The sequence below is a fragment of the Zemynaea arenosa genome, from assembly GCF_004614185.1.
Taxonomy (GTDB): domain Bacteria; phylum Pseudomonadota; class Gammaproteobacteria; order Burkholderiales; family Burkholderiaceae_D; genus Telluria; species Telluria arenosa.
The window spans coordinates 1-54,537 of sequence record NZ_SPVF01000274.1; the positions used below are offsets into that span (position 1 = coordinate 1).

Below are 54,537 nucleotides of genomic sequence, written 5' to 3' on the forward strand. Positions count from 1 at the left end.
CCCGGATACCCAGCCGGCCACGCCCATCACCGGGGCCGGTGGCCCGCCCAGCCCCGCCTGGAGCGCGGCGGCCACCATCGTCATCGGCGACGAGCGCCTGCCGCACTGGCCACTGCGCCTGCTTGCCGACCCGGCCGGCCAGGCGGTTCCGGCCGACATCGTGTTCGGCATGGATTTCCTGCGCCCGCGCCGCGTGCTGTTCTCGCCCGCGCAAGGCCGGGTCTACATTTCCCCATCCCCAAAATGACAAACGCCACGCGGATCGCGTGGCGTTCGAGCGGGCTCCGGGGCTGGAATCAGCGCTTCAGCACCAGCGAACCCTTCAGCGAATGCAGATAGGCCGCGATGTCTTTCACGTCCTGGTCCGACAGCGGCTTCACCTGCCCGCCCATGATGGCGTTGGCGCGGCCGTTGGGGCCGTCGCCACGCTTGTAGGCGATCAGCGCGTGCTCCAGGTAATCCTTGTGCTGGCCGGCCAGCTTCGGATAGCTCGGGTCGATCGGGCTGTTGAAATCGGCGCCATGGCAGGCGGCGCAGTTGTACTTCTTGGTCAGGGCTTCGCCGTTGGCCGCATTGCCGCCCGCGGTGGCGGTCAGCGACAGCAGCGACAGGCTCGCGCCGGCCAGGGCGATCGTCAGTTTCTTCATGGTCTCCGTCCTCGAACTCGTTCTTATTTCTTGGCTTGGGCGTTGCCACCCTGCTGGGAATAGTAGGCCGCGACGTCGGCGATGTCCTGGTCGCTCAGCGGGATGGCGATGCCGCGCATGGAGGGGTGCTTGCGCTCGCCCTTCTTGTAGGCCTGGAGGGCGTTTTCGATGTACTTGGCATTCTGGCCGCCGAGCATCGGGACCTGGTACACCTCGGGGAAACTGGCTTTGTAGCCGGCGATGCCGTGGCAGCCGATGCACATCTCGACCTTGGCCTTGGCATTCTGGGCGTTACCAACAACGTCCGCGGCAGAGGCCAGACCGGCCACACCCGCGAGTACGACAACTGCAACGAGTTTATTCATGGTGACGATGATCAGGTTGTACGAGAGGGCCCGGTCCGGCTGCGCCCTGAATGGCAGTTGAAAAAGTCACACTTTTCCAGTACCAGCGCCGGATTCTAACCCAAGAGTGGGGGGCAGTCCACAACGCAACTTCCGGCGGACCGGGTCACGCTTGGCGGCGCCGCTCCGGGGCCTTGCGGGCGATGGCGGCAGCGATGCGCTCCAGCAGGTCGTGGTGCTTGTAGGGCTTGGGCAGGATGTCGAGCGGTTCGCCGGCAGGCGCCTTGCCGGCCAGCTCTTCCATGTAGCCGGTGGTCAGCAGCACCGGCAGGTCCGGATGGCTCTGGCGCAGGCGGTCGGCCAGCTGCACCCCGTTCATCCCGCCCGGCATGATGACGTCGCTGAAGACCAGGTCCACGCGCTCCCGTCCGGCGAGCTTCTGGAGCGCCTCCTCGGCGCTGGCGGCGGGCACCACCTCATACTGGGAGGCGGCCAGGAAATCGTGGGCCAGCTGGCGCACGTCCTCGTTGTCCTCCACCAGCAGGATCACCGGCAGGCCCTCGCGCTGGCGCGGGTGAACCACGGCGGCGGGGCGCGCATCGGCGACGCTGCCGGTGGCCGGGAAGATCAGGCGCACCGTGGTGCCCGCGCCCGGCGCGCTCTCGATCTCCAGCCGCCCGCGCGACTGCTGCACGAAGCCGTGCACCATCGCCAGTCCGAGGCCGGTGCCGGGGCCCTTGGTGGTGAAAAAGGGTTCGATCGCGCGGCGGGCCACCTCCGGCGTCATGCCGGTGCCCTGGTCGATCACGCAGATCACCACGTAGGTGCCGGGCGGCAGCTGATGGCGCTGCAGGCGTTCGGCGTCCGACATTACCGTGGTGCCGACCGACACTTGCCCGCCCTCCGGCATCGCGTCGCGCGCGTTGATGAGCACGTTCAGCAGGGCCATTTCCAGATGGGTCGGGTCCAGGGTACAGGCCGGCAGGCCGGGTTTCAGGTCCAGGTGCAGGTCGACCTTGCTGCCGAGGGTGCGCACCAGCATCTCGCTGAATTCGACCACGACGGTATTCAGGTTCAGGCGCTTGGGTTCCAGGCGCTGCTTGCGGGCGAAGGTCAGCAGTTGCTGGGTCAGCTTGGCGCCCTTGAGGGCGGCTTTTTCGGCGCGCTGCAGGGCTTCGCCGGCCGGATGCTTGCCGTCCAGCATGCGCTGGGCGAGTTCCAGGTTGCCGTTGACCACCTGCAGCAGGTTGTTGAAGTCGTGGGCCAGGCCGGCGGTGAGCTGGCCGATCGCTTCCATCTTTTGCGCCTGCAGGGTGGACTGCTGGCTCACCCGGCGCTGGGTGATGTCCATCTGCGAGGCGAAGAAGTACAGCAGCTCGCCGGACTGGTCGAACACCGGGCCGATGAAGAGCGCGTTCCAGAACGGCGTGCCGTCCTTCTTGTAGTTCAGGATGTCGACCGCGATGGCACGCTGTTCGTGCACGGCCTTGGCGAGTTCGGCGACCGTGTCGCGGTCGGTGTCCGCGCCTTGCAGGAAGCGACAGTTGCGGCCCTCGACTTCGGAGCGCTCGTAGCCGGTGAGGTCGATGAAGGCGTTGTTGGCGAAGACGATCGGGTTGTCGGGCTGGCGCGGGTCGGTGACCGTCATTGGCATGCGGGTCATTTCCACGGCGGCAAAGAAGATATTGCCGCGCTCATGGAAGCCGGGGCGGTCCACGTAGCTGGCGCGCCAATGGCGCATGCCGGCCCCGCCGAGCGGCGAATAGGCGTTGCCTTCGACGGTCCCCTGCGCTTCCACGCCGACCGCCTGCCCTTCGCCGGATTCGTGATCCAGCTGCTGCGCTTCGATGTCGTCCTTTTCCGGTCCCAAGACCATGATGTCTCGCTCTTGTCGCTATGTCAGTTGGTCATGATCGTATCGGCGTTCGTGCCGCCCCGCTGTTCGCGACCGCACACATTGCGCGGCCCCGCTGCGGGCGGAGCGCGCGGTCTGCGGGGCTATTCCGCACGGTCGTGCGGGCTGGCATATACTCATGGCTCATTGTCACCCGGACCATCCGCGCCCCATGCAAGCACCCCAACGATTCGAAGGCTCCGCCGGCTACGTCGCCACCGATGACCTGAAGCTGGCCGTCAACGCCGCCCTCACCCTGCAGCGCCCCCTGCTGATCAAGGGCGAACCCGGCACTGGCAAGACCATGCTGGCCGAGGAAGTCGCCGCCGCGCTCAACATGCCGCTGATGCAGTGGCACATCAAGTCCACCACCAAGGCCCAGCAGGGCCTGTATGAATACGACGCCGTGTCGCGCCTGCGCGACTCCCAGCTCGGCGACGAACGGGTGCGTGACATCCACAACTACATCGTCAAGGGCGTGCTGTGGCAGGCCTTCACCTCGCCGGAACCGGTGGTGCTGCTGATCGACGAAATCGACAAGGCCGACATCGAATTCCCCAACGACCTGCTGCGCGAACTGGACCGCATGGAGTTCTACGTCTACGAGACGCGCGAAATGGTCACGGCCAGGCACCGGCCGCTGGTGATCATCACGTCCAACAACGAGAAGGAGCTGCCGGACGCCTTCCTGCGCCGCTGCTTCTTCCACTACATCAAATTCCCGGACCGCGACACGATGGAGCAGATCGTGCAAGTCCACTACCCGACCCTAAAGCGCGACCTGCTGGCCAGCGCCCTGCAAAGCTTCTACGAAGTGCGCGACATCCCGGGCCTGAAGAAAAAGCCGTCGACCAGCGAATTCCTCGACTGGCTCAAGCTCCTGATGGCCGAGGACATCCCGCCCGAAGCGCTGCGCTCCAAGGACCAGAAAGCGATCGTCCCGCCCCTGCACGGCGCCCTGCTGAAGAACGAGCAGGATGTGCACCTGTTCGAGCGCCTGATGTTCATGTCGAGGACCAACCGATGATCGACGTCCAGCCCACCACCATCGAGTTCAATGGCGTACGCCTCGAGCCCCTCGGCCTGCAGCACGCGGACGGCCTGCGCGCCGCCGCCAGCGACGGCGAGCTGTGGAACCTGCGCATCACCTCCGTGCCCGAGCCGCACAATGTGGAGAGCTACATCCGCGCCGCCATCGACATGCCCGGCCGCGTGGCCTTCGCCGTGATCGACATCGGCAGCGGCCGCGTGATCGGGACCACCAGCTACCACGACATCCTGCCGCAGGTGGACCGCGTGGAAATCGGCTGGACCTGGTACGGCAAGAGCTGGCAACGCAGCCACGTGAACACCAGCTGCAAGCTGCTCCTGCTGTCGCACGCCTTCGACACGCTCGGCTGCGCGGTGGTCGGCCTGCGCACCGATAACTACAACCACGCCTCGCAGCGCGCCATCGAACGGATCGGCGCGAAGAAGGACGGCGTGATCCGCCACCAGCACCCGCGCCGCGACGGTACCGTGCGCGACACGGTGATGTACTCGATCCTGCGCGGCGAATGGCCGGAGGTGAAGGCACAGCTGCACTACCTGCTGCAAAGGCACGCCGTCGAGAAGTGACATGCTGATCGATTTCTTCTTCACCCTGAAGGACGCCAAGGTCCCGGTCACGATCAAGGAATTCCTGACCTTGCTCGAAGCGATGCAGCGCGGCGTCAGCGCCCAGTCGCTGGACGACTTCTACTATCTGGCCCGCCTCACGCTGGTGAAGAACGAGGCCCACTTCGACAAATTCGACCGCGCCTTCGCCCACTACTTCAAGGGCATCAACGCCGCCTTCGACCCGGCTGCCGGCATCCCGCTTGACTGGCTGGTGCAGCGCATGAAGCGCGAGCTCACGCCCGAGCAGATCGCGGCGCTCGAAAAGTTCGGCTACGAGCAGCTGATGGAGCGCCTCAATCAACTGCTGCAGGAGCAGAAGGAACGCCACGAAGGCGGCAGCAAATGGATCGGCACCGGGGGGACGTCCCCGTTCGGCAACGGCGGCACCAACCCGGAAGGCATCCGCATCGGCGGCAAGGGCGGCAACCGCACTGCCGTCAAGGTGTGGGAACAGCGCAGCTACCGCGACTACGATGACGAGCGCGAACTGGGCACCCGCAACATCAAGGTGGCCCTGCGCCGCCTGCGCCGCTTCGCGCGCGAGGGCCACGAGGAAGAACTGGCGCTCGATGCCACCATCCGCGCCACCGCCAACAACGCGGGCTACCTTGACATCAAGATGCAGCCGGAGCGCAAGAACCGCATCAAGGTATTGATGCTGCTGGACGTCGGCGGCACCATGGACGACCACATCGAACGCACGGAGGAACTGTTTTCGGCCGCGAAGACAGAATTCAAGAACATGGAATTCTTCTACTTCCACAACTGCGTGTACGACCACCTGTGGAAGAACAACCGCCGCCGCAACGCCGAGCGCTTTCCCACCTGGGACGTGCTGCGCAAATACACGCCCGACACGAAACTCATCTTCGTGGGCGATGCCACGATGAGCCCTTATGAAGTGCTGCAGCCGGGCGGCTCGGTCGAATACAATAACGAGGAAGCAGGGGCCGAATGGCTGGCCCGCTTCGTGAATACGTTCCCTCATTTCGTGTGGCTGAATCCCGAGCCCGAAGGCGTGTGGCAGTACCGCCAGTCGGTGTCGGTGATCCGCCAGATCATGAATAACCGCATGTTCCCGGTCACCCTCGATGGGCTGGAACGTGCGATGCGGCTGCTGTCCAAGTAGCGCCGGCCTTCCCGGTCCGGACGGACATTCGCGTGGCCGCGACGACAACCGGCTACTGCGAAAGGACTTCATGCCCGATCTGCTCACTGTCCTCACCAATCTCTCCTGGCCGATAGCGATCGCGCTGGCCTGGCTGGCGGGCGAATTCGGCCAGCGCCTCACCGGCCTGCCGCGCATCAGCTTCTATGGGCTGGTCGGCTTTGCGCTGGCCAGCTCGCAGCTGGGCGCCCTCCCGCCGGCGGACGCCGGGCCGGTGCTGGCCCTGGCCGACGTGTCGTTCGGCCTGATCCTGTTCGAGCTGGGGTACCGCATCAATGCGCGCTGGTTTCTCACCAATCCTTGGCTCCTGGCCAGCGCGCTGGTGGAGTCGCTGGGCACGTTCGTGGCCGTGTATTTCACCGCCAACGCCTTCGGCACCTCGACCCTCACTTCGCTGATGCTGGCCTCCCTCGCGATGTCATCCTCGCCCGCCACCGTGATCCGCATCGTCAACGAGATGCGCAGCTCCGGGCAGGTGACGGAGCGGGTGCTGCACCTGTCGGCCGTGAACTGCCTGCTGGCCGTCTTTGCGTTCAACGTGATCCTCGGCTTCTGGATCTTCCACACCGCGAACGACATCGGCGCGGCGGCCATCGATACCCTGGTGCGGCTGCTGCTGTCGCTCACGCTGGGTGCGATCTTCGGCGTGGTGGTGCCGGCCCTGCTGCGGCAGCTGGGCAACCTCGCGCGGGACGCCACCGTGGCTTTCGCGATCGCGGTGATGCTGCTGGTCTCGATCTGCTATTCCTCCGGCCTGTCCTCGGTGGCGGCCACCCTGGCCTTCGGGCTGATGGCACGCCACCGGCGGGTGGCGTTCTCCCAGGCCCAGCGCAACTTCGGTGCGCTGGGCGAACTGCTGACGGTGCTGCTGTTCGTGTACGCCGCCTCCACGCTGGACTGGCGCAAGGTGGCCGCCGGGGCCTCGCTGGCCCTGGCGGTGGTGGGCGTCCGGATGCTGGCCAAGACGATCGGTGTCACCGCCTTCGCGCGGCTCTCGGGCATCACCTGGCGCAAGGGCGCGCTCACCGGGCTGGCGCTGACGCCGGTTTCGGTATTCGTCATCCTGCTTCTGGAGCACGCGCGTCAGCGCGGCGTCGACGTGCTGGACGAGCTGCGCGCCATGGCCGCGGTGACCATGCTGCTGGAGGTCTTCGGCCCGATCATCATCCAGCGCGCCTTGCTATGGGCGCGCGAATCGAAAGGGAGCCAGCATGCCTCTTGAAGCCTTTGCCAAGTCGGACGCGCTGACCTTCGGGGTCGAGCTGGAACTGCAGCTCGTGAGCCTCTCCGACTTCAACCTGATGGATGCGAGCCCGGACCTGCTGCATCTCCTGAACCGCAAGCCTTTCCCCGGCAACGTCACGCCGGAAATCGCCGAGTCGATGATCGAGATTAACTCGAGCGTGCACTCGTCGTACGAGCCGCTGCTGGCGCAGCTGCAGGAGATCCGCGATACGCTGGTGGCGGCCGCGGACCAGCTCAATATCGGCATGTGCGGGGGCGGGACGCATCCGTTCCAGCACTGGTCCGAGCAGAAGATCTTCGAGAAGCCGCGCTTTCGCGAACTGTCGTCGCTGTACGGGTACCTGGCCAAGCAGTTCACGGTGTTCGGGCAGCACGTGCACATCGGTTGCGCGAGCGGGGACGATGCGCTGTTCCTGCTGCATTCGCTGTCGCGCTACATCCCGCATTTCATTGCGCTGTCGGCGTCCTCGCCGTTCGTGCAGGGGCATGATTCGCTGTTCGAATCGGCGCGCCTGAATTCCGTGTTCGCGTTTCCGATGTCGGGGCGGGCGCCCTTCCTGCTCACGTGGGAGGAATTCACCGAGGTGTTCTTCGCCAAGATGGAGCGCACGGGGATCATCCGCAGCATGAAGGATTTCTACTGGGACCTGCGGCCCAAGCCTGAATACGGGACCATCGAGCTGCGCGTGTGCGACACGCCGTTGACGGTGGAGCGTGCCGCCGCGCTGGCGGGCTATTTGCAGGCGCTGTGCCGGCACCTGCTGGAGCGGCGCGAGGAGCCGCCGGCGGAGGACGACTATCTGGTCTACAACTACAACCGCTTCCAGGCCTGCCGCTTCGGGCTCGATGGGACGGTGACCCTGCCCAAGTCGTATGAACAGCGCTCCATCCGCGACGACATCCTGGCCACGCTGAAGCTGATGGAGCCGCACGCCGAGGCGCTGGGCAGCACGGCCGCCCTGTCCCACCTGCGCCGCGCCGTCCACGGTGGCAGCGACTCGACCTGGCTGCGCAACCAGTACACGCAGGAAGGCAGCACCGAAGGCATGGTCGCCGCCGCCATCGGCCGCTTCCGCAGTGATGAGGTCACCTCCTGACACTCGTACGCTTCGGAAGTTCCACGCGCACCGCTGAAGCACGCTAACAAAGACCCAAGCGCCTTGGCGTATCATGAAATTCTCGAAGCGTGGGAGGATCGCGATGAGATTCTGGGACAGGCTCGAAAGCCTCAGGCTGTGCATGGGCGGCGCACTGGCAGGCGATGTGTTCGCTGGCGCCTTCGGCCCGTTGTTCGGGCTGCACGTAAGCGACAGCACCTACCTGGCTGGCGCAGTGATCGGCTTCGTGACAGTCGGGATTTTACAAGCCCGTCGGGTGATCTGAATGATTGCCCTCGATGGCAATCCCGCCGACATGGCCACAATTGTTGCGGCCGCATGTGCGGCTGCAGTTCGCCCGGCGCGGCGCTCAGCCGCAGCATCGGCGCTGCCGCATTTCGACATGCGGTGGGTCATCGTCGATTTCATGAACGGGTTACTGATCGTGCCCTTTTGTTTGCTGATCGGATCGGTCTTTTCATCGGCGCTCCTCCAGTCTGCGGTAACGCTCAACCGTGGTCTCTTTGCCGAGGCCGGGTTCATCGCACTGGCATTTGTGATGCGGGAGCTATTCGGACCGGATCGCGGGCCTTTCCTGAGCCAGGCAGCCTAGCCTTACAGCCGGGTTTCGCGGGCGACGCGGAGGAATTCGTCAAGGATGGGGGTGCAGTCGAGCAGCTCGGTGCCGCCGGCGCGGTGGAACTCCGGGTGCCATTGCAGGCCCATCACGAAATCGGCGCGCTGGTAACGGATCGCTTCAATGATCCCGTCCGGCTCCGAAATCGCCTCCACCGTGACATCCCGCCCCAAGTCCTTCACTGCCTGGTGGTGAATCGAATTCACCACCGCGCGCGCAGCAGTTGGAAACATGCGGCTCAGGGACGAGCCGGCCGGGAACCGCACCGCGTGCTTGTGCGCATCGTAATCCGCGTGCACGTGCGCAATCGCCTCCGGCACATTGGTCGCCACATCCTGGTACAGCGTCCCTCCGAACGCCACATTGAGCAGCTGGCAGCCGCGGCAAATTCCCAGCACCGGCTTGCCCGCGTTGATGAAGGCATGAAGTAGTTCTAGCTCGTACAAATCACGTGCCCGGTCGCCGCTCCACTCCGGCTTGGTCGGCGCCTCGGAATACGTCTGCGGCGACACATCCGCCCCGCCCTGCAGCACCAGTCCGTCCAGATGCTTGGCATAGTGCTGCAAGGTGATATTGCTGGGATGAAGCAGGCCGCCGGTGTTCACCGTCGGCACCATGAACACCAGCACATCGCGCGACATCACCCAGTGCGCCAGCGACTCCTCCAGGTACTGCAGGTTCTTGGAGCGCAGCCCCGTCGCCCCCTGCTCGGGATGAAAGATGCGCGCCGAAATCCCGATGTTCAGGGTGCGCTGCATGAAGTCGCGGCCGATCTTGTCCCGCACCGCCCGCACCCGCGAGCGCAGCACGCGCCAGCCCAGCGCCAGCGGCGTATCGCCTTCCTTCAGATAGCGCGAAGCCCCACGCGGGGCGCGCCGGTCCGGCACCCGCGCGGGTGGGTCGTCCTTGTGGTCATCCATCGCCATACTATAAATCGACCGTCAGGCAATCCCGGCACGATTGCCAAGAAGAATCGTCCAACATTCCCTGAAGAATTAGGACAAAGGATGACAACCCTGCGCCGGGAGTGTATTTATCATTCTCTGCTCCAATCTCTTTGCAGGATGACGATGAACCGACGTGAATTGCTGCGCGCCCTGGCCGCGCTGGGCCTGCCCGGCTCCCTGGCCGCATGTGGCGGTGGCGGGCAGGACAGCGCCGCCCCTGGGGTCCCTGGCAGCGCCCCCGTGATCTCGGCCTTCACGGCCGACAAGGCCGCGTATTTCGTGGGTGACGCACCAGTCGTGACCGCGACTTTCTCGGGCGGCACTGGCCGTATCGATCCGGGCAACATTGCCATCGCCAGCGGCACCCCGCTCACGCTCCCATCCTTGAGCAGCACCACCACCTTCCGCCTCACCGTAGGCAGTGCCACCCGCGATCTGGCCTTGCCGGTGGCCTACCGCAACAGTTTCCGCACCATCCCAATGGGATTTGCCCGCGCGTCTCACGTGGCCGTGACGGGAACCGATGGACGCGTGCTGATTCTCGGCGGCGAGGGCCAGGGCGGCATGCCGCCGCTCGATGTGATGGCCTTCGCCCCTGCGACCGAAACGTTCGTCCGCGCAGGCGCCCTGACGACGGGACGCTTCTCGCACACCGCTACGGTCCTGGCCGACGGAACAGTCCTGGTGGTGGGCGGCAGCCGCACCGTGAGCGGGACCACGATCGCGGAGTTGTTCGACCCGCGCACCGGCCAAGCGCGCGCCACGGCGGGACAGCCTGCCGTCCAGCGCTCGCGCCACACCGCCACGCGTCTGGCCGATGGCCGCGTGCTGATTGCCGGCGGCCTGACACCCGGGGGCAACGTGGGCAGCGACACTGTGGAGCTGTACGATCCGGCGACCCAGCAGTTCACGCGCCTCAACCTGCGCCTGCAGGCCACGCGCTACGCGCATGTGGCCGTGCCGCTGACGGCCAATCTGGTCTTGCTGTATGGCGGCGCCACGGTGGGAGGCGCCGCGGTGCGGCCGGAAGTGGTCGATGTGGTCGCCCAGTCTTCGGACCTGCTCAACCCGCCGTTCGACACCACCCCGCGCCTGGGCGCCAGCCTCGTCAAGCGCAGTACCGGCGACTACACCACGCTCGGCGGCGAGGACGCGCTGGACGGGCGTCCGCTGGCCGCCACGGCCAACATTGCCGTGGGCGGCATCAGCATCCAGCCGGGCGCTCCCCTTTCCACGGCGCGCACCATGCACGCCAGCGCCGCCTTGAGCGACGGCCGCGTACTGGTCACCGGCGGCAACGATACGCTCGCGTATCACCCGCTGGCCAGCACCGAACTGTATGGCCCGACCAGCACGACCACCGTGGCCGGTCCGAACCTCGCAGCGGCGCGCCTGCTGCACACGGCCACGGCTCTTCCGACGGGCAAGGTCCTGGTGGTGGGCGGGCTTGATCCAGACCGTGTGGCGCTGTCGACGGCGGAGATCTACAGCTAGAGCGGCAGCGACAGCAACCGCTTGATGGTGGCCGAGAGGTGCCGGTCCGCGATCGGCTTGTCGAGCAAGCCGCGCACGCCCACCGCACGGGCCCGCGCCGGGTCGTAGTGGAAGTCGCTGCCAACCAGGAACACCACGGCGATGCGCGCCGCCCCAGCCAGCCCCTTGATCGAGGCGCACAGGGCATACGGATCGACCTCCGGCGTGGAGGTATTCACCAGCACCACCGACACCGGCGTCTCGTCGCACAGGCGAATCGCGGCGGAGGCGGAATCAGTCCACTCCACCTCCACCTTGCGCGGCGCCAGCAGGCGCGCCACGTGGTCGCGGCAGGACGGGCCCCGGTCCACGATCAGCACCGCGCCACCGGGCGGCGTCTTGCGCATCTTGAGGTAGTCGCTGGGGTCGGTCAGGTCGAAGTCCGGCCGCCGGCGGCGCCGCCGCTCCGGCACATCTGGCAGCCCGCGCGCCGTGATCTTGGCGATTTCGTCGGCCCGCTGGTCCACCATCCGCTGCAGCAGCACAAACAGGCGGCCCGGATCGAGCGGCCGCTCGATGTGCTCGTACGGCAGGTCCACCGCCGCCGCGCCCACGATCAGCGCGGGCTGGCGCGCGCTCGGGTTGGCCGCCGCCAGCGCCGCCAGCGAGCGCACGTCGCTGCCGTTGGCGATGTACAGGTCGGGCTCCTGCAGCGAGTCCTCCAGCAGGCAGAAGTACGCCGGCCCGAGCGACGGCGCGAGCGTGAGCATCGCGCTGATCTGCGCGCCTTCGGTGCCCTCGAAACCAATGAGGCGGACGGCGAACGGATACTTTTTGGCTTGCATGGGCGTTGTTGGGTTGCTAAGAAAGTCGGCGCGTCGCTCTGTGCGGGCAGCGGCGACGTACCAATCTAACCACAAATCTCCGCAGCAGCAAGGGCCAGCGAGGCCGCGGCCGCCGCCGAAAGTCCTGCCGCTGGGCCGGAGAAACTTTGTACAATACGGCGGTTTATCCCGCCCATCGGTACCACGGTCCTCACCACTGCAAGCATGGCAACATCCAAAAAGACGTCCGACTACAACGAATCATCCATCCGCGTCCTCAAAGGGCTGGAACCCGTCAAGCAGCGCCCGGGCATGTACACCCGGACCGAGAATCCGCTGCACATCATCCAGGAAGTGATCGACAACGCCTCCGACGAGGCGCTCGGTGGCCACTGCCGGAATATTGACGTGATCCTCAACGCCGACGGTTCCGTCACCGTCGACGACGACGGCCGCGGCATCCCGGTCGGCCTGCACCCCGAGGAGGGCGTGCCGACGGTGGAAATCGTCTACACCCGCCTGCACGCGGGCGGCAAATTCGACAAGGGCGCCGGCGGCGCCTACGCCTTTTCGGGCGGCCTGCATGGCGTGGGCGTCTCGGTGACCAACGCGCTGTCGAAGCGTCTCGAAATCGCCGTGTGGCGCAAGGAGCCGGACGGCACCGGCTACCACACGCTGGCCTTCGAGAACGGCGACCTGGTCGAGCCGCTGAAATCCGTGCCCGCCCCGCGCGACGGCAAGAAGTCCGGCACCCGCGTCACCGCCTGGCCGGATGCGAAGTATTTCGATTCGCCCGAGATTTCGAAGACGGAGCTCCAGCGCCTGCTGCGCTCCAAGGCCGTGCTGCTGCCCGGCGTGACCATCAGCCTGACCAACGCCAAGACCGGCGACAAGCAGACCTGGAAGTACGACGACGGCCTGCGCGGCTACCTGATCGAAGCGCTGAACCAGTCCTCCACCAGCGAGCCGCTGATCCCCTTCTTCGAGGGCGAACAGTACGCCAGCGGCGAGAGCGACGGCTTTGCGGAAGGCGAAGGCGCGGCCTGGGTCGTGGCCTGGACCGAGGAAGGCTCGATCGTGCGCGAGTCCTACGTCAACCTGATTCCGACGCCGAACGGCGGCACCCACGAATCCGGCCTGCGCGAAGGTTTGTTCGGCGCCGTGAAGAGCTTCGTCGAACTGCACTCGCTGCTGCCGAAAGGCGTCAAGCTGCTGCCGGAGGACGTGTTCAACCGCGTGTCCTTCGTGCTGTCCGCCAAGGTGCTGGACCCGCAGTTCCAGGGCCAGATCAAGGAGCGCCTGAATTCGCGTGACGCGGTCAAGCTGGTCGCCACCTTCTCGCGCCCGATGCTGGAGCTGTGGCTCAATCAGCACGTCGAATACGGCAAGAAGCTGGCGGACCTGGTCATCAAGCAGGCGCAGTCGCGCATGCGCTCGGCCCAGAAGGTCGAGAAGAAGAAGTCTTCCGGCGTGGCCGTCCTGCCGGGCAAGCTGACCGACTGCGAGTCCACCGACATCACCCGCAATGAGCTGTTCCTCGTCGAGGGCGACTCCGCGGGCGGCTCGGCCAAGATGGGCCGCGACAAGGAATTCCAGGCCATCCTGCCCCTGCGCGGCAAGGTGCTCAACTCGTGGGAGACCGACCGGGACCGCCTGTTCGCCAACAACGAGATCCACGATATCGCGGTGGCCATCGGCGTCGATCCGCATGCGTTCGGCGATTCGCCGGACCTGTCGGGCCTGCGTTACGGGAAAATCTGCATCCTGTCCGATGCGGACGTCGACGGCTCGCACATCCAGGTGCTGCTGCTGACGCTCTTCTTCAAGCACTTCCCGGCTCTCTTCGCGCATGGCCACATCTGCGTGGCGCGCCCGCCGCTGTACCGGGTGGATGCACCGGCGCGTGGCAAGAAGCCGATCCAGAAGCTGTATGCGCTGGACGATGGAGAGCTGATGGCCATCGAAGACAAATTGAAGAAGGACGGCTTGAAGGAAGGCGCCTGGACCATCTCCCGCTTCAAGGGCCTGGGCGAGATGAACGCCGAGCAGCTGTGGGAGACCACCATGAACCCGGACACCCGCCGCCTGCTGCCGGTGACCTTGGGCGACTTCCTGCCCGCCGATGCCGCCGCGCGCTTCAACATGCTGATGGGGAAAGGCGAAGCCGCCGCCCGCCGCGCGTGGCTGGAAGAACACGGCAATGAAGCCGAAGCTGATATCTAATTTGAGCGCTCATGTCTGACCAAGCAAATCTCTTTGAACAAGCCGGCGCCGCGCCCGATGATGGCGAAGCGCTGACCCTCTCGACCTTCGCCGAACGCGCCTACCTCGATTACGCCATCTCGGTGGTCAAGGGCCGCGCCCTCCCCGACGTCTCCGACGGCCAGAAGCCCGTCCAGCGCCGCATCCTCTACTCGATGCACGAGCTGGGGCTGAACGCCACCGCCAAGCCCCGCAAGTCCGCCACCGTGGTCGGCGACGTGCTGGGCAAGCTGCACCCGCACGGCGACCAGTCGGTGTACGACGCGCTGGTGCGCATGGCGCAGGACTTCTCGCTGCGCTACCCGCTGATCGACGGCCAGGGCAACTTCGGCTCGCGCGACGGCGACGGTGCCGCGGCGATGCGCTACACGGAAGCGCGCCTCACGCCGATCTCGCGCCTGCTGCTCGACGAAATCGACATGGGCACGGTGGACTTCCAGCCCAACTATGACGGCTCAACGGAAGAACCGCGCACCCTGCCCGCGCGCCTGCCAATGGTGCTGCTGAACGGCGCCTCCGGTATCGCGGTCGGCCTGGCCACCGAGATCCCGTCGCATAACCTGACCGAAGTCGCGACGGCCGCCGTCGCGCTGATCAAGAACCCGAAAATCACCCACGCGGAACTCATGACGCTGATCCCCGGCCCGGACTTCCCGGGCGGTGGCCAGATCATCACGCCCGCTTCGTCCATCGCCGAGATGTACGCCACCGGCCGCGGTTCGATGAAGGTGCGCGCGCGCTGGAAGATCGAAGAGCTGGCACGCGGCCAGTGGCAGGCCGTCGTGTACGAACTGCCGCCGGGCGTGTCGGCCCAGAAGATCGGCGAAGAGATCGAAGAGCTGACCAACCCGAAGGTCAAGCTGGGCAAGAAGGCACTCACGCCGGAGCAGCTGTCGATGAAGCAGCTGATCCTCGGTTCGCTGGACAAGATCCGCGACGAATCCGGCCGCGATGCGCCGGTGCGCCTGGTGTTCGAGCCGAAGTCCAAGAACGTGGACCAGGACGAGTTCATGACCATGCTGCTGGCGCATACTTCGCTGGAGACCTCGGCCTCGATCAACCTGGTGATGATCGGCGGCGATGGCCGGCCGCGCCAGAAGGGGCTCACCGAGATCCTGCAGGAGTGGGTCGACTACCGCTTCGTCACGGTCCGCCGCCGCACCGAGTTCAGGCTGGGCAAGGTCAATGACCGCATCCACATCCTGGAGGGCCGCGAGACCATCCTGCTGAACATCGATGAGGTCATCCACATTATCCGTAACTCGGATGAGCCGAAGGCCGCGCTGATCGCGCGCTTTGCGCTGTCGGACCGGCAGGCCGAGGACATCCTTGAGATCCGCTTGCGCCAGCTGGCGCGCCTGGAAGCGATCAAGATCCAGCAGGAGCTGGCCGAGCTGCGCAAGGAGAAGGAGCAGCTGCAGGACCTGCTGCAAAACCCGAATTCGATGAAGCGCCTGATCATCAAGGAGATCGAGGCCGACACCAAGGCCTTCGGCGATGCGCGCCGCACGGTGATCGAGGAAGCCGAGCGCGCGGTGCTGGAGCAGAAGGTGATCGACGAACCGGTCACCGTGATCATCTCCGAGAAGGGCTGGGTGCGCGCGCGCACCGGGATCGGCCACGATCCGGCGCAGTTCACCTTCAAGCCAGGCGACACGCTGCTGGCGGCCTTCGAATGCCGCACGGTGGACACGCTGCTGGGCTTTGGGGACAACGGCAAGGTGTATTCGGTGCCGGTGGCCGCGCTGCCTGGTGCGCGCGGAGATGGCGTGCCGATCACCACGCTGGTCGACCTGTCCGGTGGGGTGAAGCTGGTGCATTACTTCGCGGGCAAGGCGGATACCATGCTGCTGCTGTCGTCGAACGCGGGCTATGGCTTCCTGGCCAAGGCGGGGGACATGATCAGCCGTCTGAAGGGCGGCAAGTCGTTCATCACACTGGATGATGGCGCGCTGCCGCTGGTGCCGAAGGTGATTGCCGAGGGCGTGCCGAGCGCGGTCGCTTGTTTGTCCGAGAAAGGCCGTCTGCTGGTGTTTGGCCTCGACGAGATGAAGACCCTGTCCAACGGTGGCCGCGGCGTGACCCTGATGGCGCTGGAAGACAAGGAGAAGCTGCTGTCCGTGCAGCCGATCTCGCAGAAGGGCGTGGTTGTGCAGGGCACCTACGGGGGCAAACCGAAGGACCTGACGCTCAAGGCCTCCGACCTGCAGGTGCACATCAACGCGCGCGCCCGCAAGGGCAAGCCGCTGGCCTCGCGCATGAAGGCCGAATCGCTGGCACCGGTCGTTTAACGCCGTCTGCCTCGCTGCAGCGTGCGCGCTAGCGCGCCGCGCGACGCAGTGTCAAAAATGGTAGGCCAGGCCCGCAGAAAATGCACGGGCCTGGCCACTCACCGTCGTCCCGTACCAGCCGCGGTCTCCGCGCATCCCCGTCCATGCCGCGCTGAGCGACCATGCATCGATGCTCCACGCGAGCGCCAGGCGCAGGTCAGTGCGCGCTGTTGTCCCGTACCAGTATTCGCCTGCCCGGGCGTTCAAGCGGCCGATGTGCGCCTGCAGTTCGAGGCCGTTGGCGAGAGCAAGGCCTCCGTTGACCTCCGCGTATAAGGATCGCCCCTGCAAGCCGTAGTAGTGCGGGGAATAGTAGACGCGCGTGGAGATCTGCTTCCAGCTTACGCCTGCAAACACTTCGCTGAAGTCGTACCCGGTGGCGCCGCGGTAGGCGTAGCGGGTTGCCCCCGCTTCCCAGCTGCCCTCATTGCCCAGCCGTGCCGCATACCCCGCGTAGGCCTGCCACAACGCGTGCGTGCGCGTGAACGGCAGCTTGGCCTGTGCTGCGGAGGCGCCGCCGTACCATCCCGACGCGCTGTCAAGATTGACGCTGCCCTGCAGCGCCGGACGCCCATCGTTGAGCGTCATGCCGCGCGCCTGCAGATCGCTGAACGCTGCCACGCTGGCGGTCACCTGCGCTGATGCGGTCCCCGGCACCAGCGTGAAAAGCGCCAGCATGGGCAAAACGGCGCGGAACGCCTTCGCCTGTGGGGATGGGAGCGAGCGTGGACCTGCGGTGGGCGCTGCGCGATCGCGCAGCCCCAGTACCAGACCGCCGGTGGTGGCACGCTTCACCGCCGCGGTGCCTCCGCCACCGTGCTCGCCACGGCGAGCGGGCAGGTGCACACGCAGGCGCTGGCCAGCGGGGCAAGCGTGCCGCAGGGGTCGAGCGTGTCACCGGCGCGCACCGCCAGCGCGGCCCCCGGCTTGAGCTCGGACACCAGCGCCAGTAAGCCGCTCACATTGGCCGCCGCATACGACGCGCCACTGACCACGCCATAGCGCCCACCCGGCAGCGGCGCCGGAAGGTCCCGTCCTGGTGCCGATAGCGCCCGGCCCCGCCCCGCGGGTGCGGACAATGCGCGCATTGCCGCGGGCGTCGCCGCAACCATCGGTGCGCTTCCATCGGTCACCGCGATCACGCCGGGCCAGGAGGCGGGAAAGCCGCCGTCGGCGGCCTGGCCATCGTAGGCCCCAACAACGCGAATGCCGCGTCCCAGCGCGGCATCGAGCAAACGCTGGAGCAGACGGTCCGGCGGCCCCGTCAAACTCAGATTGATGATCTGCGGCTGTCGCAGGATCGCAAAGTTCAGCGCCTTCGCCAGACTGAAACTGTCACAGTGCGCGATACCACCACCACCGCCGCCACCTGCACGCTCACTGCACGCGCGCAGCGCCAGCACCCGCGCGCCGGGCGCCACGCCCCGGATGCCGATGCCGTTATCCGCCAGCGCGGCAATGATGCCCGCCACCGCCGTGCCGTGACTCTCCGCCACGTAAGCCTGGCCCTCGACAAAATTCTCGCGCCCCGCCAGCTGTCCGGCGAGATCGGGATGCGCCTCATCCGCGCCGCTGTCGATCACCGCGACGGTCACCTTGCGTCCCGTGGCCACGCGGTGCAAATCGGCCAGGTGCCAGTGCATGGCCGTGGGCTGGGCGGCATACAAAGGGTCGCCGCCGAGGGTGCGATAGTCCGCCACCGGCTGCGCCCATTCCACCCGGCTATCCCGCGCCAGGGCTGCCGCCACCCGCTCCGCGTCCGCCCCCGGCGGGAGTGCAAACACATAGCAGTCGATACCCAGCACCGGCATCGGCCAGTCCGACACCAGCTCCAGCCCATGCCGCCGCGCCAGGTCGCGCGCCAGCTTGCGGCGCGCGATGCGGCCCGTGTCGTTCAGGTAGGAGCCACCGTAACCATCCGCCCGATAGTGGGCAGGGGGCAAATGCAGCATCGCCATGACCTCCCGCCGCGCCGCCGGCGCCTGCACTTCCGGCGCGGCACGCGGGCCCTGCGATGCCTCATCGGCTGCCGCAGCCGCCATGCGCCCGTCATCGGCCCGAGCAGAGTGCAACACCGGCCCGGCCACCAGCAGCAGCGCCGCCACGCACATCCTGCCGAACCATGCAGCGCATCTCATGGCGCCTTCTCCAGCGACTCCGCCATCCGCACCGCCGCGTTGTGCCGCAGCGCCTCCCCCGCCGCCTGCGTGCGCCCTGGTGCCACGCGCAGCAGCCAGGCCCCGGCCTCGGTCGGCCCGCCCACCACCTGCGCCTCCTGCCCGCGCAGGATCATCCGCAACTGCGGTTCACTCACGCCCGGCTGGAACATCACCAGCAGATTGGCCTGCGGCGCCGCCCGCTGGGCCGCGCCCAGCACCCGGTAGTCCTGCGCAGGCTGCTGTCCGACCAGCACCACGCCCAAGCCAGCAATGACGAGCATCTGCGCCGCCAGCGCCCATGTCATCCACTTCGGCGCCATCCACCGGCCCGCGCCTGCTGCCCGCTCAGCGCGCGGTCCCAACTGCGACTCCAGCCGGGCCAGCGCCGTCTCCATATCTGGCGCAGCACCGGCCGCCGGCTGGACTGCACCCAGCTTGTGCATCCACGCCAAGTCCGCCTCGCACTGCGCACACTCCGCGCTGTGGCGCTCCACCAGCGCGAGCTCCGCGCCGGACAGCGTCCCCGCAAACCCCAGCAGCTTCTGCACCCGCTGGTGCACCGACGCGTCCAGGTCGACGATTTCGGCTTTCATCCTCGTATCTCCAGTTCGCTGCCCAGCAGCGTGCGCAGGCGGGCCCGCGCGTTGAACATCCTGGTCTTCACCGTATTCACCGGGCAGCCCATGATGGATGCGATTTCCTCATACCCCATCTCGTGGTAGCAGGCCAGATTGACCACCGTGCGCTGCGCCGCGGGTAAGGCATCGAGCGCCCGCGCCACGCGGTCCTGCAGCTGGTGCATCGAAAACACCACTTCCGGCTGCAGCGCCGCGTCCGCGGCCAGGGTATCGGCATCGCTGTCGACCGGGTCGTCCGTGCGGCTCAGCGCCTTGAGCGCCTTGCGGTAGGCGATTCCGAAAATCCAGGTCGACAGGCGGCAGCTGTGGTCAAAGCCCTCCGGCCGCTGCCACACCACCAGCATGGTGTCATTGATGATCTCTTCGATCGTGGCCGGGTTGCGCGTCATCCGGTCCAGGAAGCGGGCCAGGCGTGGAAAGTAGGCCCGGTACAGCTGGGCGAACGCCTCCCGGTCGCCACGTTCGACCTGTGCCAGCAGCGCCAGTTCGCGGGCGGCGAGGTCCGCGGTGCGTGCAGTGTGTCCTGTGAAAAGTTTGCCCAGCATGGTGGCTCCGTGTGGCGGTGAATACCCCACCCGCCGCAAAAGGTTCACGCCGCCTTGCAGATTTTTTTCGATGGGCGCCAGAACCGCCGCGCGCCGCCTCGGCATTCACGGCTCCCAACCAATCCGCAACCTTGACAGGATAGCCATGAGACCCTCAATCAAGCAAGCCGTTATGCTGCTGTCCGTCCTGCTGGCCGGATGCGGCGGCAGCGACAGGACGGGCATGTCCCAGCAGGCTACGCCACCGGTGCAGCTGGCCACCATGGCCGGGTCCAGCGCCCAGGCGGTGGACCCCGGCCTGTACACCAGCGTGGTGCAGCAGCTGTACCTCGCCTATTTCGGCCGCCCGGCCGATCCTGGCGGCCTGGATTTCTACGTGCACAAATACGCGGGCGCGGCGTCCCCCAGCGATGTACGGGGCCTGGCGGACGCCTACTACACCAACCCGACGGTACAGGCGCTGGTCGAGTCGTTCTCCAACAGCGACGAATCGCGCGGGCTGTACACGGGCGACAACGACGCTTTCCTGACGGCCGTCTACCGCAACCTGTTCAACCGCGCCCCGGACCCCGAAGGCCTGGCGTTCTGGCGCGAAAAGCTGAATATCGGCGCGATGACCCGCGCGAACGCGGCACTCAACATCATGGCGGGCGCCCAGCCGCCGGACATGGCGATGATCGACCAGAAGGCCGCCGTGGCGGTGAACTTCACCGCGGCCATCAACACGCAGGACCGCGTGAACGCCTACCAGGGCCCGGGGCCGCTGGCCACCGTCCGCGCCATGCTCGCCACCGTGACGGCCAACACCGACCTCGCTGCCTTCAACGCCACCATCGAGGCCACGCTCAACCAGCTGGTCGCGTCTACGCAACCGCCACCGCCTCCGCCACCGCCACCTCCGCCGCCTGATCCCTACGCGCCGGTCGCGCAGATCATCGCCGCGCGCTGCGTCGGCTGCCATTCCGCCAACCCGACCATCCCAGGCTTTTCGCCTGCGCCGCTGGGCATCATGTTCGATACCTCTGCCCAGGTGCACGCCCGCTCCGCCCAAATCGCGAGTGTGGTCGGCTCCGGCTTTATGCCCTACGGGAACATGACCGGCATGACGGCCGCCGAGCGCAAGGTCATCGCGGACTGGTTCGCGGCGGGAGCGCCATGATGGACCGTTTGCGATCGTACGCCGCGCGGGCCGCGGGGTCCGCGGTGGTGTGCGCTGCGGGCATCACCGCAGCACTCGCTGGCGGCACCGTTCGGGCCGCCACGCCGGGCCAGCCCGCGCCTGCATTCAGCCTCGCGGGCCGCGACGGCACGGTCGATCTGGCGCGCTTGCGCGGCCAGTTCGTGTACGTCGACTTCTGGGCCTCGTGGTGCGGCCCCTGCAAGCGTTCCTTCCCCTGGATGAACGGACTGCAGCAACGCTATGGGCGCTCCGGCCTGCAGATCGTCGCCGTTAACGTGGACACCGCACGCGCTGACGCCGAACGATTCCTGGTCGCGACGCCCGCCAGCTTCACCGTCGCCTTCGACCCCGCCGGTGCCACGCCGCGCAGCTATGCCATCAAGGGCATGCCGAGCAGCGTGCTGGTGGATCCGAGCGGGAACGTGGTGTTCCAGCACGCGGGCTTCAACGAAGGCGCCGCGCAGGAACTGGAGCAGAAGATCGCGCGGGCCATGGCCGCTAGCGCCGCCACCGCCAAAGGTGGCACTCCATGACGCGCGCCACCTTCATCATCATCGCCGCGCTGCTGATTGGCTGCGCCCCGCTCACGCCCGTGCAGCCCTGGGAAAAAGGCGACCTCGCGCGCAAGAGCATGACGCTGGAACCGGACCGTCTCGGCGCCGCCTACGCCGAGCACACCTACACCAGCAAGGAAGGCGCATCTGGCGGCGCCGGTGTGGGAGGAGGCGGCTGTGGATGCAATTAAGGACGCCCTGAAGGACGCCATCGCCCGGCCAGACGCGGTGCTGATGGCCGCCCTCGCCCTGCCCGGCCTCGCGCTGGCGCAGGTGCAGCCGCCGGAACAGGCGTCGCTGAGCGTGAAGTACCTGGACTACCAGGACTGGCAACCGGGCCTGGACCGCATTGGCGTGCACTCCCCTGCGGTGGAGCTGGTGGTGCCGTTTGCGGGCGCGTGGTCGGTACGCGGGTCCATGGTCAGCGACACGATTTCGGGCGCCTCGCCGCGCTACCACACCGCCGTCTCGGGCGCATCGCACTTCAACGAGAAGCGCAACGCGGGCGATGTGGAGGTGACACGCTACTTCCCGCGCGCTAGCGTGTCGCTGGACGTGGGGCGGTCGAACGAGAACGACTACCTGTCGAAATTCGCCTCGGTACGCGCCGCCTTCGCCAGCGATGACAACAACCGTACCTGGACTTTCGGCGTGGGCGTCGCCAACGACACCATCAACCCGGTCAACCTGCTGGTGCGGGACGAGCGCAAACACACGGTGGACCTGATGGCGGGCCTCACGCAAGTGCTCACGCCACGGGATCTCGGGCAGGTCGTGGTCACGCACACGCGCGGCGAGGGCTACTTCACCATGCCCTACAAATACGTGGACAACCGGCCGCGCAGCCAGGACAAGTCCACCGTGCTGCTGCGCTGGAACCACTACTTCTCCTCCAGCGGCATGACCAGCCGCGCGAGCTACCGCTTCTACACGGACAGCTGGGGCATCCGCGCGCACACGCTGGAAGAACAGCTGGTACGGCCGCTCGGCGATGGCTGGAAGGTGACGCCGCTGGTGCGCCTCTACACGCAGTCCGCCGCGCGATTCTACTTCGACCCTGGGTACGACACGCGCTTCGGCCCCCCCTTCCCGCCCGGGTACAGCTTCACGGATGGGCGCGAGATTTCGGCGGACCAGCGGCTGTCCGCGTTCGGCGCCGTCACGCTCGGGCTCAAGGTCGAGAAGGAAATCGGCAAGAACACCACCGTGGACGTGAGCCTGGAGCGCTACCGCCAGCAAAGCGCATGGCGCCTGTTCGGCGGCGGCAGCCCAGGCCTGCAGAGGTTTGACGCGCGCAGTATCGTGGTGGGCATCACGACGCGCTGGTGACCATGGACCAGCTGTTCACCGTGCGCTTTGGCGCCATGGCCTGCGACTGCGAGATCATGCTCGCCGCGCGCGACGAGGCCGAGGCGCAGGCGCGCGCGCAGCCGGCCATCGACGAGGTGCGGCGCATCGAAACGAAGTACTCGCGCTACCGCACCGATTCCCTGCTGGCCCGCATCCACGCCGACGCGGGCCGGCGCGCCACGCCGGTCGATGAGGAGACCGCATCCCTGCTGGCGTATGCCGATGCGCTGTACCGCACCAGCGGCGGCGCCTTCGACATCACCTCCGGCGTACTGCGGCGCGCCTGGAATTTCCGCACCGCGCACGTGCCGACCGACGCTGAACTGGACGAAGTACTACCGTTGGTCGGCTGGCACCAGGTCGAGCGCACGGACAGCAGCGTGTACCTGCGCACGCCTGGCATGGAGCTGGACTTCGGCGGCTTTGGCAAGGAGTACGCGGCGGACCGCGCGGCGGCAGCGTTGTCCGCGCAGGGCGTGGCGCATGGGTATGTGAATCTCGGAGGCGATCTGCGGACGGTGGGACCGCAGCCGGACGGCAGTCCGTGGGAGGTCGGCATCCAGGATCCGCGCAGCGCGACGGACACCATCGCCGCGATTGCCCTGCGCGGCGGCGCGCTGGCCTCGAGCGGGGACTACGAGCGGTACATGGAAGTGGATGGAGTACGCCACTGCCACATTCTCAATCCACGGACCGGAAGGTCGTGCACGTGGTGGCGGTCGGTGAGCGTGGTGGCACCGCTGGCCGTGGCGGCAGGCAGCCTGGCCACGCTGGCGATGCTCAAGGGCGAGGACGGGCTGGCTTTCTTGAGGGAGAGCGGGCATCCGTTCTTTGCGGTGGACCACACGGGGGCGGTCCACCGGCGGGATGCCTGACGCAGCGGCGCACCGGAGCAGCGCGGAGCAGGTACTTTGCGCTGCTGCGGAGCGGTTGCTGCACGCCGCTGCGGCACGAAGCGATTGCGGCGCGCCGCGTGGCGCCAAGCGCTTTGCCGCAAGCCGCCGCGGCGGCGCGGAAGACCGGCGGTTTAGTGCGCGGCGTCCTTCTTGGCTTCCGCTGCGGCTTCGGCCTTCTTCTCGGTGGCCTTGGCGTGAGCGACAGCCTTGTCGGCGCTGGCTTCAACGGCGGCTTTAGCGGCTTTCTCGTCCGCTTTCGCTACGGTCTTCGCGGCCTTCTCGTCGGCCTTGGCGACTTTCTTCTCCGCCTTGGCTTCGGCCTTCATTTTGTCTTCCGGGTCAGCCTTGGCGACCTTCTCGTTGGCTTCCGCGTGTTCCTTGGCCTGCTTGTTCATGGCCTTGGTCTTCTTTTCTTCAGCCTTGTTGGCAGCTTTGGCGGCCTTCTCGTTGGCCTTGGCGACGTCCTTCGACTCCTTCTCGTCGGCCTTTGCCATTTTCTTGTCGGCCTTCGCGTCACCGGTGGTGGTGGTCGCGGCCGGCATGGTGGTGGTCGTGGCCGGCTGGGTGGTGGTGGCCGGGGCGGTCGCAGTCTGGGCCGATGCGGCGGTCGCGAACAGGCCGGCGATCAGGGTGGCGAGCAGTTTGTTCATGGTTTTTTCCTGTCTTCTATCGTTGAATGGTGGGGGACGTAGGCGTTCTCGTCCGTAACTTTCCGTCAAAGAACGACGCCAAGAATAGGAGCGGCCGCCGAGGCTGGTCTGTGCGGTGGCACACATAGCGTAAATGCAAGGTATGCTTACGCCACATTCAGCCTCGAGGAGACGCCAGCATGTCCCGCCTGACCGCATCCGATTTCGATCCGGAAGTCCTGAAACTGTTCGATGGTTACGTCCATGGCCGCCTTTCCCGGCGCGACTTCCTCGCCCAGGCCAGCAAATACACGGTCGGCGGTGTGACCGCCGCAGGACTGCTGGCGCAGCTGTCACCGTCCTTCGCCGCGCCGCTGGCCGCCCCCGGCGACGCGCGTCTGCAGACCCGCTACGAGGAATTCCCGTCGCCCCAGGGCTACGGCAAGGTGCGCGGCTACCTGGCGCAGCCCGCGGCGGCGGCGGGCAAGCGCCCGGCCATCCTGGTGGTGCATGAGAACCGCGGGCTGAATCCGCATATTGAAGACATCACCCGCCGGCTTGCGCTGGAGGGCTTTGTGGCCTTTGCGCCCGATGCGCTGTTCCCGCTCGGGGGCTATCCCGGCGACGAGGACCAGGCCCGCACCCTGTTCCAGAAGCTTGACCAGGGCAAGACCCGCGCCGACTTCGTGGCCGCGGCCAAGTGGCTGGAAGCGCTGCCGCAGGCGAACGGCAAGCTGGGGGCGGTGGGGTTCTGCTATGGCGGCGGGATGGCCAACTACCTGGCCACCGTGCTGCCGGAACTGGGCGCCGCCGTGCCGTTCTATGGCGCCCAGCCGCCCGCGGCGGAGGTGCCGAAGATCCGCGCGCCGCTGCTGATTCACGATGCGGGCAAGGACGAGCGCATCCTGGCCGGTTGGCCCGCCTACGAGGCCGCGCTCAAGGCCAGCCACGTCCCGTACCAGCACTTTGTCTATGCGGGCGCGGAGCACGGCTTCAACAACGACACCACCCCGCGCTATGACGAGGCGGCGGCCAGGCTGGCCTGGACCCGCACCGTCGACTTCTTCAAGTCTAAGCTGGGCTGAGCGCTTCGCTGTCTGCAACTCGCGCCCCGCGGCCGACGCGGGGCGCCCCGGCTTCGCTTATTTCGCGGCGGGCACGGGCCGCGAATACAGGTCGATGATCTCCGCGATCGCATCCGCGCACACGTGGCAGAAGGTCTCGCTGCGGTCAAACATGATGCACTGCATCTCGGGGCGGTAGTAGCCCTTGGCTTCGTAGTTCGCGCCTTCGAATGCGCCCACGGAGCGCACGTACTGGCTCTTGGCGAACAACGCGTTGGTCCACGCCAGGTCATCGCGGAACAGCTTGTCCATCTCGGTTTCGGGGCGGTTCTGCTTGCGCAGCTCCGCGCGCACCTTCTGGTACTCGCGCGAGTGCGTCTCGTACTCCTCTTTCGGCCACGGCGTGGGCAGCGGCGTCCCGGCCTTCACATATTTGTTCCACTTGAGGTGGGCCGGGTCCTTGAGCGCGGTGGCGTTGGGCTCCCACGGTTCCGGGCGCGCGCCGGTGGACTGGTAGGCCACGGGAGAGGTGTAGTACTCGTCCGCCAGGCCCGCGAAGTGGTGCCCGAACTCGTGGATGAACAGGTAGTTGGACCACGGGTTGGCCGCGGCGGCCGTGGAGAACTGCCCGAAGATGCCGCCCCCGCCGTAGGTCTCGTTGTTCACCAGGATCTCGATGAACTCATACGGTGCGTACATGGCGATGTCGCGCAGGGCGCGGTTGTCCAGCGTGAGCACGTAACGCTCGGAGCCGAAGATGTCGTAGCGGGTGCCCAGCGCGGAGGCGTGGTGCTGGCCCGTGGACGGACGCGAGATGCCGCTCTCCTGCGTCGGCACGGCCAGCGCCCACACATTGAAGTCATTGGCGCGCTCCTTGAACGGCGAGGTCTGGAACAGTTTGTCCGCCAGGCGGCGCACGTCGGCCTCGAACTTCTTCATGTCCGCCGCGGTGTAGCCATCACCCAGCACCAGCAGGTCCACCTTCTGAGGCGACGGGCCGCTCACGCGGATCGGGATCGGCCTGGCGGGCGCGGGGCCCTGCTTCTTCACCGTGTCCGGCGCATCGGCGTCGACGTCCGCGGTCCACACCACCGAGAACTGGTTGCGCTCATCGCGCTTGAGGATGCGCACGCGCACCGGCTTGTCGAATTTCGGGAAGCGCACCGACTCCTCGAAACCGCGCGAGATGCGGTTGGCCTCCTCCGTGCTGCGCCACTCCGCAAAGATGGTCGAGAAGCCGCGCGAATACAGCACCGCGCCCGTGTTCGGATCCACCACTTCCACCATGTTGTTGCCGCGGTCCGTGCGGTCGATGGCCTGCGACAGGTCGCCCGGCCAGGGCAGCGGCTCGATGCTCACGCGCTCCAGCGCATAGCTCTCGGACAGCGCATTGCCGGTATGGAGGTAATCGACGCGGACGGTGGCCGGTTGCGCCGGTTGCGGCGCTTGTGCCGGAGCGGCCAGCGCGGGGACAGCCAGGGCGGCCAGCGCGGCCAGCGCGCAGGTACGGAGGAGAGACGCAGCCATTCGAAATCCTTTCGTGACGGGACGCGGGCATTGTAATGCGGGCGCGGACTTTGCAGGAATCGGCGGATAATGGCCGAGGCCCCATCCACGCCCAGCGTAAACACATGAAGACCACCATCCATCCCATTTCGACAGACCACAGCAGCGTGAACTACAAGCTCACGAGCTTCACCTTTGACGGCTCGGGCTTCGGCAAGAAGGCCTACATCCAGGCCGCCGTGCATGCGGACGAGGTGCCCGGACTGCTGGTGGCGCACGTGCTGCGCCAGGAGCTGGAAAAACTGGAGAGCGAGGGACGGATCAAGGGCACGATCGTGCTGGTCCCGGCGGCCAATCCGATCGGGCTGGCGCAATCGATCCACGGGGCGCCGTTCGGGCGCTTCGATCTCTCCACCGGCACCAATTTCAACCGCGCCTACAAGCACGTGGCCGATGACCTCAAGGTCTGGCTGGACGGGAAGCTGACCAACGATGCGCGGACCAATGTGGAGACCATCCGCATGCAGGCGCGCCGTTCGGTGGATTCCTGGCGGCCCGAGACCGACACCGAGGTGCTCAAGAAGCACCTGCTGGGCATGGCCATCGATGCCGACATCGTACTGGACCTGCACTGCGATACCGAGGCCGTGGTCCACATCTACGCGGGCACTCCGCTGCTGGAAGCCGTCAAGCCGCTGGCCGCCGTGATGGGCGCACACGCCGTGCTGCTGGCCCTGGCCGCGGGCGGCGAACCGTTCGACGAAGCCTGCAGCCGCCTGTGGTGGGATCTGCAGGCCCACTTCGGCCCTGACTACCCGATCCCGCCCGCCTGCGTGGCCACCACCGTGGAACTGCGCGGCGAGCGCGATGTGAGCTACGAGCTGGCGCGCCAGGACGCCCACAATCTCCTGCAATACCTCGGCCACGAGGGCCTGCTGGACATCGACCTGGAACCGCTACCCGAGCCGCTGTGCCAGGCCACCCCGCTGGAAGGCGTGGAGCCGATCCGCGCGCCGCATTCGGGCGTGCTGGTCTACCACAAGAAGCTGGGGGACAAGGTGGAGGAAGGCGATGCGCTGGCCGACCTGATCGACCCGGTCAACGGCACCGTGACCACGCTGCGCTGCCATCACGCGGGCGTGTTCTTCGCGCGCAGCGCCTGGCGCCACGTCCTGCGCGGCATGAACGTGGGGAAGGTGGCCGGCGAAAAGGCATTCCGCGTCGGCCTGCTGCTCAGCGCCTAGTTCGCAGGACGCTCAGGACAGATATATATTGGGGAAGTACTTCTCCATATACGCCTCCGGCTTGGCCGCTTCCGTAAAGCCGAACTCACGGTACAGCGCGTGCGCATTGGAGGTGTGGAGCGTGAAGCGGCGCAGGCCCTGCAGCGAGGGATGGGCCATGATGGTCCGCATCATCTGCTTGGCAAAGCCGTTACCGCGGTAGGCGGGCAGCACGAACACATCCACCAGGTTGGCGAACGTGGCGTAGTCGGTGACCACGCGCGCGAACGCCACCTGGCGCCCATCCACAAAGCCGCCGAAGCACATCGAATTTTCGATCGCACGTTCCACCACCCGGCGCGGGATGCCGACCGCCCAGGTCGACTGCTCGCTGAGGAACTGGTAGATCATCGGGACGTCGAGGTCCGTCTTGTTGGTGCTGATCTCGAACTGCGGCGACTGGAGCATGGGCGTAAGGATCGAAAGGGACAGGCGCCCTATTCTACAGATTTTCTACAGATTTCCGCGCCCTGTCAGCGCGACTGCAGATAGCGTGCGGGGAGCTTGAGTTTCGCGTCCTCGGCGCGCCAGATGATGTTGGCGATGTACCAGCGCTTGCCGTCGCTGATCAGCTGGACGCTGTTAATACCGCGCATGAACGGTTCTGCCGTCATCGAGCCCTTGCGTGCCTCATAGGTGGTGAAGACGTGGGCCAGTTCGCCGAACTGCTCGACCGTGCGCGCCTTTTCGGATTCGAAGAAACCGATGTCCATCAGGCCTTTTTCGTTCTTTTCCACGTATTCGGCGGGCGTCATCGGGCGGTGCACGACGGTTCCATCGGGCTTCATCCCGATCGCCATCATGCGGGCGCCGGGCGCAAACAGCGAGTGAAAGCGGTTCCAGTCGCGCTGCTTGCCGACCGGGCCGGAAATCACGTCGTACAGCGCGGCCATGATGCTGTCGATGCTGGCCACGTCGGCCGGATTGGCCTGCGGGGCGGCGGCCGGTGCCGGCGCGGTCATGGCCGGGCCGTGGGTCACCGGCGGGACCGGCGCCGGAGCGGGGGTCTGGGCCTGGGCGCAGGCGGCGATCAATACAAGTGCGGCACCGGCCGCGAGGCGGAACGAAGTGGTCATGCAGTCTCCTTTTGTTATGAATGACGACGGACCGAATGGTCCCCTATTTTTCGCCGGATGTCACCAGCCTTTATAATCTATCGGATACATATCCCCGATCCTCCGGACACCTCATCATGACCGACCAATTTGCAAAGAAGGGCGAAGCCTGGTCCGCGCGCTTCTCCGAACCCGTCTCCGACCTCGTCAAACGCTACACGGCCTCCGTCTTCTTCGACAAGCGCCTGGCGCTGTTTGACATCCAGGGATCGCTGGCGCATGCGGAGATGCTGGCCGCGCAGGGCATCATCTCCGCCCAGGACCGCGCCGAGATCGAGCGCGGCATGGCGCAGATCCGCGGCGAGATCGAGGCCGGCCAGTTCGAGTGGCTACTGGACCTGGAGGATGTGCACCTGAATATTGAGAAGCGCCTGACGGAGCTGGTCGGGGACGCCGGCAAGCGCCTGCACACGGGCCGCTCGCGCAACGACCAGGTGGCGACCGATATCCGCCTGTACGTCCGCAGCGCCATCGATGACATCCTCGGCCTGCTCAAGGAGTTCCGCCGCGCGCTGGTGGACCTGGCCGAGCGCCATGCAGACGTGATCCTGCCCGGCTTTACTCACATGCAGGTGGCGCAGCCGATCACCTTCGGCCACCACATGCTGGCCTACGTCGAGATGTTCGGGCGCGATGCCGAACGCATGGCCGATGCGCGCCGCCGCGTGAACCGCCTGCCGCTGGGCGCCGCCGCGCTGGCCGGGACCACCTTCCCCATCGACCGCGAGCGCGTGGCCCGCACGCTCGGCTTCGAGGACGTGTGCCACAACTCGCTCGATGCAGTGTCCGACCGCGACTTCGCGATCGAATTCTGCGCCGCGGCCTCCTTGATCATGACGCACATCTCGCGCATGTCGGAAGAGCTGATCATCTGGATGAGCCCCCGCGTGGGCTTCATCGACATCGCGGACCGTTTCTGCACCGGCTCGTCCATCATGCCGCAGAAGAAAAACCCGGACGTGCCGGAACTCGCGCGCGGCAAGACGGGCCGCGTGTACGGCCACCTCACCGGCCTGCTCACGCTGATGAAGGGCCAGCCGCTGGCCTACAACAAGGACAACCAGGAAGACAAGGAGCCGCTGTTCGACACCGTGGACACGGTGGTGGACACGCTGCGCATCTTCGCCGACATGGCGGGCGGGATCACCGTCAAGCCGCAGGCGATGCGCGCGGCGGCGCTGCAGGGGTATGCCACGGCGACCGACCTGGCCGACTACCTGGTCAAGAAAGGCCTGCCGTTCCGCGACGCGCACGAAGCGGTGGCGCACGCGGTGCGCGCCTGCGACGACGCGGGCTGCGACCTGGCCGAAATGCCGCTGGAGCGCCTGCGCGAGTTCTCGCCGCTGATCGGCGAGGACGTGTTCGCGGTGCTGACGCTGGAAGGCTCGGTTGGGGCACGCGACCACGTGGGCGGCACGTCGCCGGACCAGGTGCGCAAGGCCATCGCACGCGTGCGGGCGCAACTCGCATGAGTGGCATCGGCGGCACGGGCGGCGTCGGCGGAAAGACTTTCGACGAGGCGCTGGCCGGCCTCTCGAATATGACCGAAGGCCTCCAGCCCATCGGCAAGGACGAGCACCTGGCGCGCATCGCCAAGGCCCAGGCTTACATGCGGGCGCACGGCGTGGCGGCGGTCTACCTCAACGCGGGCACCAACCTCACCTACTTCACCGGCACGCACTGGCACCCGAGCGAGCGCATGGTCGGCGCGATCCTGCCCGCTTCCGGCGCGCTGGAATACATCGCACCCGCATTCGAGGAGGCGACGCTGGAAGGTTTCATGACCATCGAATGCCCGGTGCACGTGTGGGACGAGCATGAGAGCCCGTACGCGCTGTTCTGGCGCCTGGTGGAGCGCATGGGCATTGCGCCCGGCGCGCGCATCGGGCTTGATGAAAGCACGCCTTTCTTCATCGCCGACGGCCTGCGCCAGCTGGCGGGTGGCCACGTACTGGAAAACGCCAAGCCGGTGACGGCGCACTGCCGCACGCGCAAGTCGGCCGCTGAAATCGCCCTCATGCAGCGCGCGAAGGACATGACGCTGGCCGTGCACAAGGCCACCGCCAGCATCCTGCACGAAGGGATCACCACCCAGCAGGTGAAAGACTTCATCGCCCGCGCGCACCGCAAGGTCGGCGCGCCAGGTTCCTACTTCGTGATCGTGCTGTTCGGCGAGGCCACGGCCTACCCGCATGGGGTCAACTACGAACAGTCGCTGCAAAATGGTGACGTAGTGCTGATCGACACCGGCTGCAAGGTCCACGACTACATCTCGGACATCACGCGCACCTACGTGTTCGGCGAGCCGACGGAGCGCCAGCGCGCCGTATGGAACGCGGAGAAGGCGGCGCAGCAGGCCGCGTTCGACGCCGCGCAGCTGGGCGTCCCGTGCCGCGAGGTCGATGCGGCCGCGCGCCGGTCGCTGGAAGCGGCGGGCTTCGGCCCCGGCTACAAGCTCCCCGGCCTGCCGCACCGCACGGGCCATGGCATCGGCATGGACATCCACGAATGGCCCTACCTGGTCGGCAGCGACGACACGCCGCTGGACGTGGGGATGTGCTTCTCGAACGAGCCGATGATCTGCATTCCCGGCGAATTCGGCATCCGGCATGAGGACCACTTCTACATGACCGAACAGGGGCCGCGCTGGTTCACGGAACCGTCGCCGTCGATCGACCAGCCATTCCGCTGAGCCAATGACTGACCGCACGGCCGAACCGCTGGTGGAACCCTGGACCAGGCCCGCGTTCGGCTGGGCCTTATTGGCCGCGTTCCTGCATAGCGCGGCGTGGTCTTGGTTCGTCACTGACTGGCGGCAAGCGAAGTACGATGACCAGGTCCCGGTGCGCGCGGTACTCGAAAAGGCGGAGCTCACGCGGAAGCTGGGCCAGGGTCTGTCCAGGACGCCCTACCTGCTGCTGACCCTTCGCCCGGCCGAGCCACCCGGCGCGCCGGCGCAGGAGGTCATGTCCGGCGGCGGCCCGGATCACGAAATGACCCAGTACCTGGACCGCCACCACCCCGGCGACATGGTCACGGCCTGGATGTACCGCAGTTCGGGACGCATCCACGACGTGTTTCCGCGCGAGGCGCCGGACCTGGCCGGACTCTTCTTGTTCCTTCTGCCGACCCTCGGCTTAGCAACCGCCTTCCTCGTTTTCTTCATACTGGGCGTCGCCACGGGCACGCGGGTGTCCCCGCCGCGCAACACATCGGCGCAGCGCGGCCGTTTGTAACGGTTTTCCGCTCAAAGATGCGCCCGCGGCTGCGCAAACGGTTATGCTTTAGGCATAAGTATTGACATCTCAGCCGAAAGGGCCGGCCGTGTACCGCATCGCACTGTCCAGCAGTCCCGCCTGCAAAATCCTGCTGGCGCGCGGACTAGCCGCGTTGCCCCAGCAGGTCTCCCTCGATCACGTCACCTCCATACGCGCGCTGGCAGCCTTCCTGCGCTGGAACGTGCCGCACGCGGTGCTGGTGGCCAGCTCCACCTGCCCCGCCGAAGAGCTGCGCGAGCACCAGCTGCTGCAGCCGGGCTGCGGGCCGCTGTTCGTGTACACGGAGGATGACCGCAGCCTGCGCGGACCGTTGCACGGCCACTGGGGCCTGCTCGCCTCCGCGCTCGCGCCCAGCGACCTCCCGGCCGTGCTGCTGCCGCGGATGATCGAGGCGATGGCGGAGGACCATACGCGCTGCGAGGGCGCGCTCAACGTGTCCAGCGTCCTGGCGCGGTCGGCCGATGCCATCATCATCACCGATCACCATGGCCGTATCGGATTTGCCAACGCCGCCGCGCGCCTGCTGTTGCAGTGGGAGGACACGATTCCGGTCGACACGGAGATCGCCCGCGCGATGCCGCTGCTCGATCCCGTGAACCTGAGCGCTGTGGAGCACCCCATCGTGATCGCGCTGGACCGCCGGGCGCCGGTACGTGAGGCGCTGGGCTACATGCTGCGCCGCGCGGACAGCAGCACCGTGTGGATCGAGGATGTATCGGAACCGCTGTACGCGGAGACCGGTGAGATCAAGGGCGCGGTCATGCACTTCCATGAGAAGCCCGCGGGGTCGACCGGGCCGGCTGGCTAATCCAGGCCTGCTGCGCTGCGATGCATGCGGATGACCGGGACGGTCACGCCGCTCAATGAAAGATCAATCTGCGCGCCGCGCACGAAGCCGGCGGCTTCGTACAGGGGCACGCCCGGCAGCGTGGCGGTGAGCTCCAGCTGCTGGTAACCCGCACGCACCGCCGCCTGCACGCAATGCCGCAGCAGCGCCCGGCCAATACCGCGCCGCGCGAAAACCGGGTCGACGAAGAAGGCGCGGATGCGCGCCGCGTCATGGGTGGGGTCGAGCAGGCGGTCGTTGCCGGCCTTCGCGCCGTCGCCGCCATAGGCTGCGTCGCGCATGCTCCAGCCACCGCAGGCGGCCAGCACTCCGTCCAGCTCCACCGCATAGTAGGTGCCGTCTCGGACCAGCTGCGTGTCCACGCCGAATACCTCGCGCGTCACCGCCGCCGTCTGCTCCGGCGTATAGAAGCCCGCGCTCAGCGCCAGCGCCGAACGCTCAATGAGAGCATTCAGCGCCGGCACTTCTTCCAGCGTGGCGGGGCGGATCAGCATCGGGCTTAAGCGTCGGTGGTGCGCTTCTGGACCAGGGTCAGGATGTCGTAGCTTGCCACAAGTTCGTCATTCTGATTGGTGACCTGCACGTCCCACGCCACCACGCCCTGGCCTACGCCGCGGTCGTCCTTGCGGTTGCGGTCTACCTTGCGCTTGGCCGTGAGGCGCGCGCGGATGGTGTCGCCGATCGCCACCGGCGCCACGAAGCGCAGGTTGTCCAGGCCGTAGTTGGCCAGCACCGGGCCGGGAGCAGGAGACACGAACAAACCCGCCGCCGCCGACAGCACGAAATAGCCGTGCGCGATGCGCTTGCCGAACTGCGTGTCCTTGGCCGCGATCTCGTCGAAGTGCATGTAGAAGTAGTCGCCCGAGACGCCGCCGAAGTTGACGATGTCCGCCTCGCTGACCGTGCGGCGGTGCGTGAGCAGGGAGTCGCCGATCTTGAGGTCTTCGAAGTACTTGCGGAAGGGGTGCACGTCCGACTCCTGCACCGCGCCGCCGCGCACATATTCGCCCGTGACCGCGGACAGCATGGTCGGCGAGCCTTGCACGGCCGCGCGCTGCAGGAAGTGCTTGACGGCGCGGATGCCGCCCAGCTCCTCGCCGCCACCGGCGCGGCCCGGGCCACCGTGCTTCAGCTGCGGCAGCGGCGAACCATGGCCGGTCGAGTCGACCGAAGCCTCGGCGTCGAGGATGTGCACGCGGCCATGCGAGGCAGCGGCAATCGGCACCGCGTAGGCGGCAATCGCAGGTTCGCGGGTCACCAGGGTGGACACCAGCGAACCCTTGCCACGCGCGGCCAGGTCCAGTGCCTCGTCGATGCCGTCGTAGGCCATCAGCGTGCTCACGGGGCCGAACGCTTCCACGTCGTGCACGGCGTTGTTCTTCAGCGGCTCGCGGCACAGGATCAGCGTCGGCGAGAAGAAGGCGCCGTTGTGCGCACCCTCGCCCACCGGCTTGAAGCCGTCGTTGGCGCCGTAGACAATCTCATTGTCCTTGGCCAGCATGGCCACGCGCTCGGTCACGTCACGCACCTGGTCGTAGGAGGCCAGGGCGCCCATGCGCACTCCTTCCACCGACGGGTCACCGACGACGACCTTCGACAGGCGCGCGCGCAGGCGCTCGCTGACAGCGTCCACCTGGTTGCGCGGGACGATGATGCGGCGCACTGCGGTACACTTCTGGCCCGCCTTGGTGGTCATCTCGCGCGCGACTTCCTTCACGAACAGGTCGAACTCGGGGTCGTCCGGGGTCACGTCCGGCGCGAGGATGGCGCAGTTCAGCGAGTCCGCCTCCGCCGTGAACGGGACCGAGTTGGCGATCAGGTTCTTGTTGGAGCGCAGCTTGGCGGCCGTGTCGGCGGAACCGGTAAAGGTGACCACATCGTGGCCCTGCAGGCGGTCCAGCAGGTCGCCGGTGCTGCCGATCACCAGCTGCAGCGCACCTTCCGGCAGCAGGCCCGAATCGTGGATCATGCGCACCAGCGCCTCGGTGAGGTAGCTGGTGGCGGTGGCGGGCTTGCCGATGCAGGGCATCGCGGCCAGGAAGCTGGGGGCGAACTTTTCGAGCAGGCCCCAGATCGGGAAGTTGAAGGCGTTGATATGCACCGCCAGCCCGCCGCGCGGCACCAGGATGTGGGTGCCCGCAAAGCCACCGCGCTTGCCGAGCGCCATGGCCGGGCCTTCGTGCAGCACGTTCGACGAGGGCAGCTCGCGGCCACCCATGCTGGCGTAGGCGAACAGGGTGCCGATGCCGCCTTCCACGTCCACCCAGCTGTCCGGGCGGGTCGCGCCGGTCAGGTGCGAAATCTTGTACAGCTCTTCCTTGCGCTCCATGAGGTAGAAAGCCAGGGCTTTCAAGCGCTGGGCGCGGGTCTGGAAGTCGAGCTTCATCAGCGCAGGCACGCCGGTCTTGCGGCCGTAGGTGATGGCCTCGTCGAAATCGATGGTCTCGGCGTGGGTATGGTAGATCACGCTGCCATTGAGGGCTCCGTGCAGGGGCGCGTTCGCTTCCTTGCCGATCCAGCGGCCACCGATATAGCTTTGCAGGGTTGCTGCGTTCATTTGGTCTCTCCAGTTTTATTTTTGGGTGAGTGCTGGGCTGCAAAGGCGCTCAGGTCGATGCGCTTGCGCCCCGGTTCCTCTTCGGTCAATGCTTCGCATTCGATCATGGTGTTGGCGGAGCGCTGTGCCAGGTCCTGGTACTGCTTCGTGCCGTAGCTCTTCCACTTGATCTCTTCGTCCTTCAGCTCACGCACGATCCTGGCGGGCGTGCCCATGACCATGCTGCGCGGCGGGATCTCCATCCCGGCCTTCACGAAGGCGGCGGCGGCGACGATGCTCTCGGCGCCTACCACGGCGCGGTCCATCACGACCGCGTTCATGCCGACCATGGCGTTGCGGCCGATGCGGCAGCCGTGCAGCACGGCGCCGTGGCCGATGTGGCCGTCCACCTCAACCACCGTCTCCTCGTCTTCGAAGCCGTGCATCACGCAGGTGTCCTGCACATTGGAGCCTTCTTCCAGCACGATGCGGCCGAAGTCTCCGCGCAGGGAGGCGAGCGGGCCGACGTAGCAGCGCGGGCCGACGATCACGTCGCCGATCAGCACTGCGGTCGGGTGCACATAGGCGGTGGGGTGGACGACCGGGCGCACGCCGTTGATTTCGTAGACCTTGACCATCACACGCGCTCCAGCACCAGCGCGATGCCCTGGCCGACGCCGATGCACATGGTGACCAGCGCGTAGCGGCCGCCGGTGCGGTGCAGCTGGTTTACGGCCGTCATCACGCAGCGCGCGCCGGAGGCGCCGAGCGGGTGGCCGATGGCGATGGCGCCGCCGTTGGGGTTCACGTGCGGCGCGTCGTCCGGCAGGCCGAGGTCGCGGGTCACCGCCAGGCCTTGCGCGGCAAAGGCTTCGTTCAATTCGATCACGTCCATCTGGCCGATGGACAGGCCGGTCAGGGCCAGCACCTTCTTCGTCGCCGGCGATGGGCCGAAGCCCATGATGCGCGGGGCCAGGCCGGCGGTGGCCATGCCGACCACGCGGGCGCGCGGGGTCAGGCCATGCTTCGACGCGGCAGCGGAGGATGCCAGCAGGATGGCGCAGGCACCGTCGTTGACGCCGGACGCGTTACCGGCGGTGACCGAGCCTTCCGGCTTGACCACGCCCTTCAGCTTCGCCAGCTGCTCGATGGTGGTCTCGGGGCGCGGGTGTTCGTCGGTGTCCACCACCTTGGGATCGCCCTTCTTCTGCGGGATCGTCACCGGGACGATTTCCTGCTTGAAGAAGCCTTCCGCGTTGGCGGCGGCCCAGCGCTGCTGGCTGCGCAGCGCGAATGCGTCCTGGTCGGCGCGCGCGATGCCGAATTGTTCGGCCACGTTCTCCGCCGTCTCGGGCATGGAGTCGATGCCGTACTTCGCCTTCATCAGCGGATTGACGAAGCGCCAGCCGATGGTGGTGTCCTCGATCTTGGCGCTACGCGACCACGCGCTGTCCGCCTTGCCCATCACGAAGGGCGCGCGGGTCATGCTTTCCACGCCGCCGGCGATCATCAGCTGGGTCTCGCCGGACTTGATGGCACGCGCCGCCGTGCCGACGGCGTCCAGGCTCGAAGCGCACAGGCGGTTGATGGTCATGCCCGGCACCTCGACCGGCAGGCCGGCCAGCAGCGCGGCCATGCGCGCCACGTTGCGGTTATCCTCGCCGGCCTGGTTGGCGCAACCGTAGAACACATCGTCCAGCGCGGCCCAGTCCACGTCCTTGTTGCGCGCGATGAGGGCGGCGATGGGGATGGCGGCCAGGTCGTCGGCACGCACGCTCGCCAGCGCACCGCCGAAGCGGCCGAAGGGGGTGCGCACGGCGTCGCAGATGAAGGCGTCGATACTCACGGGAGTCTCCTCAGAGGTCTATTTTTTGCGGTTGTCGATCACGCGCCGGGCTTTGCCGGTCAGCGTGCGTTCAATGGGGCCCAGCGTGACGCGGGTGCTCACGCCGACAAAGGTTTTGATGTGGTGTTCCAGCTCGCGGGCCAGCGCGTCGTGCTCGTGCGCAGGCACCTCGGGGCGGGCTTCGGCCCGTACGGCCAGCGTGTCCAGGTGGCCGTCGCGGGACGCCACCAGCTGGTAGTGCGGCGCCAGGCGCGGCATCTTGAGCACCAGCTCTTCGATCTGGCTGGGGAACACGTTCACGCCGCGGATGATCAGCATGTCGTCCGAGCGGCCGGTGATCTTGCCCATGCGGCGCATGGCGCGCGAGGTGGGCGGCAGCAAGCGGGTGAGGTCGCGCGTGCGGTAGCGAATAACGGGCAGCGCTTCTTTCGTCAACGTGGTGAAGACCAGCTCACCCTCTTCGCCATCCGGCAGCACCTCGCCCGTCTCGGGGTCGATGATCTCGGGGTAGAAATGATCTTCCCAGATCACCGGGCCATCTTTCGATTCGATGCATTCGCTGGCGACACCCGGCCCCATCACCTCGGACAGGCCGTAGATATCCACCGCGTCGATGTCCGCGCGCTGCTCGATCTCGGCGCGCATCGCATCGGTCCACGGCTCGGCACCGAAAATGCCGACCTTGAGCGAGGACGTGGCCGGGTCGACGCCGATGCGCTGGAACTCCTCGATGATGTTGAGCATGTACGACGGCGTGACCATGATGATCGAGGGCTGGAAGTCCTGGATCAGCTGCACCTGCTTTTCGGTCTGCCCGCCGGACATCGGCACCACCGTGCAGCCCAGCCTCTCGGCGCCATAGTGTGCGCCCAGGCCACCAGTGAACAAGCCGTAGCCGTAGGAGACGTGCACCATGTCGCCGGCACGGCCGCCCGCCGCGCGGATCGACCGCGCGACGCAATTGGCCCAGGTGTCGATGTCGGTCTGCGTGTAGCCCACCACCGTCGGCTTGCCGGTGGTGCCGGACGAGGCGTGCACGCGCGCCACCTGCTCCTTCGGCACCGCGAACAGGCCAAAGGGATAGTTGTCGCGCAGGGTTTTCTTGTCCGAGAACGGGAATTTGGCCAGGTCGCCCAGCGTGCGGAGGTCGTCCGGATGGACGCCCTTTTCGTCGAACGCGCGGCGGTAGTGCGGCACGTTCTCGTAGGCGTGGCGCAGCGACCAGCGCAGGCGCTCCAGCTGCAGCGATTCAAGCTCGTCCCGGCTGGCGCGCTCGATGGGCTCCAGGTCTCCGGGTTGAGGGATGCGTTGGACCATGCAGTCCTCCGATTGTGAGTCAGGCGTCGGGCGGCACGACGTGGCCGGTGACCCGATGCGATTTTCCGCGGAAGAGCGCAATGGTGCGGCCTTCCTGGTTGCTCACCTTGATGTCGTAGATGCCTGTCTTGCCGGACAGGGACACCTCGACCGCTTCCGCGGTGAGCCGGTCTCCCTCGCGGCCAGGCGCGAGGTAGTCGATGCTGCAGCCCGCGCCAACGGTGACCTGGTTGTGCGAGTTGCACGCGAAGGCGAAGGCGCTGTCGGCCAGCGAAAATATGAACCCGCCATGGCAGGTGGCGTGCCCATTGAGCATGTCCGGCCGTACGGTCATGGACATGCGTGCGTAGCCGGGACGGATTTCGTCGAGCGCCATGCCGAGCGTTTGGCTGGCCGGGTCGCGCTCATACATGGCACGGCCCGCGCGCTCGGCCAGCGCCTGCGCTCGTGCCGCCACCGTCGCGTGGTCACCCATGGAAGGTCTTCCCGCTGGCATTCTTGCGGCGCAGGAGCGGCGAGACGCGGTAGCGGTCCTCGCCATACGCCTGGGCCATGTGGTCGAGGACCTTGACGATCTGGTGGATGCCCACCTGGTCCGCCCATGCGAGCGGGCCTTGCGGGTAGTTGACGCCCTTCTGCATCGCGATGTCCACGGCGCGCGCATCGCACACGCCCTGGCTGACGGCGTCCGCCGCCTCGTTGGCCAGCATGGCGACGGTACGCATGACGATCATGCCCGGGACATCGTCCACGCGGGTGACGGTGAAGCCGGCCTGCTGAAACAGGCCGACCGCGGCGTCGAACGCCGCGTCGCTGCACTGGTCGGCCTTGGCCAGCGCGATGCGCGTGGCCTTGTCCGCATCCAGCACCAGGTCGTACAGCACGGTGTTGTCATGTTTGTTGGCGGCGGCGCGCGCGGTGGCGGTGCGGCCATCGGTCAGGAAGATGGCAGCGCCGTTGGTGTGGAACGCAGGAGCTTCCGCCTCGCCCGCATTCGGCAGCGGCTTGCGGTGCGCAACCTTGTAGCCATAGGCATTGAGGCGGCGCTCGATGGGCTCCGTGACCGGGATAGCGGCGGTGTCGATGCTGACGCTGACCGCTTCCGGTGCGGCGCGTCTCGGTTCCGTGGACGGTTGCGGCGCAGCTGCGCCCTCGGCATAGTTGTAGAAGCCGCGGCCCGCCTTGCGGCCCAGGAAGCCGGCGTTGACCAGTTCCAGTTGCAGGATCGACGGCGTGAAGCGCGGGTCGCCGTAGTAAGCCTGATGCACGGATTGGGTCACGGCGTAGTTGACGTCATGGCCGATCAGGTCCATCAGCTCGAAGGGGCCCATGCGGAAGCCGCCAGCCTCGCGCATCAGCGCGTCGATGGTGGCCACGTCGGCGGCGCGTTCGTTCAGGGCGCGCAGGGCTTCGGCATAGTAGGGGCGCGCCACGCGGTTGACGATGAAGCCGGGCGTGGACTTGGCGTACACCGGGTTCTTGCCCAGCGCCTGCGCCGTGTCGTGGATGGTCTGCGCCACATCGGCACTGGTGGCCAGGCCGCTGATCACTTCCACCAGCGCCATGAGCGGCACCGGGTTAAAGAAGTGCATGCCCACCACGCGGTCGGGGCGGCGCAGCGGCGCGGCGATGGAGGTCACGGAGATCGACGAGGTGTTGGTGGCGAGGATGCAGTCTTCGCTCACGATACCTTCCAGGTCGGAGAACAGCTTGCGCTTGACGTCCACGTTCTCGACGATGGCTTCCACGACCAGCCTTGCATCGGCCAGGGATTCGAGAGACGTCACCGGATGCAGGCGCGCACGCGCGGCCTGGGCATCGTCCTGCGTCATCTTGCCTTTGTCGGCCAGCTTGCCCAAGGTCTTGCCGATATCGCTGATGGCCTTGTCGATCGCTTCCGCGCGGGTGTCGTACAGCTTGACCTGATAGCCCGCAAGGGCGGCCACCTGCGCGATGCCCGAACCCATGGCGCCACTGCCAACGACGCCGATCGTGCTGCCTTTCTCCAGTGCCGCCATGCCTTACTCTCCCTTGAAATGCGCCGGGCGCTTCTCGATGAAGGCCTGCACGCCTTCGCGGTAGTCGTGGCTGTAGCCCAGCTCACGCATCATGTCGGCTTCCAGCTGCAGTTGCTGCTCCAGCGTGTTGTGGTAGCTGGCCTGGAAGGCTTTCTTGGTGAACGCGAGGCCCTTGGTCGGCGCGACGGCGAAGTGCTCGGCCATGGCGCGCGCTTCCTGCATCAAGCCGGCGTCCGGGATGGCGCGCCAAATCAGGCCCCATTGTTCGGCGCGTTCGGCGTCCAGTTTTTCGCCCAGCATGGCCAGGCCCGTGGCACGCGCGAGGCCCAGCATGCGCGGGAGGTGGAAAGTGCCGCCGGTATCGGGGATCAGGCCCAGTTTGCAGAAGGCTTCGATGAAGGTGGCGGACTTCGCGGCCAGCACGATGTCGCAGGCCAGCGCAAGATTGGCGCCAGCGCCTGCCGCCACGCCGTTGACGGCGCAGATCACCGGGATCGGCAGCGAGCGCAGTTTCATCACCAGCGGGGCGTAGTTCTTCTCGACCGATTCGCCCAGGTCCGCCGGAGCCCCGCCGGGAGCGACCGCGCGGTCCGACAGGTCCTGCCCGGCGCAGAAGCCACGGCCCGCGCCCGTCAGCAGCAGCACGCGCACCGATTTGTCGTGCTCCACGCGCGCCAGCGCATCGCGCACTTCGGCGTGCATGGCGGAAGTGAAGCTGTTGAGTTTATCGGGGCGGTTCAGGGTCAGCGTGGCGATGCCGTTGGCGACCTCGAACAGGATGTTTTCGTAGCCCATGTTGTCTCCTCGTTTTTCTTCTATCGCTTTTTATTCGGCCTGGTCGAAGTCCACGACCACCTTGTCCGTGATCGGGAAGCTCTGGCAGGACAGGACGAAGCCGCGCGCGACCTCGTAGTCTTCCAGCGCGTAGTTCACGTCCATGTCCACCGTGCCCTCGACCACCTTGCAGCGGCAGGTGGAGCATACGCCACCTTTGCAGGAGTAGCGCATGTCCAGGCCTGCGCGCAGGCCGGCGTCCAGCAAGGACTCCTTGTCCTTCTCCATGGTGAAGCTGGTGGCGTTGCCGTCCATGATGACGGTGACTTCGGTCTCGTGCTTCGCTTCCGCGTCCAGCACGCGCGGCTTGTGCTGGTGCTTGGGGATGGACGCGGCGAACAGTTCGATCTTGATGTTCTGCTTGGGGATGCCCGCTTCCTGCAAGGCGGCCGAGACGCCGTGCATCATCTCTTCCGGCCCGCAGATGAAGGCGACGTCGATGTCCTGCGCCGGCACCCACAGCTTCAGCAGCTGGGCGACCTTGTCGTGCGTGATGCGGCCGTTGAACAGCTCGATGTCCTGCTGCTCGCGGCTCATCACGTAGACGATGTTCAGGCGCTCCAGGAAGATGTCCTTCAAGTCCGTCAGCTCCTCCTTGAAGATCACGGTGGAAGTGGCGCGGTTGCCATAGAAGAGCGTGAAGCGGCTGTTCGGCTCCGTCAGCAGCGTGGTCTTGATGATGGAGAGGATGGGCGTGATGCCGCTGCCGGCGGCGAAAGCGGCGTAATGTTTCGCCTGGGCTGCGTCCAGCGGCACGTTGAAGTGGCCCATCGGCGGCATCACTTCCAGAGTGTGGCCGGGCTTGAGGTTTTCGTTGGCCCAGCACGAGAACAGGCCGCCCGGCGTGCGCTTGATGGCCACGCGCAGCTTGGCGTCCTGCACGGCGGAGCAGATCGAGTAGGAGCGACGCACGTCCTCGTCGCCGATCGCGGTGCGCAGCGTGAGGTGCTGGCCCTGCTGGTAGCGGAACTGGTCCTGCAAGTCAGCCGGGACATCGAAGGTCAAGGAGATCGTGTCGCGCGTTTCGTTGCGCACGTGCGCCACGGTCAGGGGATAGAACTTGCTCATCGCTTTAATGACTCTTGAAGTAGTCGAAGGGTTCGCGGCAATCGAGGCACTTGTACAGGGCCTTGCAGGACGTGGAGCCGAACTGGCTGACCAGTTGCGTGCGGGCGCTGTGGCACAGGGGGCAGGCGACCACCGGCTCGTCCACGCCGCGGCGTTTCAGGCTGCTGATGTCCACCACCTTCTGCGACGGAGGCGCGATGCCATACGAGGCCAGCGCGCGCTTGCCGTCCTCGGTCATCCAGTCGGTGGTCCAGGCAGGCGACAGCTGCATGTCGACGCGCACGTTGTCGATGCCTTCGTCGTGCAGCGCGGTCTTCACCTCGCGCGAGATGACATCCATGGCCGGGCAGCCGGAATACGTCGGTGTGATGGTGATGACGCACGCGTCACCATCGAACTGCACGCCGCGCACGATGCCCAGGTCCACGATGGACAGCACCGGAATCTCGGGGTCCGAGACGCGCCGCAGCAGGTCCCACACGGCCTGCGTGCCCATTGCGATCACCACTCCGCGCCGGGGTAGGCGCGCTGCAGGAACTGCATCTCAGCCAGGATGTAGCCCAGGTGCTCGGTGTGGCAGCCGGTCTTGCCGCCGCTGTGCATCCAGGCGTCCGGCGCTGGCATCGTCAAAGTGGCCTCCTCGAAGATCTCGGCCACATGGTGCAGGAAGGCGGCGCGCAGGTCTTCGGACTTCGGTGCCACGCCCTGCTCCACCATCGCGTTGTCGACGGCGTCGTAGGCGAACATCTCGCCGGTGAACGGCCACAGTTCGTTGGCGGCGGCCTGCGCTTTCGCGTGCGATTCCGCGGTGCCGTCGCCCAGGCGCACCACCAGGTCACCGGAGCGGCGCAGGTGGTAGGTCACTTCCTTCACCGACTTCTCGGCGATTTCGGCGATGCGCAGGTCGCTCGACTTCAGGAGCCCCTGCATCAGGAAGTAGTGCCAGGTGTCGAAGTAGAACTGGCGCAGCGTGGTGTCGGCGTAGTTCCCGTTCGGCTGTTCGACCAGGTGGCAGTTGCGGAAGTCGTGCGCGTCGCGCAGGAAGGCCAGTGCGTCTTCGTCGCGCCCCTTCCCTTCCAGTTCGGCGGCGTAGGTCAGCCACATGCGGGTCTGGCCGAGCAAGTCCAGCGCGACGTTGGTCAAGGCCATGTCTTCTTCCAGCGCCGGACCCTTGCCGCACCATTTGGAGAGCTGCTGCGACAGGACCAGTGCGTTGTCGCCCTGGCGCAGGAGGTATTCGAACTTCGCGTCCATGATCAGAGATTCTTGACTTCTTCCGGCATCGGGAAGAAGGTGGGGTGGCGGTACACTTTGCTGTTGGACGGCTCGAACAGCGGCGCCTTGTCGCCGGGGCTCGACGCGACGATGTCGGCGGCCTTCACCACCCAGATCGAGACGCCTTCGTTGCGGCGGGTGTAGACGTCGCGCGCGTTATTGATCGCCATTTCGGCGTCCGATGCGTGCAGGCTGCCGACGTGCTTGTGCGCCAGGCCATGCTGGCTGCGGATGAACACTTCCCACAGGGGCCATTCTTTGCTCATTGCGATTCTCCGTTATGCAGCGGACTTGCGCGCCGCTTGTTTATCCGCGTAGGCCACCATCGCGTCGCGGAACCATTCACCATCGTCCCAGGCCTTGACGCGGGTGCGCAGGCGCTCCTTGTTGCAGGGGCCATTGCCCTTCAGGACGTTGTGGAATTCGCTCCAGTCGATTTCGCCGAAGTCGTAGTGGCCGCGCTCCGCGTTCCACTTGAGGTCCGGGTCGGGCAGCGTGAGGCCGAGGAATTCGGCCTGGGGCACGGTCTGGTCGACCATGCGCTGGCGCAGCTCGTCGTTGGAGAACAGCTTGATGCGCCACTTGCTGGACTGCGCGCTGTTGACCGAGTCCGCATCCGAGGGGCCGAACATCATCAGGGACGGCCACCACCAGCGGTTCAGCGCATCCTGCGCCATCTGCTTCTGTTCCGGCGTGCCGCGGCACAGCGCCAGCATGATGTCGTAGCCCTGGCGCGCGTGGAAGGACTCTTCCTTGCAGACGCGGATCATGGCGCGCGAGTACGGGCCGTACGAGCAGCGGCACAGCGGGATCTGGTTGATGATGGCCGAGCCGTCCACCAGCCAGCCGATGGCGCCCATGTCGGCCCAGCTCAAAGTCGGGTAGTTGAAGATGCTGGAGTACTTGGCCTTGCCGCTGTGGAGGGCGTCCAGCAGCTCGTCGCGCGAGACGCCCAGCGTTTCGGCGGCGCTGTACAGGTACAGGCCATGGCCGGCTTCGTCCTGGATCTTGGCCAGCAGGATGGACTTGCGCTTGAGCGTAGGCGCGCGCGTGACCCAGTTGCCCTCCGGGAGCTGGCCCACGATCTCGCTGTGCGCGTGCTGCGAGATCTGGCGGATCAGCGTCTTGCGGTAGGCCTCGGGCATCCAGTCCTTGGGCTCGATCTTGACGCCGGCGTCGATGCGGGCCTGGAACTCGCGTTCCTGCTCGCTCATGTTGTCGTCCGTGCGGACGGTCTTGAGGCCGGTGTCGACCATCTGTGCGTACATGGCAGGTCTCCTCTGCTGGTTCTCCGTATCGGCTCACATAATACGATACAGATTTGGAGAAGTACACAAAAATATTGAATCAGATTATGGCTGTGTATCAGATCGGCGTGCTACACTTGGCCGCCATGAAGCGCCTCACCACACACGAATGGATTGCCCACTTCCTGGCGAGCGAACCGCCGCGTTCGAAGTCGCTGGTGATGACCATTTTTGGCGATGCCGTGGTGCCGCACGGCGGGCAGGTGTGGCTGGGGTCCCTGATCCGGCTGGCCGCGCCGTTCGGGCTGTCGGACCGGCTGGTGCGCACCAGCGTGTTCCGGCTGGCGCAGGAAGGCTGGCTGGCGGCGAGCCGCGATGGGCGGCGCAGCGCGTACGCCATCGACGCCGATGCGCAACCGCGCTTCGAGCGCGCCAATCACCGCATCTATTCGCCGCTTGAGACCCATTGGGATGGGCGCTGGACCCTGCTGATCGCAGGCGCGGCGGACATTCCGGCGCCGGCGCGCGCGCAGGTGCGCAAGGAGCTGCTGTGGGAGGGCTATGCGCTGGTTGCGCCCGGAGTGCTGGGGCATCCCGCGGGGCAGGCCGAGGTGCTGGAGGAGATCATTGGCCGGGCAGGCTTGAAGGGCAAGCTGCTGGCCGTCACCGCGGGCGAGATGCCGCAAGTGTCCACGCGGCCGCTGCGGGACCTGGTGCGCGATGGCTGGGATCTTTCAGGTGTGATGGCGGGGTATGACCATTTCATCGAGACCTTCGCGCCGCTGCGGGCGCTGCTCGACAAGGGCGCGGCCCTGGAGGCCGAAGAAGCCTTCGTGATCCGCACCCTGCTGGTCCACGCCTACCGCCGCGTGCAGCTGCACGATCCGATGCTGCCGGTGGAGCTGCTGCCGTCCCCGTGGCCCGGCGCCCAGGCCTACGAGCTGGCGCGCGCCATCTACCGCCATACGTTCGGCGCAGCGGACGACAACGTCCTCCAGCTCATGCGCGACGAAGACCCGGCCACCCCCACGGCTTCCGCCAGCTTCTACGACCGCTTCGGCGGCTTGCGCTGACACTTGCCCGACTGGCGCCACGTAGCGCGCAATGCGCACGCGGTGCCCCCCGGAGAGTCGAGGGTAGGCCACCGGCCTCGGCTGGCTTCGAGCTGAAGCATTGCCAAACGCGATAGAATCTCGCTCTTGCCGCTCATTCAATCAACGGACAATCGGACACACCATGCCCATCAAGATCAGCAGCCAGTTCGATGCTGGCGCCATCGATGTCGTCAGCGCCACAAGCGCCAGCGCCATCGACCTGAACATCCGCAAGGACAACGCCGCGGACATCACCCAGTGGTTCTACTTCCGCCTGCAGGGCGCGGCCAACGAGGCCTGCACCATCCGCTTCCTGAACGCGGGCCAGGCGGCCTACCCGGCGGGCTGGGAAGGCTACAACGCCATGGCCAGCTACGACCGCGTGCACTGGTTCCGCGCGCCGACCACCTTCGACGGCAGCGTGATGACCATCTCACACACGCCGGAAGCCGACAGCATCTACTACGCCTATTTCGAGCCCTACACGTGGGAGCGCCACCTGGAGCTGCTGGACCGCGCGCAGCTGTCCGAGCATGTGCGCATGCTGGACCTGGGCTCGACTCTCGATGGCCGCGACTTCAACATGCTGGTGATCGGCGATGCCGAAAGCGCGCGCAAGAAAGTGTGGGTCATCGCCCGCCAGCACCCCGGCGAGACGATGGCCGAGTGGTTCGTGGAAGGCATGCTCGATGCGCTGCTCGACCCGGCCGACCCGTTCGGCCGCCAGCTGCTGAAGGAAGCGGTGTTCTACGTGGTGCCCAACATGAACCCGGACGGCTCCGTGCGCGGCAACCTGCGCACCAATGCCGCCGGCGCGAACCTGAACCGCGAGTGGAACACGCCGACCATGGAGCGCAGCCCCGAGGTCTACCTCGTCAAACACAAGATGAAGGAAACCGGCTGCGACCTGTTCCTGGACGTGCACGGCGACGAGGGCCTGCCCTACGTGTTCACGGCGGGCAGCGGCGCCCTGCCCACCTTCACCGCCGAACAGGCGGCGCAGGAGAAGGCCTTCGAGCAGGCCTTCATGATCGCCAGCCCGGACTTCCAGGTCGAACACGGCTACCCCGAGTCGCCGTACACGGACGAAGTGCTGACCATGGGTTCTCCGCACATCACCCACGCATTTGGGTGCCTGTCGCTGACGCTGGAGCTGCCCTTCAAGGACAACGCCAACGACCCCGATCCGGAGACTGGCTGGAACGGCGCCCGCAGTGCGCGCCTCGGCGCCGCGGTGCTGCAGCCGATCCTGCAGGCGATCCGCGCCGCATAAGCGCGGTCCGAGTGGTGCGGCGTGCAAAGGCCGCACCACGGCTCCAGGCTCGTGTTTTTGATCTAGAGCAAGGAAACGATTGCGCTGCATCAATAGACTTCATCGTGTACCAACAACAAAACGATGAAGGACATCATGAAAGCATTGATCGCAGTTCTGGCCGCCGCCACTGGTCTCGTTTCGAACATCGCCGCCGCACAGGAATCGCCCTGGCTGGTGCGCGCCCGCGCCGTGAACATCTCGCCCGCGGACAAATCGGATGCAGTGGGCGGCACGGGCGCGGCGGACCGCATCACCGTGGCCAGCAAGACCATCCCGGAAGTCGACATCTCGTACTTCCTCACCCCGAACATCGCCGCGGAACTGATCCTGACCTACCCGCAGAAGCACTCGGTGTACCTGGACGGCGCGGAAATCGGCAGCTTCAAGCATCTGCCGCCGACGCTGACCGCGCAGTACCACTTCGCGCCGGGCACCGGCATCGACCCGTACCTGGGCGCGGGCGTCAACTACACCCGCATCTCCAGCGTGAACCTGCTGGGCGGGAAAGGTGGATTGGAAAAGGATTCCTTCGGCTTTGCGCTGCAAGCCGGCGTGGACTTCAAGCTGGATAAGAACTGGTCCATCAACGTGGACGTGAAGAAGGTGCAGATCCGCTCGGACGTGACCATCTCCGGCGCCAAGGCCAGCGCGGTCAAGGTGGATCCGGTGCTGTTCGGCGTGGGCGTGGGTTACCGCTTCTGAAGTTCGTAGTACGGATTTATTGCTTCCTCACCGTCTCCATAACGGAGGCTTCTTCGCGGCGGAGTTTCGGCTCCGCCGTTTTTTTGGCCAGTAAGCTTAGCTGCCCGCGACGACCATGCTCTCGATGAGGATCGAGCCGGTTTCCTTGTTCCCGCGGATCAGGGTGTCGTTGCCGATGGCGGCAATCTGCTCGAACATGGTCTTCATGTTCCCGGCAATGGTGATCTCTTCCACCGGATACTGGATCACGCCGTTCTCGACCCAGTAACCCGCCGCGCCGCGCGAATAGTCCCCGGTGACGTAATTGGTGCCCTGCCCCATCAGCTCCGTGACCAGCAGGCCGGTGCCCATCTTGCGCAGCATGCCCTCGAAAGTGTCTTCGGCCGCCGTCAGCGTGGACTGCATGGTCAGGTTATGCGAGCCGCCCGCATTCCCGGTGGTCTTCATGCCCAGCTTGCGCGCCGAGTACGAGGACAGGAAGTAGCCCTGCACCACGCCATCCTTGACGACGTCGCGCCGCACGGTGCGCACGCCTTCTTCATCAAACGCCGCCGAACCGACGCCGCCGACAATGTGCGGGTCCTCGACGATCTGGATATGTTCCGGGAACACCCGCTTGCCCAGCGAATCGAGCAGAAAGCTCGACTTGCGGTACAGCGAGCCGCCCGACGTGGCCTGCACGAAGGCGCCCAGCAGGCCGGCGGCCAGCGGCGCCTCGAACAGCACCGGGCAGGTGCGCGTATCGAGCTTGCGCGCGTGCAGGCGGGCCAGCGCGCGCTGGGCGGCGTAGCGGCCCACGTCTTCCGGCTGCGCCATGCGCTTGGGATCGCGCACGGAGGTGTACCAGTCGTCGCGCTGCATATGGTTGCCACGGCCCGCGATCGGCGCCACCGACAGCGTGTGGCGCGAGAACGGATAGCCGCCCACGAAGCCGCGCGAGTTGGCCGAGACGAAGTGCGACTGCTGCAGGTGCAGGCTGGCGCCCTCGCTGTTGGTGATGCGCTTGTCGACCGCGAAGGCCGCGTCCTCGGCGCGCTTGGCGAATGCCACCGCCTCCTCGGTGCTCATGGCCCAAGGGTAGAACAGCTGCAGGTCGCGCGGATTCATCTCCAGCATGTCGGCATCGGCCAGGCCGGCGCAGTCGTCCTCCGCGGTGAAGCGGGCAATGTTGTAGGCCGCGTCCACGGTGGCGCGCAGCGAGGCGGCCGAGAAGTCCGAGGTGCTGGCGTTGCCGCGCTTCTGGCCCAGGTAGACCGTCACGCCCAGCCCCTTGTCCTTGTTCTGCTCAATGGTCTCGATGTTGCCCTTGCGGACCGACACCGACAGCCCGCTGCCCTCGCTGATCTCGACGGCGGCGTCGCTGGCGCCCTTCTCGCGCGCATAGGCCAGCACGTCCTGCGCATAGCCCCTGAGCTGGTCCTGGGTCAGGCTGAAAACGGAGTCGGTCATTGTCGTCTGTCGGCGGTCTTGTAAAGCGGGTATCATAGCAGCCGTTGACCAATTTTGACCGATTGCCCCTCTTCAATCGGATTCCCAGCCATGCCAAATCCAAACCGCGGCTCCGTCGGCTTCCAGTCGTCCGAGTTCGAGCAGGAGTACGAACGTCCTTCCAAGTCCGAAATGAAGCGCCAGATGACCGAGCTGCAGAAGCTCGGCGAAGAACTGGTGGAGAGCCCGCGCGACCGCGTCAAGCGCGTGCCGATGCCGGACGACCTGCGCGACGCCATCCTCACCTGCCAGGGCATCAAGGACCACGGCGGCCGCCGGCGCCAGCTCCAGTTCGTGGGCAAGAAGATGCGCGACCTGGAACCGGAAGAAGTCGACGCGATCCGCCGCACCATCGAAGGCTGGCGCGGCGCGTCGAAAGCCGAAACGGCGGCCCTGCACGCGATCGAGCGCAAGCGCGAACGCCTGCTCGCGGATGACAAGGCCCTGACCCAGCTGATGGAAGAGCACCCGGAGCTGGACGTGCAGCAGCTGCGCACCCTGATCCGCAACGCGCGCAAGGAGCAGGCGGAGAACAAGCCGCCCAAGGCCTACCGCGAGATCTTCCAGCTGTTGAAAGGGCTGGCCGCACCGGCTGCCGCTGCGGCCTCCGATGACGAGGAAGACCTCGACGAGGACGACGACGAGGACAGCGATGAGTGAGCTGGTGATCGGGCTGGTCTCGATCTCGGACCGCGCCAGCGGCGGCGTGTACGAGGACAAGGGCATCCCCGCCCTGCAGGACTGGCTGTCCACCGCGTTGACCACGTCCTACCGCATCGAGACCCGTCTGATTCCCGATGAGCGCTCCGCCATCGAGGCCACGCTGATCGAGCTGGTGGACGGCGCCCAGTGCCACCTGGTGCTGACCACCGGCGGCACCGGCCCGGCGCGGCGCGATGTCACCCCGGAGGCCACGCTGGCCGTGGGCACCAAGGAGATGCCGGGCTTCGGTGAGCAGATGCGCCAGGTGAGCCTGAAGTTCGTCCCCACGGCGATCCTCTCGCGCCAGGTGGCCGTGATCCGCGAAACGCCCACGCACGCGGCCCTCATCATGAACCTGCCCGGCCAGCCCAAGGCTATCAAGGAAACGCTGGAAGGCCTCAAGGATTCCGACGGCAAGGTGGTGGTGAACGGCGTGTTCGCGGCCGTCCCCTACTGCATCGACCTGATCGGGGGCCCGTACATGGAGACCGATCCCGCCGTATGCGCTGCCTGGCGCCCCAAGAATGCGGTTCGCCCCCAAGGACAATCATGAGCAATCTGCTGGACCACATCGAAATCGAAACCAGGCCAAATCCCGAGATCTCGGTGATCTGGCTGCACGGCCTGGGCGCGGACGGCAACGACTTCGTGCCCATCGTGCAGGAGCTGGACCTGGCGGGCCTGCCCGGCATCCGCTTCCTGTTCCCGCATGCGCCCACGATGCCGGTGACGATCAACGGCGGCTACGTGATGCGCGCGTGGTACGACATCCTCGGCACGGAGCTCATTCGTCAGGAAGACGAAGGGGGCCTGCGCTCTTCGCAAAAGCTGGTGGAAGCCTTCATCGCGCATGAGAAGGCGCGCGGCATTCCGGCCGCGCGCATCATCCTGGCTGGCTTCTCGCAAGGCTGCGCGATGACGCTGCAGGCGGGCCTGCGGCATCCGGAACAGCTGGCGGGGATGATCTGCATGTCCGGCTACCTGCCGCTGCACACGGTGGCCGCCGCCGAGCGCACCGTGGAGAGCACCGGCACCCCGATCTTCATGGCCCACGGCCGCATGGACCCCGTGGTGCCCTACGTGCGCGGCACCCAGTCGCGTGACCTGCTGCAGCAGCTGGGCTACCAGATCGAGTGGCACGAGTACCCGATGCAGCACTCGGTGTGCGCGGAAGAAGTGGCCGACCTCTCGGCCTGGCTGAAGAAGACGCTCAGCTGATCAAGGCAGCGGCGCGGCGCTGGACTCCGGCGCCGGCGTCTGCGCGCCGTTCATTACCATCGCCAGCAGGGTGTAGTAACCGTTCAGGGCCATCAGGTCCATGACGCCCTGCTCGCCGAACAGCGCCAGCGCGCGGTTCCAGGTGTCGTCCTGCACCTTTTTGTTGACCACCAGTTCGAGGCTGAAGTCGTACACGGCGACTTCGTCGTCCTGCAATCGCGCGGGCCGCTCCCAGCGCGCCACCGCATCGATCACTTCTTGCGGCACGCCCGCCTCCAGCGCGATCGGCGCGTGGATGGCCCACTCCACCTGCTGGTCCCACTCGCGCGCCACCAGCAGGATCACCAGCTCCGACAGACGCGTGCCGATGGCGCTGCGAAAGCGCAGGTACTCGCCCATGCGCTGCGCGTGCTCCATCAGCTCGGGGCTGCGCAGGAGCGGGACGAAAGGCCCGACCAGCGCGCCGCGCGGACCGTCGATGACGGCTTGCGCGGCCTCGCGCTGGGCGCTGGTGAGGCGGCGGTCGGGGATGGGCGGGAGGCGGTCATGGGAGCTCATAAGCGGCACCTTACGACCGTGGCGTTAATGCGTCAATCGCGCCAATCAAGTGTGCGCGGGGCTGCAGCTCAGCCGTTCACAGGGACCATCAGTTCGATGGTCCCGAAGCCCGTCTGCGGATCGAAATCCGCGCCATAGTGCTCGACCCACGGCGCCTCGGCGGGCCGCGCCCCGGAATTGGGCAGCCACACGTGCACGATGGCGTTCCACGTCTGCGTGACGCCGGAGACGTGGCCCTCGTGCCGGAACACCGCGTAGCGCTGCGGCGCCAACTCCAGCTGCTGCAGCATGCCGGGCAGGCCATTGAAGGTCGAGACCTCGACCGCGCACATGTAGTTCATCTCTTGCCCCGGCCCGCCGTTGATCACGACGCCGTAGCAGTCCCGCCCCTGCTGCGCCGCCAGGGTGCCGATGTAGGGCGCGAAGCGCTGCCACATCGGCGGGATGCTCTCCGGGCTGTTGTTGGGCATGCGCTCGCGCAGGCCGGCCAGCCGCATGGCGCGGCCCTCGACGATGCGCGGGGTGCCCGGCTGGGCGGCGTTGGAAGTCGTGTCCATGAGCGTCTCCTTTGTCGATGTGTCGATGTGCGCAGCTTAGCGCCACCAAATCCGTTGTATTTGATCGCGCTTGCGCAAGCCCTGCGCACAAATACTCACACGCTTTTAAGCGTGGATCAAAACCTGTGCGCGCCGGGCGCGATACGTTGAGCTTTCACAACTTCCCTCAGGAAAGACCACATGACCTCTATCATGCACCGGCACCTCCGCCAGACGCCCGTCACCGCAGTCGGTGCCAGCGGCCTTTCGATCACGGACAGCGCGGGCCGCCGCTACCTCGATGCCAGCGGCGGCGCGGCCGTGTCCTCGCTGGGGCATGGGCACCCGGAGGTGCTGGCGGCAGTGCACGCGCAGCTGGACAAAGTGGCCTACGCGCACACCGCGTTCTTTACCACCGAGGTGGCCGAGGAACTGGCCATGCGCCTGGCCTTCAACGCGCCGGGCGGCGAGAGCGAGGTGTATTTGTGTTCGGGCGGGTCGGAGGCGATGGAGACGGCGCTCAAGCTGGCGCGCCAGTACTTCGTGGAGACCGGCCAGCCACAGCGCGGCCGCTTTATCGCACGCCGCCAGAGCTACCACGGGAATACGCTGGGCGCACTGGCGGTGGGCGGCAATGAGCTGCGCCGCAAGGCCTTCGCACCGCTGCTGATGGACGTGGTGCGCGTCGCGGAATGCTACGAGTACCGCAACCGCCCCGAGACGCAGACCCGCGACCAGTACACCACTGTGCTGCTGGATGAACTGGAGCAGGCCATAGTGAGGGCCGGGCCGGAAACGCTGATCGGCTTCGTGGCCGAGCCGGTGGTCGGCGCCACGCTGGGCGCGGTGCCGCCTACGCCCGGCTACTTCCGCGGCGTGCGGGCGCTGTGTGACAAATACGGGATCCTGTTTATCGCCGATGAAGTCATGTGCGGGATGGGCCGCTGCGGCACCCTGTACGCCATCGAGCAGGATGGCGTGGTGCCGGACATCGTCACCGTGGCCAAGGGCCTCGGCGCGGGCTACCAGCCGATCGGCGCGGTCCTGGCGCGCAAGTACATCGCGCAGGCCATCCGCGCGGGCAGCGGCATCTTCCAGCACGGACACACCTACATCGGGCACCCATGCGCCGCGGCGGCCGCGCTGGCGGTGCAGAAGATCATCGAGCGGGACAAGCTGCTGGACGTGGTGAAGGCGCGCGGCGCCACCCTG

General features: G+C 66.7%; 58 protein-coding genes (1 of these 58 only partly in view). 29 read left to right on the forward strand and 29 right to left on the reverse strand.

All coding sequences use genetic code 11. The features are described 5' to 3' along the window. Nucleotides 1-247 (forward strand): hypothetical protein (locus E4L96_RS23940; RefSeq protein WP_167758779.1); only part of this gene is annotated, 247 nt, incomplete at its 5' end. Between the two features lie 49 nt (nt 248-296). Here E4L96_RS23940 and E4L96_RS22870 read toward each other — a convergent pair. From E4L96_RS22870 to E4L96_RS22880, 3 genes are all read right to left on the reverse strand, one after another. Next, nucleotides 297-647 carry a c-type cytochrome gene (locus E4L96_RS22870; protein WP_135209529.1) on the reverse strand — a complete coding sequence of 117 codons (351 nt, stop codon included), beginning with the start codon at nt 645-647 and terminating at the stop codon, nt 297-299. Between the two features lie 23 nt (nt 648-670). Next, nucleotides 671-1,012, reverse strand: coding sequence for a c-type cytochrome (locus E4L96_RS22875; RefSeq protein ID WP_135209530.1), 342 nt, complete (start codon nt 1,010-1,012; stop codon nt 671-673). Between the two features lie 145 nt (nt 1,013-1,157). Further along, entirely contained in the window at nt 1,158-2,867 is a 1,710-nt protein-coding gene (locus E4L96_RS22880; protein ID WP_135209531.1) for a histidine kinase famiy protein, read from the reverse strand. 190 nt (nt 2,868-3,057) lie between these two features. On the opposite strand from E4L96_RS22880, the gene E4L96_RS22885 reads away from it, so the two are divergent. From E4L96_RS22885 to E4L96_RS22915, 7 genes are all read left to right on the forward strand, one after another. Continuing rightward, nucleotides 3,058-3,912: an AAA family ATPase gene (locus E4L96_RS22885; protein WP_135209532.1), complete on the forward strand. Its 855-nt coding sequence runs from the start codon at nt 3,058-3,060 to the stop codon at nt 3,910-3,912. Beyond that, nucleotides 3,909-4,502: a GNAT family N-acetyltransferase gene (locus E4L96_RS22890; protein WP_135209533.1), complete on the forward strand. Its 594-nt coding sequence runs from the start codon at nt 3,909-3,911 to the stop codon at nt 4,500-4,502. The genes E4L96_RS22885 and E4L96_RS22890 overlap by 4 nt, the downstream gene beginning before the upstream one ends. 1 nt (nt 4,503) lies before the next feature. Further along, entirely contained in the window at nt 4,504-5,673 is a 1,170-nt protein-coding gene (locus tag E4L96_RS22895) for a vWA domain-containing protein (RefSeq protein ID WP_135209534.1), read from the forward strand. Nucleotides 5,674-5,743: 70 nt separating this feature from the next. After that, nucleotides 5,744-6,934, forward strand: coding sequence for a cation:proton antiporter (locus E4L96_RS22900; RefSeq protein ID WP_135209535.1), 1,191 nt, complete (start codon nt 5,744-5,746; stop codon nt 6,932-6,934). Beyond that, nucleotides 6,924-8,054 (forward strand): YbdK family carboxylate-amine ligase, encoded by a 1,131-nt coding sequence (locus tag E4L96_RS22905; RefSeq protein ID WP_135209536.1) that lies wholly within the window; start codon nt 6,924-6,926, stop codon nt 8,052-8,054. Before E4L96_RS22900 ends, E4L96_RS22905 begins: the two co-directional genes overlap by 11 nt. Before the next feature lie 73 nt (nt 8,055-8,127). Continuing rightward, entirely contained in the window at nt 8,128-8,340 is a 213-nt protein-coding gene (locus E4L96_RS22910) for a hypothetical protein (protein WP_135209537.1), read from the forward strand. Next, a complete protein-coding gene (locus tag E4L96_RS22915) occupies nt 8,341-8,667 on the forward strand; it encodes a hypothetical protein (protein WP_135209538.1) in 327 nt (108 codons plus the stop codon). It abuts the gene before it with no gap. A 2-nt stretch (nt 8,668-8,669) separates the two neighbouring features. On the opposite strand, the gene E4L96_RS22920 is transcribed toward E4L96_RS22915, so the two are convergent. Beyond that, entirely contained in the window at nt 8,670-9,617 is a 948-nt protein-coding gene (locus E4L96_RS22920) for a gamma-glutamyl-gamma-aminobutyrate hydrolase family protein (protein ID WP_135209539.1), read from the reverse strand. Between the two features lie 144 nt (nt 9,618-9,761). Between E4L96_RS22920 and E4L96_RS22925 the strand changes: the two genes are divergently transcribed. Further along, nucleotides 9,762-11,132: a Kelch repeat-containing protein gene (locus E4L96_RS22925; RefSeq protein ID WP_167758780.1), complete on the forward strand. Its 1,371-nt coding sequence runs from the start codon at nt 9,762-9,764 to the stop codon at nt 11,130-11,132. On the opposite strand, the gene E4L96_RS24515 is transcribed toward E4L96_RS22925, so the two are convergent. Then, on the reverse strand, nt 11,129-11,956 hold the full coding sequence (locus E4L96_RS24515; protein ID WP_229414726.1) for a response regulator: 828 nt from the start codon (nt 11,954-11,956) through the stop codon (nt 11,129-11,131). The genes E4L96_RS22925 and E4L96_RS24515 overlap by 4 nt on opposite strands. Before the next feature lie 204 nt (nt 11,957-12,160). On the opposite strand from E4L96_RS24515, the gene E4L96_RS22935 reads away from it, so the two are divergent. Continuing rightward, nucleotides 12,161-14,158, forward strand: coding sequence for a DNA topoisomerase IV subunit B (locus E4L96_RS22935; protein WP_135209541.1), 1,998 nt, complete (start codon nt 12,161-12,163; stop codon nt 14,156-14,158). A gap of 11 nt (nt 14,159-14,169) precedes the next feature. Next, nucleotides 14,170-16,488 carry a DNA topoisomerase IV subunit A gene (gene parC, locus E4L96_RS22940; protein WP_135209542.1) on the forward strand — a complete coding sequence of 773 codons (2,319 nt, stop codon included), beginning with the start codon at nt 14,170-14,172 and terminating at the stop codon, nt 16,486-16,488. A 51-nt stretch (nt 16,489-16,539) separates the two neighbouring features. Here parC and E4L96_RS22945 read toward each other — a convergent pair whose 3' ends face one another. From E4L96_RS22945 to E4L96_RS22960, 4 genes are all read right to left on the reverse strand, one after another. Then, nucleotides 16,540-17,205, reverse strand: a complete 666-nt coding sequence (locus tag E4L96_RS22945; RefSeq protein ID WP_135209543.1) for a TorF family putative porin — start codon at nt 17,203-17,205, stop codon at nt 16,540-16,542. A gap of 113 nt (nt 17,206-17,318) precedes the next feature. Next, the gene (locus E4L96_RS22950; protein WP_229414727.1) at nt 17,319-18,665 is read right to left on the reverse strand and encodes a S8 family peptidase; all 1,347 of its coding nucleotides are present in this window, start codon (nt 18,663-18,665) and stop codon (nt 17,319-17,321) included. After that, complete coding sequence (locus tag E4L96_RS22955; protein WP_135209544.1) at nt 18,662-19,279, reverse strand: hypothetical protein; 618 nt, start codon at nt 19,277-19,279, stop codon at nt 18,662-18,664. The genes E4L96_RS22950 and E4L96_RS22955 overlap by 4 nt, the downstream gene beginning before the upstream one ends. Continuing rightward, nucleotides 19,276-19,869, reverse strand: coding sequence for an RNA polymerase sigma factor (locus tag E4L96_RS22960; protein ID WP_135209545.1), 594 nt, complete (start codon nt 19,867-19,869; stop codon nt 19,276-19,278). The genes E4L96_RS22955 and E4L96_RS22960 overlap by 4 nt, the downstream gene beginning before the upstream one ends. Nucleotides 19,870-20,014: 145 nt before the next feature. Between E4L96_RS22960 and E4L96_RS22965 the strand changes: the two genes are divergently transcribed. Genes E4L96_RS22965 through E4L96_RS22985 form a run of 5 tightly spaced genes read left to right on the forward strand, consistent with a single transcriptional unit; the run spans nt 20,015 to nt 23,828 of the window. Next, nucleotides 20,015-21,028: a DUF4214 domain-containing protein gene (locus E4L96_RS22965; protein ID WP_167758781.1), complete on the forward strand. Its 1,014-nt coding sequence runs from the start codon at nt 20,015-20,017 to the stop codon at nt 21,026-21,028. Further along, the gene (locus E4L96_RS22970; RefSeq protein WP_135209547.1) at nt 21,028-21,582 is read left to right on the forward strand and encodes a TlpA family protein disulfide reductase; all 555 of its coding nucleotides are present in this window, start codon (nt 21,028-21,030) and stop codon (nt 21,580-21,582) included. The genes E4L96_RS22965 and E4L96_RS22970 overlap by 1 nt, the downstream gene beginning before the upstream one ends. Then, nucleotides 21,579-21,794, forward strand: coding sequence for a DUF4266 domain-containing protein (locus E4L96_RS22975; RefSeq protein WP_135209548.1), 216 nt, complete (start codon nt 21,579-21,581; stop codon nt 21,792-21,794). Before E4L96_RS22970 ends, E4L96_RS22975 begins: the two co-directional genes overlap by 4 nt. Then, nucleotides 21,781-22,932 carry a DUF3570 domain-containing protein gene (locus E4L96_RS22980; protein WP_229414729.1) on the forward strand — a complete coding sequence of 384 codons (1,152 nt, stop codon included), beginning with the start codon at nt 21,781-21,783 and terminating at the stop codon, nt 22,930-22,932. The genes E4L96_RS22975 and E4L96_RS22980 overlap by 14 nt, the downstream gene beginning before the upstream one ends. Before the next feature lie 2 nt (nt 22,933-22,934). Continuing rightward, the gene (locus E4L96_RS22985; protein WP_135209549.1) at nt 22,935-23,828 is read left to right on the forward strand and encodes an FAD:protein FMN transferase; all 894 of its coding nucleotides are present in this window, start codon (nt 22,935-22,937) and stop codon (nt 23,826-23,828) included. Nucleotides 23,829-23,980: 152 nt separating this feature from the next. Here E4L96_RS22985 and E4L96_RS22990 read toward each other — a convergent pair whose 3' ends face one another. After that, nucleotides 23,981-24,499: a hypothetical protein gene (locus tag E4L96_RS22990; RefSeq protein WP_135209550.1), complete on the reverse strand. Its 519-nt coding sequence runs from the start codon at nt 24,497-24,499 to the stop codon at nt 23,981-23,983. A gap of 179 nt (nt 24,500-24,678) precedes the next feature. On the opposite strand from E4L96_RS22990, the gene E4L96_RS22995 reads away from it, so the two are divergent. Next, nucleotides 24,679-25,563 carry a dienelactone hydrolase family protein gene (locus E4L96_RS22995; protein ID WP_135209551.1) on the forward strand — a complete coding sequence of 295 codons (885 nt, stop codon included), beginning with the start codon at nt 24,679-24,681 and terminating at the stop codon, nt 25,561-25,563. A gap of 57 nt (nt 25,564-25,620) precedes the next feature. Here the strand turns inward: E4L96_RS22995 and E4L96_RS23000 are convergent, their stop codons facing one another. Continuing rightward, the gene (locus tag E4L96_RS23000; RefSeq protein WP_135209552.1) at nt 25,621-27,069 is read right to left on the reverse strand and encodes an IgA Peptidase M64; all 1,449 of its coding nucleotides are present in this window, start codon (nt 27,067-27,069) and stop codon (nt 25,621-25,623) included. Between the two features lie 104 nt (nt 27,070-27,173). On the opposite strand from E4L96_RS23000, the gene E4L96_RS23005 reads away from it, so the two are divergent. Further along, nucleotides 27,174-28,292, forward strand: coding sequence for a succinylglutamate desuccinylase/aspartoacylase family protein (locus E4L96_RS23005; RefSeq protein ID WP_135209553.1), 1,119 nt, complete (start codon nt 27,174-27,176; stop codon nt 28,290-28,292). Nucleotides 28,293-28,304: 12 nt separating this feature from the next. On the opposite strand, the gene E4L96_RS23010 is transcribed toward E4L96_RS23005, so the two are convergent. Both E4L96_RS23010 and E4L96_RS23015 read right to left on the reverse strand, forming a co-directional pair. Continuing rightward, complete coding sequence (locus E4L96_RS23010; RefSeq protein WP_135209554.1) at nt 28,305-28,739, reverse strand: GNAT family N-acetyltransferase; 435 nt, start codon at nt 28,737-28,739, stop codon at nt 28,305-28,307. Between the two features lie 65 nt (nt 28,740-28,804). Beyond that, on the reverse strand, nt 28,805-29,407 hold the full coding sequence (locus E4L96_RS23015) for a hypothetical protein (RefSeq protein ID WP_229414731.1): 603 nt from the start codon (nt 29,405-29,407) through the stop codon (nt 28,805-28,807). 116 nt (nt 29,408-29,523) lie between these two features. Here E4L96_RS23015 and argH point away from each other — a divergent pair, with 116 nt between their 5' ends. The 4 genes from argH to E4L96_RS23035 all read left to right on the forward strand — a co-directional run bounded on the left by argH (nt 29,524) and on the right by E4L96_RS23035 (nt 33,532). Beyond that, complete coding sequence (gene argH, locus E4L96_RS23020; protein ID WP_135209555.1) at nt 29,524-30,918, forward strand: argininosuccinate lyase; 1,395 nt, start codon at nt 29,524-29,526, stop codon at nt 30,916-30,918. Further along, complete coding sequence (locus E4L96_RS23025) at nt 30,915-32,138, forward strand: M24 family metallopeptidase (RefSeq protein ID WP_135209556.1); 1,224 nt, start codon at nt 30,915-30,917, stop codon at nt 32,136-32,138. Before argH ends, E4L96_RS23025 begins: the two co-directional genes overlap by 4 nt. Before the next feature lie 4 nt (nt 32,139-32,142). Beyond that, a complete protein-coding gene (locus E4L96_RS23030; RefSeq protein WP_135209557.1) occupies nt 32,143-32,682 on the forward strand; it encodes a hypothetical protein in 540 nt (179 codons plus the stop codon). An 88-nt stretch (nt 32,683-32,770) separates the two neighbouring features. After that, on the forward strand, nt 32,771-33,532 hold the full coding sequence (locus E4L96_RS23035; protein ID WP_135209558.1) for a PAS domain-containing protein: 762 nt from the start codon (nt 32,771-32,773) through the stop codon (nt 33,530-33,532). On the opposite strand, the gene E4L96_RS23040 is transcribed toward E4L96_RS23035, so the two are convergent. Genes E4L96_RS23040 through paaA form a run of 13 tightly spaced genes read right to left on the reverse strand, consistent with a single transcriptional unit; the run spans nt 33,529 to nt 45,733 of the window. Next, on the reverse strand, nt 33,529-34,065 hold the full coding sequence (locus E4L96_RS23040; protein ID WP_135209559.1) for a GNAT family N-acetyltransferase: 537 nt from the start codon (nt 34,063-34,065) through the stop codon (nt 33,529-33,531). The two genes, E4L96_RS23035 and E4L96_RS23040, sit on opposite strands and share 4 nt — an antisense overlap. A gap of 5 nt (nt 34,066-34,070) precedes the next feature. Beyond that, a complete protein-coding gene (gene paaZ, locus E4L96_RS23045; protein ID WP_135209560.1) occupies nt 34,071-36,128 on the reverse strand; it encodes a phenylacetic acid degradation bifunctional protein PaaZ in 2,058 nt (685 codons plus the stop codon). Further along, nucleotides 36,125-36,745, reverse strand: coding sequence for a phenylacetic acid degradation protein PaaY (paaY, locus tag E4L96_RS23050; RefSeq protein ID WP_135209561.1), 621 nt, complete (start codon nt 36,743-36,745; stop codon nt 36,125-36,127). The genes paaZ and paaY overlap by 4 nt, the downstream gene beginning before the upstream one ends. Beyond that, nucleotides 36,745-37,947 (reverse strand): 3-oxoadipyl-CoA thiolase, encoded by a 1,203-nt coding sequence (gene pcaF, locus E4L96_RS23055; RefSeq protein ID WP_135209585.1) that lies wholly within the window; start codon nt 37,945-37,947, stop codon nt 36,745-36,747. The genes paaY and pcaF overlap by 1 nt, the downstream gene beginning before the upstream one ends. A 24-nt stretch (nt 37,948-37,971) precedes the next feature. Next, on the reverse strand, nt 37,972-39,270 hold the full coding sequence (gene paaK / locus E4L96_RS23060) for a phenylacetate--CoA ligase PaaK (protein ID WP_135209562.1): 1,299 nt from the start codon (nt 39,268-39,270) through the stop codon (nt 37,972-37,974). A 19-nt stretch (nt 39,271-39,289) separates the two neighbouring features. Then, nucleotides 39,290-39,745, reverse strand: a complete 456-nt coding sequence (gene paaI / locus E4L96_RS23065) for a hydroxyphenylacetyl-CoA thioesterase PaaI (protein WP_135209563.1) — start codon at nt 39,743-39,745, stop codon at nt 39,290-39,292. Further along, nucleotides 39,738-41,288 (reverse strand): 3-hydroxyacyl-CoA dehydrogenase PaaH, encoded by a 1,551-nt coding sequence (gene paaH, locus E4L96_RS23070; protein ID WP_135209564.1) that lies wholly within the window; start codon nt 41,286-41,288, stop codon nt 39,738-39,740. Before paaH ends, paaI begins: the two co-directional genes overlap by 8 nt. A gap of 3 nt (nt 41,289-41,291) precedes the next feature. Then, entirely contained in the window at nt 41,292-42,083 is a 792-nt protein-coding gene (gene paaG / locus E4L96_RS23075; protein ID WP_135209565.1) for a 2-(1,2-epoxy-1,2-dihydrophenyl)acetyl-CoA isomerase PaaG, read from the reverse strand. Nucleotides 42,084-42,113: 30 nt separating this feature from the next. Beyond that, on the reverse strand, nt 42,114-43,190 hold the full coding sequence (gene paaE, locus E4L96_RS23080) for a 1,2-phenylacetyl-CoA epoxidase subunit PaaE (protein ID WP_135209566.1): 1,077 nt from the start codon (nt 43,188-43,190) through the stop codon (nt 42,114-42,116). A 4-nt stretch (nt 43,191-43,194) separates the two neighbouring features. Beyond that, nucleotides 43,195-43,686: a 1,2-phenylacetyl-CoA epoxidase subunit PaaD gene (gene paaD / locus E4L96_RS23085; protein ID WP_135209567.1), complete on the reverse strand. Its 492-nt coding sequence runs from the start codon at nt 43,684-43,686 to the stop codon at nt 43,195-43,197. A 5-nt stretch (nt 43,687-43,691) separates the two neighbouring features. Beyond that, the gene (paaC, locus tag E4L96_RS23090; RefSeq protein WP_135209568.1) at nt 43,692-44,444 is read right to left on the reverse strand and encodes a 1,2-phenylacetyl-CoA epoxidase subunit PaaC; all 753 of its coding nucleotides are present in this window, start codon (nt 44,442-44,444) and stop codon (nt 43,692-43,694) included. Between the two features lie 2 nt (nt 44,445-44,446). Continuing rightward, a complete protein-coding gene (gene paaB, locus E4L96_RS23095; RefSeq protein WP_135209569.1) occupies nt 44,447-44,731 on the reverse strand; it encodes a 1,2-phenylacetyl-CoA epoxidase subunit PaaB in 285 nt (94 codons plus the stop codon). Nucleotides 44,732-44,743: 12 nt separating this feature from the next. Beyond that, complete coding sequence (gene paaA, locus E4L96_RS23100) at nt 44,744-45,733, reverse strand: 1,2-phenylacetyl-CoA epoxidase subunit PaaA (RefSeq protein WP_135209570.1); 990 nt, start codon at nt 45,731-45,733, stop codon at nt 44,744-44,746. Between the two features lie 125 nt (nt 45,734-45,858). Between paaA and paaX the strand changes: the two genes are divergently transcribed. The 3 genes from paaX (at nt 45,859) to E4L96_RS23115 (ending at nt 48,823) form a co-directional block, all read left to right on the forward strand. Continuing rightward, nucleotides 45,859-46,785: a phenylacetic acid degradation operon negative regulatory protein PaaX gene (gene paaX / locus E4L96_RS23105; RefSeq protein ID WP_135209571.1), complete on the forward strand. Its 927-nt coding sequence runs from the start codon at nt 45,859-45,861 to the stop codon at nt 46,783-46,785. Between the two features lie 163 nt (nt 46,786-46,948). Further along, nucleotides 46,949-48,079, forward strand: a complete 1,131-nt coding sequence (locus E4L96_RS23110; protein ID WP_135209572.1) for a M14 family metallopeptidase — start codon at nt 46,949-46,951, stop codon at nt 48,077-48,079. Between the two features lie 135 nt (nt 48,080-48,214). Beyond that, nucleotides 48,215-48,823: an OmpW/AlkL family protein gene (locus tag E4L96_RS23115; RefSeq protein WP_181017639.1), complete on the forward strand. Its 609-nt coding sequence runs from the start codon at nt 48,215-48,217 to the stop codon at nt 48,821-48,823. Between the two features lie 96 nt (nt 48,824-48,919). Here the strand turns inward: E4L96_RS23115 and pmbA are convergent, their stop codons facing one another. Further along, complete coding sequence (pmbA, locus tag E4L96_RS23120) at nt 48,920-50,272, reverse strand: metalloprotease PmbA (protein WP_135209573.1); 1,353 nt, start codon at nt 50,270-50,272, stop codon at nt 48,920-48,922. Between the two features lie 90 nt (nt 50,273-50,362). Here pmbA and yjgA point away from each other — a divergent pair, with 90 nt between their 5' ends. The 3 genes from yjgA to E4L96_RS23135 are packed head-to-tail and all read left to right on the forward strand — an operon-like array spanning nt 50,363 to nt 52,231. Next, a complete protein-coding gene (yjgA, locus tag E4L96_RS23125; RefSeq protein WP_135209574.1) occupies nt 50,363-50,971 on the forward strand; it encodes a ribosome biogenesis factor YjgA in 609 nt (202 codons plus the stop codon). Beyond that, nucleotides 50,964-51,566 carry a molybdopterin adenylyltransferase gene (gene mog / locus E4L96_RS23130; RefSeq protein ID WP_135209575.1) on the forward strand — a complete coding sequence of 201 codons (603 nt, stop codon included), beginning with the start codon at nt 50,964-50,966 and terminating at the stop codon, nt 51,564-51,566. Before yjgA ends, mog begins: the two co-directional genes overlap by 8 nt. Then, entirely contained in the window at nt 51,563-52,231 is a 669-nt protein-coding gene (locus E4L96_RS23135; RefSeq protein WP_135209576.1) for an alpha/beta hydrolase, read from the forward strand. Before mog ends, E4L96_RS23135 begins: the two co-directional genes overlap by 4 nt. Here E4L96_RS23135 and E4L96_RS23140 read toward each other — a convergent pair whose 3' ends face one another. Together E4L96_RS23140 and E4L96_RS23145 are read right to left on the reverse strand one after the other, a co-directional pair. Next, entirely contained in the window at nt 52,232-52,789 is a 558-nt protein-coding gene (locus tag E4L96_RS23140; RefSeq protein WP_135209577.1) for a carboxymuconolactone decarboxylase family protein, read from the reverse strand. Nucleotides 52,790-52,857: 68 nt separating this feature from the next. Beyond that, on the reverse strand, nt 52,858-53,346 hold the full coding sequence (locus E4L96_RS23145; RefSeq protein ID WP_135209578.1) for a GyrI-like domain-containing protein: 489 nt from the start codon (nt 53,344-53,346) through the stop codon (nt 52,858-52,860). A 180-nt stretch (nt 53,347-53,526) separates the two neighbouring features. Between E4L96_RS23145 and E4L96_RS23150 the strand changes: the two genes are divergently transcribed. After that, nucleotides 53,527-54,537, forward strand: the 5' portion of a protein-coding gene (locus E4L96_RS23150; protein WP_135209579.1) for an aspartate aminotransferase family protein. Its footprint extends 324 nt past the window's final position; the window shows 1,011 of its 1,335 coding nt (coding positions 1-1,011); its start codon is at nt 53,527-53,529; its stop codon lies off the right edge, out of view.

Coding starts and splice junctions, on each gene's coding strand:
- E4L96_RS22870 (WP_135209529.1), bottom strand. CDS start 647: ATGAAGAAACTGACGATCGCCCTGGCCGGCGCGAGCCTGTCGCTGCTG.
- E4L96_RS22875 (WP_135209530.1), bottom strand. CDS start 1,012: ATGAATAAACTCGTTGCAGTTGTCGTACTCGCGGGTGTGGCCGGTCTG.
- E4L96_RS22880 (WP_135209531.1), bottom strand. CDS start 2,867: ATGGTCTTGGGACCGGAAAAGGACGACATCGAAGCGCAGCAGCTGGAT.
- E4L96_RS22885 (WP_135209532.1), top strand. CDS start 3,058: ATGCAAGCACCCCAACGATTCGAAGGCTCCGCCGGCTACGTCGCCACC.
- E4L96_RS22890 (WP_135209533.1), top strand. CDS start 3,909: ATGATCGACGTCCAGCCCACCACCATCGAGTTCAATGGCGTACGCCTC.
- E4L96_RS22895 (WP_135209534.1), top strand. CDS start 4,504: ATGCTGATCGATTTCTTCTTCACCCTGAAGGACGCCAAGGTCCCGGTC.
- E4L96_RS22900 (WP_135209535.1), top strand. CDS start 5,744: ATGCCCGATCTGCTCACTGTCCTCACCAATCTCTCCTGGCCGATAGCG.
- E4L96_RS22905 (WP_135209536.1), top strand. CDS start 6,924: ATGCCTCTTGAAGCCTTTGCCAAGTCGGACGCGCTGACCTTCGGGGTC.
- E4L96_RS22910 (WP_135209537.1), top strand. CDS start 8,128: ATGAAATTCTCGAAGCGTGGGAGGATCGCGATGAGATTCTGGGACAGG.
- E4L96_RS22915 (WP_135209538.1), top strand. CDS start 8,341: ATGATTGCCCTCGATGGCAATCCCGCCGACATGGCCACAATTGTTGCG.
- E4L96_RS22920 (WP_135209539.1), bottom strand. CDS start 9,617: ATGGCGATGGATGACCACAAGGACGACCCACCCGCGCGGGTGCCGGAC.
- E4L96_RS22925 (WP_167758780.1), top strand. CDS start 9,762: ATGAACCGACGTGAATTGCTGCGCGCCCTGGCCGCGCTGGGCCTGCCC.
- E4L96_RS24515 (WP_229414726.1), bottom strand. CDS start 11,956: ATGCAAGCCAAAAAGTATCCGTTCGCCGTCCGCCTCATTGGTTTCGAG.
- E4L96_RS22935 (WP_135209541.1), top strand. CDS start 12,161: ATGGCAACATCCAAAAAGACGTCCGACTACAACGAATCATCCATCCGC.
- parC (WP_135209542.1), top strand. CDS start 14,170: ATGTCTGACCAAGCAAATCTCTTTGAACAAGCCGGCGCCGCGCCCGAT.
- E4L96_RS22945 (WP_135209543.1), bottom strand. CDS start 17,205: ATGCTGGCGCTTTTCACGCTGGTGCCGGGGACCGCATCAGCGCAGGTG.
- E4L96_RS22950 (WP_229414727.1), bottom strand. CDS start 18,665: ATGAGATGCGCTGCATGGTTCGGCAGGATGTGCGTGGCGGCGCTGCTG.
- E4L96_RS22955 (WP_135209544.1), bottom strand. CDS start 19,279: ATGAAAGCCGAAATCGTCGACCTGGACGCGTCGGTGCACCAGCGGGTG.
- E4L96_RS22960 (WP_135209545.1), bottom strand. CDS start 19,869: ATGCTGGGCAAACTTTTCACAGGACACACTGCACGCACCGCGGACCTC.
- E4L96_RS22965 (WP_167758781.1), top strand. CDS start 20,015: ATGAGACCCTCAATCAAGCAAGCCGTTATGCTGCTGTCCGTCCTGCTG.
- E4L96_RS22970 (WP_135209547.1), top strand. CDS start 21,028: ATGGACCGTTTGCGATCGTACGCCGCGCGGGCCGCGGGGTCCGCGGTG.
- E4L96_RS22975 (WP_135209548.1), top strand. CDS start 21,579: ATGACGCGCGCCACCTTCATCATCATCGCCGCGCTGCTGATTGGCTGC.
- E4L96_RS22985 (WP_135209549.1), top strand. CDS start 22,935: ATGGACCAGCTGTTCACCGTGCGCTTTGGCGCCATGGCCTGCGACTGC.
- E4L96_RS22990 (WP_135209550.1), bottom strand. CDS start 24,499: ATGAACAAACTGCTCGCCACCCTGATCGCCGGCCTGTTCGCGACCGCC.
- E4L96_RS22995 (WP_135209551.1), top strand. CDS start 24,679: ATGTCCCGCCTGACCGCATCCGATTTCGATCCGGAAGTCCTGAAACTG.
- E4L96_RS23000 (WP_135209552.1), bottom strand. CDS start 27,069: ATGGCTGCGTCTCTCCTCCGTACCTGCGCGCTGGCCGCGCTGGCCGCC.
- E4L96_RS23005 (WP_135209553.1), top strand. CDS start 27,174: ATGAAGACCACCATCCATCCCATTTCGACAGACCACAGCAGCGTGAAC.
- E4L96_RS23010 (WP_135209554.1), bottom strand. CDS start 28,739: ATGCTCCAGTCGCCGCAGTTCGAGATCAGCACCAACAAGACGGACCTC.
- E4L96_RS23015 (WP_229414731.1), bottom strand. CDS start 29,407: ATGACCACTTCGTTCCGCCTCGCGGCCGGTGCCGCACTTGTATTGATC.
- argH (WP_135209555.1), top strand. CDS start 29,524: ATGACCGACCAATTTGCAAAGAAGGGCGAAGCCTGGTCCGCGCGCTTC.
- E4L96_RS23025 (WP_135209556.1), top strand. CDS start 30,915: ATGAGTGGCATCGGCGGCACGGGCGGCGTCGGCGGAAAGACTTTCGAC.
- E4L96_RS23030 (WP_135209557.1), top strand. CDS start 32,143: ATGACTGACCGCACGGCCGAACCGCTGGTGGAACCCTGGACCAGGCCC.
- E4L96_RS23040 (WP_135209559.1), bottom strand. CDS start 34,065: ATGCTGATCCGCCCCGCCACGCTGGAAGAAGTGCCGGCGCTGAATGCT.
- paaZ (WP_135209560.1), bottom strand. CDS start 36,128: ATGAACGCAGCAACCCTGCAAAGCTATATCGGTGGCCGCTGGATCGGC.
- paaY (WP_135209561.1), bottom strand. CDS start 36,745: ATGGTCAAGGTCTACGAAATCAACGGCGTGCGCCCGGTCGTCCACCCC.
- paaK (WP_135209562.1), bottom strand. CDS start 39,270: ATGGTCCAACGCATCCCTCAACCCGGAGACCTGGAGCCCATCGAGCGC.
- paaI (WP_135209563.1), bottom strand. CDS start 39,745: ATGGGTGACCACGCGACGGTGGCGGCACGAGCGCAGGCGCTGGCCGAG.
- paaH (WP_135209564.1), bottom strand. CDS start 41,288: ATGGCGGCACTGGAGAAAGGCAGCACGATCGGCGTCGTTGGCAGTGGC.
- paaG (WP_135209565.1), bottom strand. CDS start 42,083: ATGGGCTACGAAAACATCCTGTTCGAGGTCGCCAACGGCATCGCCACG.
- paaE (WP_135209566.1), bottom strand. CDS start 43,190: ATGAGCAAGTTCTATCCCCTGACCGTGGCGCACGTGCGCAACGAAACG.
- paaD (WP_135209567.1), bottom strand. CDS start 43,686: ATGGGCACGCAGGCCGTGTGGGACCTGCTGCGGCGCGTCTCGGACCCC.
- paaC (WP_135209568.1), bottom strand. CDS start 44,444: ATGGACGCGAAGTTCGAATACCTCCTGCGCCAGGGCGACAACGCACTG.
- paaB (WP_135209569.1), bottom strand. CDS start 44,731: ATGAGCAAAGAATGGCCCCTGTGGGAAGTGTTCATCCGCAGCCAGCAT.
- paaA (WP_135209570.1), bottom strand. CDS start 45,733: ATGTACGCACAGATGGTCGACACCGGCCTCAAGACCGTCCGCACGGAC.
- paaX (WP_135209571.1), top strand. CDS start 45,859: ATGAAGCGCCTCACCACACACGAATGGATTGCCCACTTCCTGGCGAGC.
- E4L96_RS23110 (WP_135209572.1), top strand. CDS start 46,949: ATGCCCATCAAGATCAGCAGCCAGTTCGATGCTGGCGCCATCGATGTC.
- E4L96_RS23115 (WP_181017639.1), top strand. CDS start 48,215: ATGAAAGCATTGATCGCAGTTCTGGCCGCCGCCACTGGTCTCGTTTCG.
- pmbA (WP_135209573.1), bottom strand. CDS start 50,272: ATGACCGACTCCGTTTTCAGCCTGACCCAGGACCAGCTCAGGGGCTAT.
- yjgA (WP_135209574.1), top strand. CDS start 50,363: ATGCCAAATCCAAACCGCGGCTCCGTCGGCTTCCAGTCGTCCGAGTTC.
- mog (WP_135209575.1), top strand. CDS start 50,964: ATGAGTGAGCTGGTGATCGGGCTGGTCTCGATCTCGGACCGCGCCAGC.
- E4L96_RS23135 (WP_135209576.1), top strand. CDS start 51,563: ATGAGCAATCTGCTGGACCACATCGAAATCGAAACCAGGCCAAATCCC.
- E4L96_RS23140 (WP_135209577.1), bottom strand. CDS start 52,789: ATGAGCTCCCATGACCGCCTCCCGCCCATCCCCGACCGCCGCCTCACC.
- E4L96_RS23145 (WP_135209578.1), bottom strand. CDS start 53,346: ATGGACACGACTTCCAACGCCGCCCAGCCGGGCACCCCGCGCATCGTC.